A 55865-nucleotide genomic window follows, 5' to 3' on the forward strand; every position below is an offset into this window, starting at 1 on the left:
GTGATCTCGCTGGCCATGGCCGGGTCGAGGCAGGCGTCGAGCATCCGTGTGCCCACCCGCAGCTCGCGGTACTCGGGCAGTGAGCGGCCGGCCTGGCGCATGAACCAGACGGGGGTGCGGTCGCCGCGCACGCCCCGGTAGGTCGTCACGAGAGCGGATGCGGCGGTGCGGCCGTCGAGGAGGGGATGCGTCGCGGGCAGGGTCACCCCCCGATGATACGGACTCGCTCCGGGACCGAGCGGGGAGAAGTCCCCATGGGCCGATCACGGGCGCGATGGTAGACAGGTGTCGTGAGTCAGACCCCGCCTACGCCCCCGTCCGGTCCGAGCGACAACGGCCTGCCGCCGCTTCCTCCGCAGCAGTGGCAGCAGCCGAACCCGGGGCAGCCCGAGCAGCCGCCGCGTCACCCGGGCTACCCGGGCCTCGGCCAGCAGGGTCAGCCGAACCAGCCCGGCCAGCCGGGCCAGCCGGGCCAGCAGGGCCAGCCCGGCCAGCCGGGCCAGCCGCCGAAGAAGGGCCTCGGCACGGGCGCCATCCTCGGCATCGTCGGCGGCGGCCTGCTGCTCGTCATCATCGTGATCGTCGTGATCGCGGTCGTGGTCTCGCGCCTCCTGGTCGGCGGCGGTGGCGGCAGCTCCTCCTCCGGCGGCAGCGGCGGCGGCGAGACCGGAACCGCCTCCGACACGGTCGAGGCGTTCTTCACCGCCCTCTCCGACGCCGACGCCGAGACGGCGCTCGGCATGATCAGCCAGGCGCCCGACGACGACACCCTGCTCACCGACGAGGTGCTCGCCGCCTCGAACGAGCTCGCCCCGATCACCGGCTTCGCGATCGTCGACGACACCACCGAGAACGGCTACGGCGACGTCACCGTCAGCTACTCGCTCGGCGGCACCCCGGTCACGGCCGAGTACAGCGTCGACGACTACGACGAGGACGGCTGGATGATCACAGGCGGTCTGAGCTACCTCAACGTCGACCGCTTCGACGGCCTCGGCGTCACCGTCAACGGCCAGGAGGTGACCGGAGGCGAGCTGCAGGTCTTCCCCGGAACCTACGAGCTCGCCACCACCCTGCCGAACTTCACCCTCTCGGGCACCACGACCGTCGCGGCCACCGAGCCCTTCGGATCCCTCGACGTCAGCGACATCGAGCCCGGCCTGAGCGAGGCGGCGCTCGGCCAGTTCCGCTCGCTCGTGCAGTCGGCGGTCGACGCGTGCATCGCCTCGACCACGCTGGCCGCCGGCTGCGGCCTCGACCTGCCCGCCACGCTCGACGACGGCACCCAGCTCACCGAGGGCACCATCAGCCGGAGCATCTCGGCCGACGCCACCGTGACCATCCAGAACATGGTGCCGACGCTGAGCTACGACAACCCGACCCTGGCGCAGGGCGAGTACATCGGCTCGGTCTCCACCTCCGGCCAGTGCACGCAGAACGGTGCGACCGGCACCTGCGACGTGCTGTTCGGCCCGTCGCTCGGCAGCCCGTCGATCGACATGGCCGCCGAGAACCCCACGGTGCTCTGGGACTGACCCCGAGGCGCCACCGGCCGGGGGTGAGCGGATGCGCATCCGCTCGCTCCCGGCAAGGGACGGTCGTTGCAGGAGTACAATCATCTGGTGCTCATCTGCCTGACCGCGAACCATCGCAACGCGAGCTTCGACCTCCTCGAGAAGCTCTCGATCGGCACCTCCGACGTCGCCAAGGGCCTCGTCGAGCACAGCGACTTCGTGCAGGGAGCGGTCGTGCTCGCGACCTGCAACCGCTTCGAGGCCTACCTCGACATCGACGAGCCGCTCACCGCCGGCATCTCGCTCGCGGTCGAGGAGGCGGCCGAGACGTTCGGCAGCGCATCCGGAGCCGATGTCGGCGAACTGCGCGACAGCCTCACCGTGCTCTCGGGCGACAGCGTCGCCGACCACCTCTTCGCCGTGTCGTCGGGCCTCGAGTCGGTCGTCGTCGGGGAGGACGAGATCGCCGGGCAGGTCAAGCGCGCGCTCACCACCGCGCGGCTGTCGGGCACCACCTCGAGCGACCTGGAGCGTCTGTTCCAGCGCGCCTCGCACACCTCGCGCGACGTCAAGACGAAGACGGGCCTCGGCGGAGCCGGGCGCTCGCTCGTGCGGCTCGCCCTCGACCTGGCCGAGAGCCGGGTCACCGACTGGGCGCAGACCCGGGTGCTGCTCGTCGGCACCGGCCAGTACGCCCGGGTCACCCTGGCGAACCTGCGCGACCGCGGGGTCACCGACATCCGCGTCTACTCGCCCTCGGGCCGCGCCGTCGCCTTCGCGGCGAAGCAGCAGATCGCCCCCGTGGCCGCCGGCGACTACCTCGGCGCCATCGCGACCGCCGACGTCGTCATCACCTGCTCCACCGCCGAGACCTACGTGCTCGACGCCACGCACCTCCAGGCCGCGTCCTCGGTTCCCGGGGCGTTCACCCGCCGCCTGGTGATCGACCTCGGCCTGCCCCGCAACGTCGACCCGCTCGTGTCGGGCGTCGGCGGGGCCGAGCTGCTCGACCTCGAGACCATCAGCCTGCACGCCCCCCTCGACGAACTGAACGCCGAGTCGGATGCGCGGGCCCTCGTCGACCGCGCCGCCGCCGAATACCGTGCCGGCAAGGCCGAGGCCGAGGTCACCCCGGCCGTCGTCGCCCTGCGCTCGCACCTGTTCGACCTGCTCGACGACGAGCTGGCCCGCTCGCGCGACCGCGGAGACTCCGACGAGACGCAGAAGGCGCTGCGGCACCTCGTCGGCGTCATCCTGCACTCCCCCTCGGTGCGCGCCCGCGAGCTCGCGCGTGACGGCCGCTCGGCCGAGGTCTTCGCCGCCGTCGAGACGCTCTTCGGCCTCGGTGCCGCCGCCGCGACACGCGCGGCCGCCGCGGCCCCTGCCCTCGACGCGGCGCCCGTCTCGCTCGAGTCCTACCGCCGCGCCGACGGCTGACCCGGCCCCGATGGCGGTCGAGGGCACGGCGCTGCCCACCATCCGTGTCGCTGCCCTCGCGCTGATCCGCGAACGACGGCTGCTCATGGTGACGGCACGGGCGCGCGACGTGCTCTACCTGCCGGGCGGCAAGATCGACCCGGGTGAGAGCGCCGCCGAGGCCGCCGCGCGCGAGGCGCACGAGGAGGTCGACCTCACGATCGACCCGGCCGCCCTCGAACCGCTCTTCACCGTCACGGTGCAGGCCCACGGCGAGCCCGTCGGCCGGCTCGTCGAGATGCAGCTCTTCGCGGGGTCGACGCCCGACGAGCCGCGGCCCTCGGCCGAGGTCGACGCGGTGCACTGGGTGACGACCGCCGACTCGCCGCGCTGCCCGCCAGCGGGGGCCGAGACGCTCGCGCGCCTGGCCGCCCTCGGCCTGATCGACTGACCCGGGCCGATCGACCGACCGCCGCGCTCAGGCGCCGAGCGCCGCCGCGACCCGCTCCACGTCGTCGGCCGTGTTCCACACGTGGAACGCCACCCGGCACCGCCCCGATCGCGCCGACGCCGCCACGTCAGCCGCCGCGAGCGCCGCGATCGCCGACCCGTCCGCGTCGGGCCACGTCACGATCGCCGAGTCGTCGCTGCCCACCGACGCGACGCCCGCCGCCCGGAGCCGCTCCCGCAGTGCATCCGCCAGCCCGACGCAGTGCTCCCGCACCGCCGAGAGGTCGGCCGACGCGAAGAGCTCGAGCGACGCGGCCGCGCCGACCCACACGGGCCAGGCGGGCGAGAGGTCGAGTCGCCGCGCATCCGGAGCCAGTTGCATCGCGGGGCCGTAGCACGAGCCCCAGACGTCGTCGCCCGAGTACCAGCCGGCGAGCAGCGGCTGCACGCGCCCGAGGTAGGAGGGCCGCACCGTGGTGAGCGACGCCCCGCGCGGCGCGCAGAGCCACTTGTAGCTGTGGCAGACGGTGACGTCGAAGCGCGAGGCGTCGACCGGCATCCACCCGCAGGCCTGGGTGGTGTCGCAGAAGGTCGCCGCGCCGTACCGCTCGGCCGCCGCGACGATCGCCTCCGCGTCGGCCACCGCGCCCGTCGCCGACTGCACCAGCGAGAACGACACCAGCGTCGTCGACGAGCGGATGCCCTTGGCCAGCCCTTCGACCGGCACGCACCTCACCGTGATGCGCCCGAGCTGCTGCTGCACGAGGAAGGGGAACACCATCGAGCTGAAGTCGCCCTCGACCAGCAGCACCTCGGAGCCCTCGGGCAACGACGCGGCCACCACCCCCGCCGTCGCGGACACCTGCGATCCGGTGGCCACCCACTCGACCGGCACGTTCACGAGGTCGGCGTACGCCGCCCGTGCGCGCTCGACCGCCAGGCTGTAGGCGCCGGGCGAGCGGTGTCCCTCGGCCCAGGCGTCGAGGTCGTCGCGGAGGGCGGCCACCGTCTCCGTCGGCGGCACTCCGACCATGCAGGCCGAGAGGTAGCCCGGGCGGGCGTCGAAGTGCTGCTGCAGCTCGGTGACCGAGAGGGCCGGGGCGGCGTCGAGGAGCGTCATGCCTCCAGCATCGCGGCCGCGCATCCATTGGTCTATGACCAGTCGCTCATGGTCTTCATCACGGCTGCTTATGGATGCGCTACGCTCCCGAGCATGACCCTCACGCCCCTGCCCGGCAGCTTCGACCTCGACTCGCAGACCCTGCGGGTGGTCGCCGCCGTGGCCGAATACGGCTCGATCACGCGGGCCGCCGCGGTGCTCGGCTACAGCCAGCCGGCCGTGAGCCAGCAGCTGAAGCGGGTCGAGGCGCGCATCGGCATGCCGCTGGTGACGCGGTCGGGGCGGGGCATCCGGCTGACGGATGCGGGTGAGGTGCTCGCCCGTCACGCCGACGCCGTGCTGACCGCGCTCGACGCGGCCGCGGGTGAGCTGTCCGACCTGTCGGGGCTGCGCTCGGGGCGGGTGCGGCTGGCGGCGTTCCCCTCGGCGTCGTCGACGATCGTGCCGCGGCTGATCGGAGCCATGGCGGCCGATCACGCCGGGGTGCAGTTCACCTACCTCGAGGCCGAGCCGCCCGAGGCGGTCGCGGGAGTGCGCGACGGGGTGAGCGACCTGGCGATCGCGTTCCGGCACCCGGCCGACCGGCACGACCCCTTCGACGCGAGCGCCGAGGGTCTCGTGGTGCACGAGCTCGCGCGCGACGACGTGCTGCTGCTCGCGCCGGCGGGGCACCCGGGCATCGGGAGCGGCCGTGCCGACGCGGGCGGCACGGGCACCCGCGCGGACGGCACCAGCGCTGACGGCGCCGTCGACCTCGCGGCGCTGCGGGGCGACAACTGGATCGCGGGGTGCCCGCGCTGCCGGGGCCACCTGCTCGACTCCTGCGCCCGCGCGGGCTTCGCCCCGAGCATCTCGTTCGAGACCGACAACTTCGTCGCCGTGATGAGCATGGTCGCGGCCGGCCTCGGCGTCGCCCTGCTGCCCGAGCTGGCGATCTCGGCCTCGGCGCTCCCGCCCGGCGTCGAGGCCCACCGCACCCGCGCCGGCGACCACCGGATGCTCGTCGCCGTCACCCGCCCGGGCGCCGAGCACATCCCGGCCGTCGCCGAGACGCTGCGCCTGCTCACGACGCTCACCCTGAACCCCATCCCGAACCGGCACCGGCGCCCCTCCGCGCCCCGCGAGGTCGGTTGACGCACGAATGCCGGCCACCGCGCCCGCAGGGCCCCCGGTGCGCGTCTCGCGTGCGCCAACCGTCGACCAGCGAGCGAACGCGCCACCGGCACGGCGCGCGGGCGCAGGCTCAGTACACGTACTCCAGGAAGTCGGTGCCGAGCACCCGCATCGCGTCGAGCACCGCGAGGCGCCCCGACAGCTCGGCGTCGTTGAACCGCATCGTCACGGCGTAGGAGATCCCGCCGCGCGGCCCGGTGATCACGCCGGCCTCCGAGCGGATGCCCGCATCCGTGCCCGTCTTGTTGAACAGCCGCAGCCCGTGGTCGGCCCCGACGTGCGCCAGCGGGTCGAGCCCGAACGCGCCCGCGACCATCGAGAGGTCGGAGCCGAGGCTGAGCCAGCCGCGCACCAGCCGCGAGGTCGTCTCATCGACCACGGTGCCCGCGTGCAGCCGCCCGAACAGGATGGCGAGCTCCCGCGCCGACCCCACCGACAGCTGCGGCGCGTCGTCGGGGCCGCGCTCCTCGCGCACGATGTCGAGCAGCAGGGTGCGGCGGAGACCCAGCGACTCGGCCCGCGCCCGCACGGTGTCGAGGCCGATCCGGCGCAGCAGCACGTTGGTGGCGAGGTTGTCGCTGGTCGCTCCGATCAGCGCCGCGAGATCGCTCACCGGCAGCGCCGGCACCTGCAGGTGCTGCCAGAGGCCCGAGTCGCCGATCTCATCGTTGGCCGTGCGGTTCAGGATGCTCAGTGCCTCCGCTCCCGGCCCGGGCCGAACCGGCCGCGGTCGCGACGCCGGCCGCGCGGCGTCGAACGAGGAGCCCGAGGAGCCCGGCGCGCCGGAGTCGCCGCCGGCCCCGTCCCGCGCCGAGATGCGCGCCGCCACCTCGATCAGCAGCAGAACCTTGCCGATCGACGCGGTCGGCACCGAGAGGTGGTCGTCGACCGAGAACAGCACCTTGCCCGAGCCCAGGTCGACGGCGCACGCCGTCACCTGAACGCCCGAGAGCGCCAGCTCGGTCAGCGACGCGAAGCCCTTGCGGAAGATGCCGCCGTCGTTCTCGATCGCGTCGGAGCGCCGGCCGCGCGGAGCGGCCTCGTCGCGGTCCTCCCGCGCCCGTCGGCGGATCGATTCCGGCATGCTCAGCTGCTCCTGCCCGTTCGGATCACCAGATGGTGACACGGTCGGCTGGGTCCAACCAGAGTCCATCGGAGGACGCCACATCGAAGGCGGCGTAGAACTCGTCGATGTTGCGCACGATCTGGTTGGCGCGGAACTCGTTCGGCGAGTGCGGGTCGATCGAGAGCAGCCGGATGACCTCCTCGTCGCGCGACTTCTGCTGCCAGGCCTGGGCCCAGGAGAGGAAGAAGCGCTGCGCGCCCGTCAGGCCGTCGATGACCGGCGGCTCCGCACCGTCGAGCGACAGGAGGTACGCCTTCCAGGCGATGCCGAGCCCGCCGAGGTCGCCGATGTTCTCGCCGATGGTGAGCGCTCCGTTGACGTGGTGGTCGGGCACCTGCGCCGGCGCGAGGGCGTCGTACTGCGCGATCAGCGACGAGGTCAGCTTCTCGAACGCCTCCCGGTCGGCCTCGGTCCACCAGTCGGTGAGCCGCCCGTCGCCGTCGAAGCGCGAGCCCTGGTCGTCGAAGCCGTGCCCGATCTCGTGCCCGATCACCGCGCCGATGGCGCCGTAGTTGGCCGCCGCATCCCGGTTCTCGTCGAAGAACGGGTGCTGCAGGATGGCCGCCGGGAAGACGATCTCGTTGAAGCCGGGGTTGTAGTACGCGTTGATCGTCTGCGGCGTCATGAACCACTCGTCGCGGTCGAGCGGCTTGCCGATCTTGCCGAGCTCGCGCTGGAACTCGAACTCGCTGGTGGCCCGCACGTTGGCGATCAGGTCGGTGGGGTCGATCGACAGCGCGGAGTAGTCGCGCCAGCGCACCGGGAAGCCGATCTTCGGGGTGAACTTGGCCAGCTTCTCGAGCGCGCGCTCGCGGGTGGCCGGGCTCATCCACTCGAGGGTCGAGATCGACTGGCGGTAGGCCTCGATCAGGTGCTCGACCAGCACGTCCATCGCCGCCTTCGCCGTGGGCGGGAAGTGCTTCTCGACGTAGATGCGGCCGACCGCCTCGCCCATGGAGCCCTCGACGAACGAGACGCCGCGCTTCCAGCGGTCGCGGATGCTCGGGGTGCCGGTGAGCGTGCGGGCGTAGAAGTCGAAGTTCTCCTCGACGAAGTCGCCCGAGAGGTAGGGCGCCCAGCCGTGCACGACGTTCCAGGCGAGCCAGTCCTTCCAGCTCTCCAGAGGCGCCTCGACGAGGGCAGCCGCGAGGCCGGTGACGAAGCTCGGCTCGCGCACGACGAGCTCGTCGAACACGCCCTCCGGGGCCTCGAGCGCGTCGCGCCAGAGACCGAGGAGATCGGCGCCCGAGGTCTCGGACGAGGACGACGGGGCGGCCGGCAGCGACAGCAGCTCGCTCCAGCTCAGCAGGTTGTAGGTGGCCTGGGCGTCGCGGGTGCGCACGTTGTCCCAGTGCGCGGAGGCGAGCAGCGTCTCGAGCTCGAGCACGCGCTGGGCGCGGCGGGGGGCCTCGTCGAGACCGGCGAGCCCGAGCATCCGCTCGATGTGGCCGACGTAGGCCTCGCGCACCGAGGCGAACTTCTCGTCGCGGAAGTAGCTCTCGTCGGGCAGCGAGATGCCGCCCTGCTCGGCGAACACGAGGTAGCGCTCGGGGTCGCCCGGGTCGTTGTCGACGAACAGCCTCAGGATGCCCGGCACGCCCTGCCGCTCGAGACGCCCCAGCGTGCGCGCGAGCGAGGCGCGGTCATCGATCGCGTCGACCAGCGCGAGCTGCGGCTCGAGCGGGGCGGCGCCGAGGGCCTCGATGCGCTCGACGTCCATGAAGCTGGTGTAGAGGTCGCCGAACTTGCGGGCCTCGGTGCCCTCGGGAGCGTCGACCGACTCCTCGATGATCGTGCGCACGGCCTTCTCGGCCTCTTCGGCGAGCACGTAGAACGAGCCGTAGCGGGCCTTGTCGTCGGGGATCGCGGTGCGGGCGATCCACTTGCCGTTCACGTGGCGGAACAGGTCGTCCTGTGCGCGCACGGCGGGGTCGAGTTCGGTGAGGTCGATTCCGGAAGCAGTCACGAGGCAACTCTACGCACCCACCCCTGACACCCATCCAGGGTCGGTGCGCGATGCCGGCCCCGCCCCGCCCGACGTCGGTGGCCCGATCTAGGCTGACGGGATGCCGAGCCTCGACCGCGACATCCTGCGTCTCGCCGTGCCCGCGCTCGGTGCGCTCGTGGCCGAGCCCCTGTTCCTCCTCACCGACACCGCCCTCGTCGGCCACCTCGGTGAGACGCCGCTGGCCGGCCTCGGGGTCGCCAGCACGCTGCTGCAGACGGCGGTGGGCCTGCTGATCTTCCTCGCCTACGCCACGACCCCGGCGGTCGCGCGGCGGCTCGGAGCCGGCGATCGGCCGGGGGCCATCAAGGCCGGCATCGACGGCATGTGGCTCGCCCTGGCCATCGGCGTCGCGCTGGCGCTCGTGGCCTGGCCGCTCGCCGGCCCGCTGGTGGGGCTGTTCAACTCCACGGGCGCCGTCTCGGCCGAGGCGGTCACCTACCTCACGGTGTCGCTGATCGGCCTGCCCGGCATGCTCGTCGTGATCGCGGCCACCGGGCTGCTCCGCGGCCTGCAAGACACCCGCACGCCGCTCGTCGTCGCCGTCTCCGGGTTCGCCGCGAACGCCGCGCTCAACGCGGTGCTCATCTACGGCGCCGGGTGGGGCATCGCGGGGTCGGCCGCCGGCACGGTGATCGCGCAGTGGGGCATGGCGGCGGTCTACGTCGTGATGGCGGTGCGGGCGGCCCGGGCATCCGGTGTGCCCCTGCGGCCGGGCGTCGACGGCGTCTCGGGAGCGGCGCTGGCGGGCGGCTGGCTGCTGCTGCGCACGGCCAGCCTGCGCGCGGCGCTCGTGGGCTCGGTGGTCGTGGCGTCGTCGCTCGGGGTGACCGAGCTCGCGGCGTTCCAGATCGCGCTGACGGTGTACTCGACGCTGGCGTTCATCCTCGACGCGCTGGCCATCGCCGGGCAGGCGCTGATCGGGCACGGCCTCGGGGCCTCCGAGGTCGACCGGGTGCACGCGGTCACGCGGCGGCTGATCCGCTGGGGGCTCGGCGCGGGCGTGGTGCTCGGCGTGCTCGTCGCGGTGGCCGCACCGTTCGCCGGGCCGGTGTTCAGCTCGTCGCCGGCGGTGCAGCAGGCCGTCACGGCGACCCTGCTGACGATGGCGATCGGCATCCCGCTGGCCGGCTTCGTGTTCGTGCTCGACGGGGTGCTGATCGGTGCCGGCGACGCCCGCTACCTCGCGCTGGCCGGGCTCGTCACGCTCGTGGCCTATCTGCCGCTGCTGCTCGCCGTCGAGGTCGTGCATCCACCCGGCACGGCCGGTCTGGTCTGGCTGTGGCTCGCCTTCGGGCTCGGCTACATCGGGGCGCGGGCGCTGACCCTGGGCCTCCGGGCGCGGGGGTCGCGGTGGATCGTGACGGGGGCGCCGGCCCGCTAGAAGGCGATCGACAGCCCGGGCACGGCCACGTCGATGTCCCCGTCGAAGTGGGCGGATGCCCGCACCCGCGCCTCGTCGGCCGTGAGCGTCTCGGCGCGATGCGTCAGCACGAGCCGTGCGGCCCCCGCCGCCGCGGCGGTGCGCCCGGCGTCCTCCGGGGTGTGGTGCGCCGGCACGCCGTCGGGCGCCGTGTCGTAGCCGGCCTCCACGAGGAAGAGGTCGGCACGCTCCCCGATCTCCTCGAGCGACAGGCAGGGCGCCGAGTCGCCGGAGTAGGCGAAGCGCCGACCGTCCTCCTCCACGGTGAGCCCGAAGGCCGGGACGCCGTGCTGCACCGGTCCCCACTCCAGGCGCAGCGAGCCGATCGACGCCTCACCGAACCCGCTCATCGGCCGATGGTCGAACACACGCGGAAGCTCGTCGACGGAGCTCGGGCCGAGGTAGGCCGCGAGTCGATCGAGCATCCCCTTGGGCGCGATCAAAGGGATCGGGCCGCTCGGCCGGTGCTCGGAGAACCTCAGGGCGTAGTAGGCCACGAGCAGGTCGGCCGAGTGGTCGGCGTGACGGTGCGAGATCACGATCGCGTCGAGTCGCTCGAGGGTGACGTGCCGCTGCAGTTCGGCGAAGGTGCCGGTGCCGGCGTCGATCCAGACGCTCGTGCGACGGTCGTCCGCCGTGGGCTCGCCCTGCAGCAGGTAGCCCGAGCAGGGCTCGTCGGGTCGCGGGTAGGGGGTCGCGGTGCCGAGCACGGTGAGGAGCATGCTCCTATCCTCCCGTGCGCGGCTCCGGGTTCCCGCCGGCGTACTCGCGGAACAGCTCGTGCTCGCGCTCCCGCCGCGGATAGAAGAGGAACACCAGCACCGCCCCGATCAGCATGGTGAGCATCCCGGTCGCGTAGGCCCAGTCGGCCCCGTCGAGGAACGACTGCCGTGCGGCCGAGACGATGCCGTCGGCGTAGTCGGGGTACTGCTTCGCGATCGACACCGCCCCGTCGAACGACTTCTGCAGCTGTGCGGCCACGCTCGAGGTCACCTCGGACTGCACGTCGGCGGGAGCATCCGCTATCGACCGCGCGATGGCCGCCGAGTAGCCGGCCGTGAGGATCGCCCCCAGCACCGACTGCATGATCGAGCCGCCGAGGTCGCGTTGCAGGTCGGAGGTGCCCGAGGCCATGCCCGCCCGCTCGACCGGCACCGAGTCGGTGAGCGAGCGCGACGACGGCGGGCCGGCGAGCCCCACCCCGATGCCGATCAGGGCGTAACCGACGCCGACGGGCAGATAGCTGATCCCGACGTCCCAGAACAGCAGCATCGTGAGGAACCCGAGCAGGCAGAACGCGAACCCCAGCAGGAACACCACGCGCGCCCCGAACCGCAGCACCAGCCGGCTCGACAGCGGCGCCGCGAGCACCATCAGCAGAGCCGCGGGCAGGATGCTCGCCCCCGCCTCGAGCGCCGAGTACTGCAGCACGTTCTGCAGGAACAGCTGCCCCACGTACATCGCGCCCATCAGCGACCCGAACACGATGATGCCGCCGACGGCCGCCACCCAGAAGGTGCGGCGGGCGGCGATGCGCAGGTCGTAGAGCGGATGCGCGGCCCGCCGCTGCCGCAGCACGAACCCGATTCCCGCCACCACCGCGACGGCACCGAGCCCGAGGGCGAACAGCTGCGCCCCGGGCACCGCGGCGAAATTGATCGCCAGCACCAGCGCGGCGACCAGCACGATCGACAGCACGCCGCCGAGGTTGTCCACCGGATCGGTGCCCTCGTTCACCTTCGCGGGCACCACGAGCAGCACGATCACGAGCGTCACCGCCGCGAGCGGGATGGTCATCAGGAAGACCGCGCTCCAGTCGAAGACGCCGATCAGGTAGCCGGACGCGAGCGGGCCGAGGGCCGAGATGGCGCCGCCGAGCCCCGACCACAGCGCGATCGCGGCGATGCGCTTCGGGCCGGTCCAGAGCGCGGCGATCAGCGCGAGGGTGGTCGGGTAGGCCATGCCGGCGGCGACCCCGCCGAAGACGCGGGCCAGGAAGAGCACCTCGATGCCCGGCGCGAGGGCGGCGATCAGCGCCGCGGGGATGCTGAGCGCGAGGCCGAGAACGAGCATCCGCTTTCGCCCGTAGCGGTCGCCGAGGGCGCCGAGGTAGAGCACGGAGCCGGCGAGGCCGAGCGAGAAGCCGACCGCCACGAGGTTGAGCGCGGTCTGCGAGGCGTCGAAGGCCTGCCCGATCGACGGCAGCGCGACGTTCGCGACCGACAGGTTCAGGTTGGCGACGCCCGACGCGAGGATGAGCGCGAGCAGCACGAGCCCGCCGCGCGCGGGCGCGCTCCCGCCCGCCGCGCTCCCGCCTACCGCGCTCCCGGCCGCCGTCGTGACACGTGCCCGCTCTGCACCCATCTGCAGCGACCCCTCCCGCGGCGCCCGGCGGCACCTGGCATGACAGTAGCGTCCGGGCGGGCGGGCACGCCAGATCGCCGGTCAGGCGGGGGCGGGGCCCGTCGTGTCGCCGAGGCGGAGCTCGCAGGCGAACTGGAGGGAGTGCACCTCCGCGCCCGCGATCAGCGCCGCCACCGCCTCGCCCGCCTCGCGGCCCTTGTCGGCGGCGGGCTGGCGCATCGTGGTGAGCTCGTGGCCGGTCAGGCCGTCGATGCGCACGCCGTCGAAGCCGGTCACCGAGAGGTCGCCGGGCACCCGGAGCCCGCGCTCCTCGGCCGCCCGCAGCACGCCCACCGCGAGCAAGTCGCTCTGCGCCATGATCGCGGTCGGCCGTTCGGTGGGAGGCACGTCGAGCAGTGCACCGGCGGCCGCGGCGCCGTTCTCGACCAGGTTGAACCCCGCGGTGTACGCGGTCAGCTCGGGGAAGACCCGGGCCGCCCCGCGCAGCCGGTCGGCCGTCACCGGCGCCGTGATGTCCGGAAGCTCGTCGAGGCTCACCCGACGCGCGGCGCGTTCGGGATCGACGCCGAGCAGCACGCTGCCCACACGCCGGTGCCCGAGCCCGTGCAGGTGCCGGGCGAGCTCCTCCGAGGCGTTCACGTTGTCGAGCCCGATGTCGACCACGCCCGCGCGCTCCCCACCCTCGATCGACACGAGCGGGATGCCCCGCCGCCCCAACGAGGCGATGACGTCGTCGAGCACGGTGCTGCACCCCATCAGCACGGCGGCGTCGACCGCGGCCGAGCGGATGCCCTCCCCCACCGCTCCCGTCTCGGTGAGCAGCAGCAGGCCGTTGCTGTCCACGCCGAGACCGTCGGCGATGCCGTCCAGCGTCTGCACGTTGACCGGGTCGCGGAACGCGTGCAGCAGCTTCTCGTCGAAGACGATGCCGACCACCCCCGAGCGCCCCTGCCGGAGCGACCGGGCCCGCGGATCCGGACCGCCGTAGCCGAGCTCGGCCGCCGCCGCGAGCACCCGGTCCTTCGTCGCCGGCGAGACCGGCCCGGCGCCGCTGAAGGCCAGCGACGCGGTCGAACGGGACACGCCGGCGCGCTCCGCCACGTGCGACAGGGTCGCGCGGTGCGCGCCTTGCGAGTCGCGGGTCATGGTCGATACTGTAGTCGAATCGATTCGATCGAAACGATTCGATTTTCCCGACGATTGCCCGGCCCCACCCCGAGTCAGCGAGGATTCCCATGACGACCACGACGCTCACGCTCCGCCAGCTGCACGCCTGGCGCAACGCGATCTTCGTCATCTTCGCCCTCAGCGGCGTCTCCATCGCCAGCTGGGTCGCCCGGCTGCCCGCCGTGCGCGACCAGCTCGGCATCGACACCGCCCAGGTGGGCCTGCTGATCTTCGCCATGTCGGCGGGATCGGTGATCGGGCTGATCGCCGCCCCGCCGATCATGGCGCGCATCGGCGCCCGAGCGGGCATGGTACTGGTGCTGGGCCTCGTCTCGGTGGGCCTCGTGGGCATCGGGCTCGGCACCGACACGCTCGTCACCCCGGCCGTCGTCGCGATCGGCCTCGCCGTCTTCGGCTTCGGCAACGGTGCGGTCGACGTGATGATGAACGTCGAGGGCGCCGCGGCCGAGCGCGCGATCGGCAAGACGCTGATGCCGCTGATGCACGCGTTCTTCAGCTTCGGAACGGTCGCCGGCGCCGGCATCGGGGCCCTCGCCTCCGCCCTCTCGGTGCCGGTCGTGGCGCACCTCGCGGTGATGGCCGTCGTGGTGCTGGTGGCCGCGTTCGTCGCCATCCGCTTCGTGCCGAAGGGCGCCGAGGCCGCCGAGCTCGACGACACCCCGAAGAAGCCGCTCCGCGAGCGCCTAGCCGACTCGCTCGGCGTCTGGCGCGACGTGCGCCTGCTCGCCATCGGCATCATCATGCTCGGCATGGCCTTCGCGGAGGGATCGGCGAACGACTGGCTGGCCATCGCCATGGTCGACGGCTACGACCAGTCGAACACCACGGGCGCGATCGCGTTCGGCGTCTTCACCGTCTCGATGACGATCGGCCGCGTCGCCGGCGGCCCGGTGCTCGACCGCTTCGGTCGGGTGCCAGTGCTGCGGGGGAGCGCCGGGCTGGCCGTGCTCGGACTGCTGCTGTTCATCTTCGCGCCCGCGCCCTGGCTGGCCTTCGTCGGCGCCGCGTTCTGGGCGCTCGGCTCGTCGCTCGGATTCCCCGTCGGCATGTCGGCCGCGGCCGACACCCCCGACCCGCAGCGTTCGGCGGCCCGCGTCAGCGCGGTCGCGATCATCGGCTACACCGCCTTCCTCGTGGGCCCGCCGGTGATCGGCCTGCTCGGGCACGAGTTCGGCATCCTGCACGCGCTGCTGCTCGTGCTCGTGCTCGTGCTGCTCGCCGGGCTCGCCTCGCCCGCGGCCCGGGAGCGCGCGCCCCGCCCCTGACCCGGCAGGCAGGCAGGCCGGGCCCGACCGGCCGGGCGGACCTGTCCGGCCGGGCGGGCAGCTCGCCCCGGGCGGTTACGCTCTACTGGTGCGTCTCGTCATTGCCACCTGTTCCGTCGACTACGCCGGCCGCCTCAGCGCCCACCTCCCGCTCGCGAAGCGTCTGCTGATGCTGAAGAGCGACGGCAGCATCCTGGTGCACTCCGACGGCGGCAGCTACAAGCCCCTGAACTGGATGAGCCCGCCCTGCAGCATTACCGTGCAGGAGCCCGACGCCGACCAGGCCGAGGCCGGCATCACCGAGCTCTGGAAGGTCACCCAGAAGAAGACCGACGACGTGCTCGTCGTCTCCCTCTACGACATCGAGCACGACTCGGCGCACGAGCTCGGCATCGACCCGGGCCTCGTGAAGGACGGCGTCGAGGCGCACCTGCAGAAGCTCCTCGCCGAGCAGATCGAGCTCCTCGGCGACGGCCACACGCTGGTGCGACGCGAGTACATGACCGCGATCGGCCCCGTCGACATCCTGGCCCGCGACTCGGCCGGGGCATCCGTCGCCGTCGAGATCAAGCGCCGCGGCGACATCGACGGCGTCGAGCAGCTCACCCGCTACCTCGAGCTGATGAACCGCGACCCGCACCTCGCCCCCGTGCAGGGCGTCTTCGCCGCGCAGGAGATCAAGCCGCAGGCGCGCACCCTGGCGCTCGACCGCGGCATCCGCTGCGTCACGCTCGACTACGACGCCATGCGCGGCCTCGACGACGCCGACTCCCGCCTCTTCTGAGTCAGCGGCCTGGATAGGGTTGGGGGGTGGCTTCCCGCAGACCCGCCTTCCCCAAGTCGTACTCGAACCGGCCGCTGCGCAAGGCGCTCGAGACCTTCGCGGCGCTGCCGAACCGCACGACGCTCGACGCCCTCCTGACCGCGATGCGCACGGGCGGCCTCGTGGTCGACATCACCGGCACGACGGATGCGGCCGACCCGCAGCTGCGCACCGTCCTGTCCACGACGGGTGAGCTCGTGCTGCCGCTGTTCACCTCGATCGCCGAGCTGCGGCTGGCCGTCCCCGAGGAGCAGCGGGCGGCGGCCCAGGCGATGATCCTGCCGGCTCCGGATGCTCTGGCCCTCGTCTCGACCGCCGACTTCGTCGCCGTGCAGTTCGACGCCGGAACCCTGGGCCAGGTCGTCAAGCGGGAGTTCGTCGAGGCCTGAGGGCGGCTCGCGCATCCGCTCGCCCGGCACGACCGCGAACGGGTGGCGGACGCCGCGGACGCCCGGCGCCGCGACGTCGCCGGTCAGGCCGTGAAGGCGAGCGCCAGCGTGGCCAGCGGCACGATGATCACGACCGCGATCAGGCCGAGCCCCATGAAGCGCGGCCACGAGATCGTGACGCCGAGGGCCGTGAGGCGCTGATGCCAGAGCAGGGTCGCGAGCGAGGCCCACGGGGTGACGAGCGGCCCCAGGTTGACGCCGATCAGCAGCGCGACCAGTCGCAGCTGGCTGCCGGCCTGCGGTTCGAGCACGAGGTAGGCCGGAAGGTTGTTGATGCCGTTGGCGCTGACCGCCGCGACCGCCGCGAGGTGCAGCAGGCTGAGAGGGTCGTCGCCGGTGCCGCTGACGGATGCGAGCAGGTCTTCGAGGCCGTTCGCGTGCGCCGCCTCGACCAGCACGAAGAGCCCGAACGCGATGCCGAGCGCCTGCCAGGGCACGAGCGACACCGAGATCGCCTCGCGCCGGCGCAGCAGGAACGCGCCGAGCAGCAGCACCGCCGCGACCCCGGCGACCCAGGCGACCTCGAGGCCCGAGACGAGCATCGGCAGCAGCAGCACGACGATGACGGCCGAGTAGACGAGCAGGCCGCGATCCCGGATGGGCGTGCGCTCCGGGGCGAGGTAGCGCCCGACGAGCCGCGAGCGGTAGACCACGGACAGGATCGCCACGCTCACGACCACGCCGACCAGCGCCGGCGCCCAGACGATGCCGAGGAACTGCACCGGACCGCCGTCGAACGAGCGCGCCGCCAGCAGATTCGTGAGGTTCGAGACCGGGAGGAAGAGGGAGGCCGTGTTCGCGAGCCAGACCGTGGCGAGCGCGAACGGGATCGGCGAGACCCCGACGTGCAGCGCCAGCACCACGACCACGGGCGTGACCAGCACGGCGGTGGTGTCGAGCGAGAGGAAGGCGGTGCTGACCACGGCGAGCGCGATCACGAGCAGCCAGAGCGCCCAGATGCGGCCGCGGCCCCAGCCCGCGATGCGTTCGGCGAGCGCCGTGAACACCCCGGCGTCGCTGGCGAGCTCGGCGACGATCGTGATGGCGATGACGAAGGCGAGCACCGGGGCGACGCGTTCGACCAGCGCCGTGAACTCGGGCCACGGCAGCACGCCGGTGGCGACCACGACGACCGCTCCGGCGAGCAGGAGCAGGGTGATGGCCACGGGGGCGCGGCGTGCGAGGGATGCGACCATTTCAGGTGGAGTCTAGGGCTGCGAAGCTGCGGGCCCGCTCCGATCAGCCGCGGGGCGACTCTAGGATTGGGCGGGTGACTCAGCAGAACCCGTCCAAGCCGTGGTCGTGCATCCTCTTCGACCTCGACGGAACCATCACCGATTCCGCCCCGGGCATCATCGGCCGGCTCTCGCGCACCCTGCAGGCGATGGGGCGGCCGGTGCCGCTGCCGGCGGAGCTCGTGGCGTTCGTGGGGCCGCCGATCCTCGACGGGTTCCGCGACGTGGCGTCGATGAACGAGGCCGAGGCACGGGAGGCGCTCGTGGTCTACCGCGGGCTCGCCGCCTCGGAAGGTCCGCAGGACGACTCCCGCGTGTACCCCGGGATGATCGGACTCGTGCGGGCGCTGCACGCCGCGGGCATCCCGCTCGCGATCGCCACGTCGAAGTCGGAGACGCAGGCGCTGCGCATCCTCGAGCACCTCGAGGTGGCCGACTGCTTCGAGGTCATCTGCGGCTCGTCGGAGGACGAGACCCGTAGCGCCAAGGCCGACGTCGTGGAGGAGGCGCTCCGCCGCCTTCGCGAGCAGTCGATCGACCTTACGAACATCGTGATGGTCGGCGACCGCGAGCACGACATCATCGGCGCCGCGGCCCACGGGGTGCCGGTCATCATGGTCGAGTGGGGCTACGGCTCCCCCGCCGAGTCGGTCGGCGCGATCGCGGTCGTCCACTCGGTCGACCAGCTCCGCACCTCCCTCCTCTAGCCCCGACCTCCGGGGCCCGGTGTCAGCCGTGCAAGCGGCGACGACGGATGCCCAGCACCACCGCCGCGGCCCCACCCAGCAGCATCACGAGGCCGAAGCCCGACGCCACCATGGGCGACACCCCCGTGCTCGCGAGCGAGGCCCCCGGCCTGGTCGTCCCACCCCGCCCGGACCCCGCACCCACGCCGCCCGACCCCGAACCACCGGCCCCAGGAGCCGCCGACGCCGATGACGTCGGCTGCGGAGTACCGGTTGAGGTCGGAGTCGGCGACGGCGAGGTTGTGGACGTCGGAGTCGGGGTGGGCGTCGGGCCGACCGCGGCCGCAGCCGTGAACGGAAGCGCCACGACGACGCTCGGTGCCTCAGGGTTGCCGCTCATGGTGCGCCCGGTGATCGTGATGGTTCCCGAGACGCTCCCCGCCGCGGTCGGGGTGAAGGTCAGGTCGACGGTCGCGCTCTCCATCGGCCGATACGTCGTGCCGGCACCGAATGACGACCCCGTCACCCGAACGGTACCCACGGTCGCACCGCCGCTGTCGGTGACCCTGACGTCGCCCTCACTGAATGACAGCGGGTCGATCCCCGCGACCGTGAGCGTCAGCCGCTTGCTGACGGGAGTGCCCACCGTCACCGACCCGAACCCGAGCGTCGCCGCCCCATCCGGCGTCTTGACGTCGAAGTGGGCCCGCGCAGTCGTGAGCGACTCCGAATGGAAGGCGAGAGTGAGCGGTGTCATGCCCGGACGATCACTCGACACCATCATCAGCGTCACAGGCTGATTCGCGACCGTCGGCGCCGGCGGCGCGGTCAGCGTCACCGAGATGGTTCGACGCTGGCCCGGTGCGATTACGTCTCCGGCCGCGATGGTCGTCGAGACCAAGGAGTAGGGCGACGTCAGGGCCGACAGCGGCGCCGGATCGATGGTGATCGAGTCGATGCCGTCGTTCAGCAGCTCGATCGTGCGCGGGACTACGCTCCCCTGCTTCACGTACCCGAAGTCTGGGGTCAATCCAGGGAGGGACACCGAGATCTGGTCACCGGGGGCGGCGGAAGCGGGCGCGACCGCCCCGCCGAGCATGGCCGCCGCGAAGAGGGCGCCCGCGAAGACGGCGGCAGCACGGGAGCGATGGAGAGAGAACATGGCCCCAAACTGCCGCAGAATCGCGAGAGGGCGTTATGAGCAATCACTACTCAACGAGCCTCCACCCAGCAGGCCTCCGTAGGCTGGACCCATGGACGGATTCGACCTGCTCCCGAGCGCGATCGTCCTCGGCGCGGTGCTCCTGACCCTGGCCGCCGCCTCCACGGTCCTCCGCCGCCGAGGCGCGAAGCAGAGAACGGCCGAGGCCCAGCGCCGCACCGTCGCCCCCGCCCGCGTCCCGGCCGACGAGCTGGTCAAGCGCGCGAACATCCAGCTCGTGCAGATGGACGACGCCATCCGCGACGCCGCCGACGAGCTCGAGTTCGCCCGCGCCGAGTTCGGCGACTCGGCCGTGCACGACTTCGCCGACGCCCTCGCGACCGCGAAGGAGCGCGCCTCCGAGGCCTTCGCCCTCAAGCAGCGCCTCGACGACTCCGTCATCGACACCGAGCAGGAGCAGCGCGACTGGAGCAAGCGCATCCTCTCCCTCAGCGACTCGGCCCTGGCCCTCGTGACCACTCAGACCCGCGCCGTCACCGACCGCCGCCGCGCCGAGACCGCCGCCCCCGACGCCCTCACGCGCCTGAAGGACGGCATCGACCAGGCCCGCGCCCGCCTGCAGCTCGCCACGGCTACCCTCGCCGAACTCCACGACGCCTACGACAGCGCCGCGCTCCGATCGGTCGAGGGCGCCGACGATCGCGCCCGGCGAGCCCTCGACGAGGCCGACGCAGCCCGAGAGGACGCGGCACAGGCGCTGAGCACGGCCGCCGTGGCCCCGGTCGCCAAGGATGTCCAGCGCGCCGAGCAGCTCCTCCGCGACGCCGTGACCCGCCTCGACTCCGTCGACCGCACCCGCGACGCCCTCCGCCAGGCCCGCCTCGACCGCGCGACGGCCCTCGACAGTGCACGGGCCCGCCTGGACGACGCCGAAGAGCTGCGAAGAAAAGAGGCGACAGACCCCGACGCGGCCCAGCGCATCGCCGACGCCGAGAAGCGGATGCGCGAGACCGTCGCCCTGGCCGAGACCCGCCACCCCGCGCATCCGGCCGCCGACATCGACGCCCTCGACGCCGCCACCACCGAGCTCGACCACGCCCTCGCGACGGCGCGCACCGCCCAGCAGCGCCTGGACTCCGCCCGCGAGGCCCTCGTCGGCGCCCTCGCCATCGCCGAGAGCCACATCCGCCAGGCGAGCGAACTCATCTCCTCCCGCCGGGCCGGCGTCGGCACGGATGCCCGCACCCGCCTCGCGGCCGCCGAGCGCGAGCTGCAGCTCGCTCGCCTCGAGTCCGACCCGGTCGCCGCCCTCGACGGCGCCCGCCGCGCCGCCACCCTGGCGACCGACGCCGACGCCCTCGCCCGCTACGACACGATGCACGCGCGATGACCGCGACGAGGCAGCGATGACGACGACCGGCCGACAGCGACCGCGACGGCCGTTCGTCCACATCCTGAAAGCCCTGGCCCTAGCGCTCGCGACCCTCCTGATCGCCGCCGTCCTCGCCTTCCTCGTCGACGCCCACACCACCTACTCCGCCGAACTCGAACCCGTGCAGGCCGTCGCCGCCGACCCCGCCGTCGACATCGCCTGGACCCACGGCGACGTCGTGATGACTCCCACCGGCCCCGCGAACAGCACCGGCCTCGTCTTCCTCGCGGGCGCCAAGGTCGACCCCCTCGCCTACGCCGACACGCTCAGCGGCGTCGTCGACGCCGGCACGACCGTGGTGATCGTGCGCCCGATCCTCAACTTCGCGATCCTCGAGTTCCGGCCGCTCAGCACCTTCACCGACCTCGCCCCCGGCGTCACCGACTGGTACGTCGGCGGACACTCGCTCGGCGGCGTCAAGGCCTGCCAGTACGCGACCGACCCCGGCGTGCGGGGCCTCGTGCTCCTCGGCTCCTACTGCGCCGGCGACCTGAGCGAGCAGGCCGTGCCCGTCCTCTCCGTCTCGGGCAGCGACGACGGCCTCAGCACCCCCGCGAAGATCGACGCCTCCCGCGCCGACCTCCCGGCCGACGCCCGCTTCGTCGAGATCGAGGGCGCGAACCACGCCTCCTTCGGCGACTACGGCCCGCAACCGGGCGACGGCACGGCCTCGATCGACGACCAGCGGATGCGCGCCCGGCTCACCACCGCCCTCGACGACTTCCTCGCCGCCCCCTGACCGGCACCGAAGCGACGCGGAACGACGAATGCCGGCCCCCGGAGGTACTCCTCCAGCCGACCGGCATCCCATTCGTCCGTGCGCGAGGGGGGACTTGAACCCCCACGCCCTTGCGGGCACTGGCACCTGAAGCCAGCGCGTCTGCCAATTCCGCCACTCGCGCGAACTAGGAGAGATTAGCACGCGCGGAAGGCAGGTGCGAAACCGGGCGGGAGGCGGGAATCGGCCCCCCGGAGCGCTGGGAGTGCATTAACACCCAAGACAAGTAACATCGTCGTAGCATTCACGCCTTAAAGAGCCCGCGCCGCCTGCGCGGAGCTTCGACCGACATCCCGACGCCTCCCTCCCGGGGCCGAGCGATGCCGGGAGAACAGGAAACGGAGAGACGTGGGAATACTGGACAACTTCGAGAAGGGTCTCGAGCGCGCCGTCAACGGCGCCTTCGCGAAGACCTTCCGCTCGGGGCTCCAGCCGGTCGAGATCTCCTCCGCGCTGAAGCGCGAGCTCGACACGAAGGCGGCCGTCGTCTCTCGCGACCGCATCCTCGCGCCCAACAGCTTCCGCGTGCTGCTCGCCTCGGCCGACTACGAGCGCATGACGGGCATCGGCCCGACCCTCGTCGACGACCTCAACCAGATCGTGCAGCAGCACGCCTCCCAGCAGGGCTTCCAGTTCGCGGGCGGCGTCTCCATCGAGCTGGTCGACGACCCCAAGCTCACCACCGGCGTCATCCAGATCGACTCGGCCAACGTGCAGAGCGAGGTCAGCTGGATGCCCGTGCTCGACGTCGCGGGCCGCCGCCACCCGATCACCAAGGCACGCACCGTGGTGGGGCGCGGCAGCGACGCCGACATCACGATCGACGACACCGGCACCTCCCGCAAGCACGTCGAGATCCTGTGGGACGGGCAGCACGCCCAGGCGCGCGACCTCGGCTCCACGAACGGCTCGCAGCTGAACGGCAGCCCGTTCCAGCGGGCGAACCTCGACCCCGACTCCGTCATCCAGATCGGCCGCACCACCATCGTCTTCCGCATCGTCCCGCAGACGGTGCCCGGGTCGGCCGCCCCGCGGAGCGCCCCCCGCAGCACCCCCCGAAGCGCGCCCGGCGGCGGCGCCCCCGATGCCGGCGGATTCTGGCGGTAGCGGGCACATGAGCGAACTCACCCTCCTCATCCTGCAGCTGGCGTTCCTGGCGCTGCTCTGGGTGTTCATCTTCATCGTCGTCTACGCGATGCGCTCCGATCTGTTCGGCCAGCGCGTGCGCAAGCTGCGCGGCGACGCGGCTCCCGCCGCCGCCGGCGCCGCTGCCCAGAAGGCTCCGGCCGCCGCCCAGGCCGCCTCCGCTCCGGCCCAACCGGCCCAACCGGCCCAGCCCGCCCAGCCCGCCCAGCCGGCCCCGCCCGCCCCGAAGGTCCCGACCTTCGTCCCGGCCCCCGGCACCGAGCTCTCCGGCCCGCCGCGTGCCAGCACGGCGAACGCCGGCCGCCTCGTCATCACCTCCGGCCCGAAGAACGGCAGCGAGATCCCGCTCGGCACCGAGCCGCTCACGATCGGCCGCTCGAGCGACTCCAGCGTGGTCATCCGCGACGACTACACCTCCACCCATCACGCCCGCCTGATGGTCTGGGGCGAGGAGTGGGTCATCCAGGACCTCGACTCCACCAACGGCACCTTCCTCGACGGCCAGCGCGTCACCTCCCCCGTCCACGTTCCCCTGAACACGCCGATCCGCATCGGCGCCACGAGCTTCGAACTGCGGCGGTAGCCTGTGGCCATCGTGACCGTGAGCGCGGCCGTGTCCCACGTGGGCAAGATCCGCTCCAACAACCAGGACTCCGGGTTCGCGGGCGAGACGCTCTTCGCGGTGGCCGACGGCATGGGCGGGCACGCGGGCGGCGACGTGGCGAGCGCCCTCGCCCTCCAGCGGCTGGCCGAGATCGACGGCGAGTACAGCTCGGCGGTCGACGCCGAGTTCGCGCTGCAGGAGGCGATCGTCGCCGCGAACGCCGTGCTCACCGAGACGGTGTACGAGCATCCTGAACTCACCGGAATGGGCACCACCCTCAGCGCCCTGGTGCGCGTGGGCCACAGCGTCGCGCTCGCCCACATCGGCGACTCGCGGGTCTACCGCCTTCGCGACGACGTGCTGACGCAGATCACCGTCGACCACACCTTCGTGCAGCGCCTCGTCGACTCGGGCCGCATCACGCCCGAGGAGGCCAAGACCCACCCGCGCCGCTCCGTGCTGATGCGCGTGCTCGGCGACGTCGACGCGGCCCCCGAGGTCGACCTCCAGGTCATGGACACGCGGCCCGGCGACCGGTGGATGCTCTGCTCCGACGGCCTCTCGGGCGTGGTCGAGCACGACGACATCGAGAAGATCCTGAAGAACCAGATCTCGCCGAGCGACGCCGCGAACGCGCTGGTGAAGGAGAGCCTCGACCACGGCGCGCCCGACAACGTCACCGTCGTCGTGGTCGACGTTCACCAGTCGCTCGAGACCCCCGAGGTCGAGCCGGTCATCGTCGGCTCGGCCGCCTCCCCCATCGCCTTCGAGCAGCGCACCGGCCGCCGCACCACCCGCTCCACCAACCTGGCCGGCATCCCGGGCCTCCGCCTGCACCCGCGTGGCCCCGCCAGCACCGAGCCGAGCCACTTCGAGCCCGGCTCCGAGGACTACCTCGACGAGCTGATCGAGGAAGACCGTCGCCGCAGCCGCCGCCGCAAGATCACCTGGCTGGTGGGCACGATCCTCGTGGTCGCCCTGGTCGCCGCGGGTCTCTGGGCCGGCTACCGCTGGACGCAGACCCGCTACTACGTCGGCGAGTCCGACGGCTACGTCTCGATCTACCAGGGCATCCAGCAGGGCGTCGGGCCCATCTCGCTCTCGCACGTCTACCAGCAGACCGAGATCCAGTCCGACGCGCTCACGCCCTACGCGCAGAACCAGGTCGAGAAGACCATCAGCGCCGATTCGGTTCAGGATGCCCGCGAGATCGTCGAGCGCCTGAACTCCGCCACCCCCACCGACGAGGGCACCCCGAGCTCCACGCCGAGCCCCACCCCCGCACCCGGCGGAACCCCGGCGCCCACCCCCACCGAGACCCCGGCCCCGTGATGTCCGCCGCCCCCACCGCTCCCGTCTCCCCGACCCCGGCCGCCACGCCGGGCAAGGGCATCCGGCGCATCCGCGTGCCCCAGAAGCTGCGCAACCTCGAGCTGTTCCTGCTGCTGTTCGTCTGCGCGGTCAACGCCTTCGCGGTCGTGATCGTGCAGTTCGGTGCGCTGGGTTCGGCCGATCTGACCGTCGTGACCCTGGGCGCGGGGCTCGCCGTCCTCGTCTTCGCGATGCACATCGCGCTGCGTCTGGTGGCCACGAACGCCGACCCGTTCATCCTGCCGATCGCCTCGTTGCTGAACGGCATCGGCATCGCGATGATCTACCGCATCGACATCGCCGAGAAGCTCACGGGCTGGGAGTCGACGGCGCTCCGCCAGGTGGTCTGGACCGCGGTGGGCGTGGCGCTCGCCATCGGCGTCATCGTCGTCATCCGCAACCACCGCGTGCTGCAGCGCTACACCTACGTGGCGGGGCTCGTCGCGGGTGTGCTGCTGCTCCTGCCGATGCTGCCGGTGCTCGGCCAGGAGATCAACGGCGCCCGCGTCTGGATCCACGTCGGCTCGTTCTCTTTCCAGCCCGGCGAGGTGGCGAAGATCGCCCTGGCCGTCTTCTTCGCGGGCTACCTGGTCTCGCGCCGGGACAGCCTCTCGATGGTGGGGCGACGGATGCTCGGCCTCCGCTTCCCGCGCGGCCGCGACCTCGGCCCCATCCTCGTGCTCTGGGCCCTCTCGATGGCGATCATCATCTTCCAGCGCGACCTCGGAACGGCGCTGCTCTACTTCGGCCTGTTCGTGGTGATGATCTACGTCGCCACCGGGCGGGCGAGCTGGGTCGTGCTGGGCGTCGGGCTCTTCCTCGCAGGCGGCGTGATCGCCAGCCAGGTGCTCGTCTACGTCAACGACCGCTTCACCAACTGGCTCGACGCCTTCAACCCCGCCAGCTACGACGCCCAGGGCGGCAGCTACCAGCTGGTGCAGGGCCTGTTCGGCCTGGCGAACGGCGGGCTGATCGGCACGGGGCTCGGCGAGGGCCGGCCCGACATCACCCCGCTGGCGCAGAGCGACTACATCATCGCCTCGCTCGGCGAGGAGCTGGGGCTGGCGGGCCTGTTCGCCATCTTCGGCCTCTACCTGCTGTTCATCTCGCGCGGCCTCCGCATCAGCTTCGCGGGGCAGGACGACTTCGGCCGCCTGCTCGGCGTCGGCCTGTCGTTCACCCTGGCGCTGCAGTGCTTCATCGTGATCGGCGGCGTCACCCGGGTGATCCCGCTGACCGGTCTGACGACCCCGTTCCTCGCGGCCGGCGGCTCCTCGCTCGTCGCCAACTGGATCATCGTCGCGCTGCTGCTGCGCCTGTCGGACACAGTGCGCAATCAGCCGAGGCTGGTGATCTAGGGCCGTGACCCGAGAACTCAAGCGCGTGAGCATCGTCGTGTTCGTGATGTTCCTGGCCCTGCTCGTCTCGACGACGCTGATCCAGTTCTTCCAGGCCGACAACCTCGCGAGCGACGCCCGGAACGCCCGCACCATCTACGCCAGCTACGACGTGGAGCGCGGGCCGATCCTCGTCGACGGCCAGCCGATCGCGGTCTCGGTGCCGACGGGTGACGAGTTCAAGTACCAGCGCAGCTACCCGCAGGGCCCGCTCTACAGCGCGGTCACCGGGTACTACACGCTCGGCCAGGGCTCGAGCCAGATCGAGCAGTCGATGAACGACTACCTCAGCGGCACCAGCGACTCGCAGTTCCTCGAGTACCTCGACCGCCTGGTCACGGGTAAGAACCCCCAGGGCGCGTCGGTCGAGCTGACGATCGACCCGGTCGTCCAGCAGGCCGCCTACGACGCGCTCGGCAGCTACCAGGGCGCCGTCGTGGCGATCGAGCCGTCGACCGGGCGCATCCTGGCCATGGTCTCCAAGCCCGACTACGACCCGAACAGCCTGGCCGCGCACGACAGCCAGCAGGTGCTCGACACCTACGACCAGCTGCTGGCCGCCCCGGGCGACCCGCTGATCAACAAGACCATCAACGACCTGAACCCGCCCGGATCGACGTTCAAGATCGTCACCACCTCGGCCGCGCTGCAGAACTCGGGTCTGCCGGTCGACCACACCGAGCCCAACCTCGCGCGGCTGCCCCTGCCCGGCAGCGACGCGACCGTGGCGAACGCCGGCGGCGGCACCTGCGGCGGCGGCGACACGGTCACCATCGCGACCGCGTTCGTGCTCTCCTGCAACATCCCGATGGCCGAGCTCGGCATCGAGATGGGCGAGTCCTCGCTCGGCGACATGGCGAACGCCTTCGGCTTCGGCAGCGAGCTGTCCATCCCGATGGACGTCTCGACCAGCGAGTACCCCCGCGGCCTCGACGACGCGCAGCTCGCCCTCTCGGCCTTCGGCCAGGGCAGCGACGTGGCCACGCCGCTGCAGGTCGCGATGCTCTCGGCCGCGGTCGCCAACGACGGCACGATCATGACGCCCGATCTCATCGACGAGATCCGGGCCCCCGATCTGAGCGTGCTGCAGAGCTTCGAGGCGAAGGAATTCTCGACCCCACTGACCGATGTAACAGCTTCGGAACTTTCGAAGCTGATGGTCGAGGCGGTCGATAACGGCGCGGCTACTAATGCAAGAATAGACGGCGTCAGTGTGGCTGGTAAGACCGGCACCGCAGAGAACGGGGAAGACGATCCCTACACCCTGTGGTTCACCGGTTTCGCCCCGGCTGACAACCCTCGGGTCGCCGTCGCTGTGGTCGTGGAAGACGGCGGTGGGCTGGGCCAATCGGGCACAGGCAACGAATTGGCCGCGCCGATCGCGAAACGAGTACTAGAGGCGGTGCTGAGTAAATGAGACCCACAGCAGGGGTGACCTTCGGGGGCCGGTACGAGCTGTCGAATCGCATCGCGATCGGCGGCATGGGCGAGGTCTGGCAGGCGACCGACCTCGTGATCGGCCGCACCGTCGCGATCAAGATCCTGAAAGACGAATACCTGGGCGACCCGGGCTTCCTCGAGCGCTTCCGCGCCGAGGCCCGGCACGCCGCGCTCGTCAATCACGAGGGCATCGCGAACGTCTTCGACTACGGCGAGGAGGAGGGCAGCGCCTACCTCGTGATGGAGCTGGTGCCCGGTGAGGCGCTCTCCACCATCCTCGAGCGCGAGCACGTGCTCTCCACCGACCGGGTGCTCGACATCGTCGCGCAGACCGCGCTGGCCCTGCAGGCCGCGCACGCCGCGGGCCTCGTGCACCGCGACATCAAGCCCGGCAACCTGCTGATCACGCCCGACGGGCGCGTGAAGATCACCGACTTCGGCATCGCCCGCATCGCCGACCAGGTTCCACTGACCGCGACCGGTCAGGTCATGGGCACCGTGCAGTACCTCTCGCCCGAGCAGGCGAGCGGTCAGCCGGCCTCCCCCACCACCGACATCTACTCGCTCGGCATCGTCGCCTACGAGTGCCTGGCGGGCAAGCGCCCGTTCACGGGCGAGTCGCAGGTCGCGATCGCCATGGCGCAGATCAACGAGACCCCGCCCGACCTGCCGACCACGATCGCCACCCCGGTGCGCAACCTCGTGCTCTCCTGCATCGCGAAGAAGCCCGAAGACCGCCCGTCCTCGACCGGCGCCCTGGCGCGCGCCGCGATGGCGCTGCGTCGTGGCGACATCGCCTCGGCCGCCGCCGCCGTGCCCGCCGTGCTCGGCGACGAGCCGCTGCCCCCCACCTCGGCCACCACCGTCATGCCGACGAACAACGACGCCACCCAGGCCACCACCGTGCTCGCCGCGGCGGGTGCCGGTGCCGCCGGAGGTGCGGCCGCGGCCGCGGCCAACCCGCTGCTGTTCCCGAGCGATCCCGAGACCGACGCGGTCGAGGAGGCCCCGAAGAAGCGCAGCCCGTGGACCTGGCCGCTCATCGTGCTGATCATCATCCTGCTGGTCATCGGCGTGGGAACGCTCGTCACCGTGCTGTTCCAGAACAACGGCGGCGGCAACGCGGTCCCCGCGACCACGCCCACGAGTGCGCCGCCCACCTCGGCGGCCCCCACCACGACGGCTCCGACGCCCACGCCGTCGAACACCCGCATCCCGGTCTCCGAGGCCGAGCTGAAGGGCAAGTCGTTCGCCGACGCCTCGGGCATCCTGGAGGGCATGGGCCTCTCGGCCAGCCGCGTGGTCGGCAACGCCGCCCCCTCCGCCGACCAGGTCGACGTCGTCTACCAGGCCACCCCCGTCGGCAACGTCGACCCTGGCACGACCATCCAGCTCACCGTCTACGGCGACGTGATCGTGCCCGACTCGCCCACCTCGGCGCCCACCACGAACTCGGGCAGCGTCGAACCGGGTGAGAACTTCACGGTCTCCTGGTCGTCCTACAGCTGCCCCTCGGGCACCACGCTCGACGGGTACACGCTGCAGGCCACCAACGCCACGCTGCAGGCCGAGCCGGGAACCGCCACGAGCGCGGAGTTCACGGCGACGGGTGCCGAGACCTCGACCATCGAGATCAAATACCAGGTCACCTGCTCCGGCTCGGCCTCGGGCTTCTCGCCGGCACTCACCCTCTCGATCTCCGGTGGCGGCCCGACGCCCAAGCCCACCGAGACGCCCGAAGGTTGAGCTCGACCGGTAGCCTGACCTCGACACCTGTCCGTTTGACGATCCCCGTGGAGCAGCACCTGTGACCGACGACACCCGCCTCCTCGCCGGGAGGTATCGCATCGGCGAGCTCATCGGGCGCGGTGGCATGTCGAACGTCTACTCGGGGCGCGACGAGCGGCTCGGCCGTCAGGTGGCCATCAAGCTCCTGAAGTCCTCGCTCGCCGGCGACCCGGTGTTCCGCACCCGCTTCCGCCAGGAGGCGCAGGCCGCGTCGCGGATGGCGCATCCCACCATCGTGCGCGTCTTCGACGCCGGCGAGGAGCGGGTGGCCGAAGCCGGTGGCTTCGAGGGCATCGTGCCGTTCATCGTGATGGAGTTCGTCGAGGGCAAGCTGCTCAAGGACGTGATCAAGGAGGGCCCGGTCGACTCGGCCGAGGCGATCCGCATCACCGAGGGCATCCTGACCGCGCTGGAGTACTCGCACCGCGCCGGCGTCGTGCACCGCGACATCAAGCCGGGCAACGTGATGATCACGCACGGCGGCCAGGTCAAGGTGATGGACTTCGGCATCGCCCGGGCCATCTCCGACTCCTCGGCGACCGTCGCGCAGACCACCGCGATCCTCGGCACCGCCCAGTACTTCTCGCCCGAGCAGGCCCGTGGCGAGTCGGTCGACGCCCGCACCGACCTCTACTCCACCGGTGTCGTGCTGTTCGAGATGCTCACCGGCCAGCCGCCCTTCAAGGGCGAGACCCCCGTCGCCGTCGCCTATCAGCACGTCAGCGAGATGCCGGTCGCGCCGTCGACGATCAACGCGCAGGTGTCGCCGGCGATCGATCAGGTCACGCTGCACGCCCTCGCGAAGGACCGCTTCGCGCGGTTCCAGAACGCGGTCGAGTTCCGCACCGACCTGCAGATCGCCGGCGCGGGCAAGATCCCGTCGAAGCGCGTGCCGGCCGACGACTTCCAGTCCTCCCTCTTCGGAGCGCCGCCGAGCCTCACGCAGGGCACCGACTCCGCGCTCACCCAGCTCGCCGGCGACGACGAGTACTCGGTGCGCACGCAGTCCCGGCCCCCGGTGGTCTGGATCTGGGCGGGCGTCGTCTCGGTCGCGGTCATCCTCGTGGCGATCGTGTTCTGGGTGCTGACGCTCACCCCCACCGACACCCTGCCCTCCACCTCGCGTGAGATCCCCACCATGACCGGGCAGAGCTACGAGGCGGCCGACGCCACGCTGCAGCAGCTCGACCTGGTGACCGCGCGCTACGACGTCTACAGCGACACCGTGCCCGCGGGCCAGGTCGTCGACACCGACCCGCCCGCCGGCACGATCGTCGGGCCGGGCACGGTCATCGACGTGCGGGTGTCGCAGGGCCGCCAGTCGGTCACGGTGCCCACCGTCAGCGGTCAGTCGGCGACGGATGCGAGCACGGCGCTCACGACGGCCGGCTTCTCGGTCGGCCAGACCGTCAAGGAGAACTCCCCCGACGTGCCGTCGGACATCGTCATCCGCACCGATCCCGAGGGCGGCACCGGCGGCTTCGCGGGCGACACGATCGACCTGGTCGTCTCGACCGGGCTCGTCTCGGTGCCCGACGTCACCGGTGAGCCCTACACCGACGCGCAGACGACCCTCGCCGGCCTGCAGCTCGAGGTCACGGTGCAGCCCGATCCGGGCTGCGCGGCGACCCCGCAGAGCCCGGGCGTGAGCCAGCCGGTGTCGAGCCAGTCGATCCGCGAGGGCGACGCCGCTCAGAAGTCGGCGATCACGATCTTCTACTGCAGCGGCGCCTGAGCCCGCTCACGACGTGGGCCGCCGCCCTGCGGCAGCGTGACGCCGCCGGGGCGCGCCGGCGTCAGACCGCGCGCAGCAGCGGGTTGAGCGTGGCGGCGCGCTCGGGAGCCTCGGCGAGGCCGGCCGTCGCGAGCCAGTTGCCGAGCATCCGGTACCCGCCCTCGGTGAGCACCGACTCGGGGTGGAACTGCACGCCGTAGACCGGTGCGGTGACGTGACGCACGCCCATGATGACGCCGCCGTCGGTGCGCGAGGTGACCACGAGGGAGTCGGGAACCGTGCCGTCGACCACGGCCAGCGAGTGGTACCGGGTGGCCGTGAAGCCGTCGGGCACGCCGTCGTAGAACGGGTCGTCGTCGTGCCGGATGACCGAGGTCTTGCCGTGCATGAGCTCTTCGGCGTTCGTGACCGTGGCGCCGAGCGCCTCGGCGATGGCCTGGTGCCCGAGGCACACGCCGAGCAGCGGGGTGCCCGATTCGAGTGCGGCCAGCACGACCGGGATGGAGACCCCGGCGTCGGAGGGCTTGCCGGGGCCGGGAGAGACGAGCACGGCGTCGTAGCCCGCGATGGTCTCGGCCGCGTCGGACGCCTCGAAGGAGTCGTTGCGCACGACCTCGGTCTCGGCGCCGAGCTGCTGCAGGTAGCCGTTCAGCGTGTAGACGAAGCTGTCGTAGTTGTCGATCACGAGCACGCGGGTCATCGATCCACCGTCACTTCCTGGGCGGGGGCCGTCATCTGATCGACCCAGGGGAACACGAAGAAGGCCAGCAGGTAGAGCACCGCCGCGAGCAGCACGAGCACGATCAGGATGCGCAGCCAGACCGGCCCGGGGATCAGTCGCCAGAGCGTCGCGTACATCAGGCTCCCACCAGTCCGGAGATCTCGGCCGGAGCCCCGGCCGACCTCGGCGTCCAGTCCGTCAGCACCGAGTAGGCGATGATGCGCTCGCTCGCCACGTAGAGCGGGTTGCAGCTCGTCATGGTGAGGATGCGGTCGGTCGGTGCGGCGTTCGGCACCTGGGGCACGGGGTCGATCACGCCGACGCCGTAGGGCGTCACGTACTCGAGACCTCGGAAGGTGTAGGTGTACCAGCCCGCCTGGGTCTCGACGTAGATCTTGTCGCCCAGCTGCAGCTCGTTGATCTTCAGGAACGGGCTGCCCCAGCCGTCCCGGTGCGCCGCGATCGCGAAGTTGCCGACCTCGCCCGGCATCTGCGTGGAGGTGTAGTGGCCGGCGCCGCCCTTGTTCAGCACCGACCGGGGGTCGACGCCCTCGGCGATGGTCTTCTTGAAGTCGGAGCCGAAGCGCGGCACGTAGACCACGGCGAACTCCTCGGCATCGCCGGGTGCCGCCTCGCCGGCGGGGGCGGGGGGCTCGCCGTAGGCGAAGGCCGGGGTCGCGGTCGTGCCGTCGGTGGCCGGAGCGGCGGGAGCCGGCACGGCGTCGTCGCCCCCGGACTGCCAGCCGTCGATGAGCTGATCGGCGTCGGAGGCCTGCTGGTTGCTCAGCATCACGCCGTTCAGCGTGAACTGCCAGCCGAGGAAGAGGAGCACCAGCACCCCGGCCGTGATCAGCAGCTCGCCGAAGACGCCGACGATGCGGGAGACCAGGCCGCGCTTGCGCCGTCGCGGACGCCGGAGCTCGCCCTGCACGCTGTCGGTCATGCCCACAATCCTAGGAGTTGTGGCTGGGCAGCGGCCACGAAGGCGGCAGCCTGTGGAGAACCGGTGGAGAACGGGGGATGAATCCCCGTTAGAATCATCGGCATGGCCCGAGACAAAGCATCCACGAAGGACCTCGCCCGTCGCAACCGCGACGTCCAGCGCACCAGCTCCGACGATTCGGCACAGGCGCCCAACCCGGTCTGGTTCAAGCCGGTCATGTTCGGGTTAATGATCGTCGGTCTGCTGTGGATCATCGTGTTCTACGTGAGCCAGGGCCTGTTCCCCGTGCCCGACCTCGGCAGCTGGAACATCCTGATCGGCTTCGGCATCGCCTTCATCGGCTTCATCATGACCACCAGGTGGCGCTGAACTACACCGGTGTGATTATCCCCAATGTGGAAACTCCTGTGGAGAATTCCACAATGTGGATAACTCTGTTAGTCGTTCTAGCAATCAGACGAGTGCGCGAACCACGGTGAGGGCCACCAGGGCCACCGCGATGCCCGCGACACCGGCGATCTGCACGGTGCGCTGACGCCGGTTGCGGGTGCGCACGTAGACGAGCGCCACCAGCCCGCCGGCGACGATGCCGCCGACGTGCGCCTGCCACGAGATGCCCGGAACGAAGAAGCCCCAGGCGAGGTTGAGCACCACCAGCACCACGAACTGGATGCTGTTGCCGCCCAGATGCCGGTTGATGATGAAGAAGGCGCCCATCAGGCCGAAGATCGCTCCCGACGCTCCGACTGTGCCCTGCATCGGGTCGCCGAGCAGGTCGACCGCCACCGAGCCGCCGAGACCGGCGATCAGGTAGAGCGCGAGATAGCGGCCCCTCCCGAGCATCCGCTCGAGCACCCCGCCGAAGATGAACAGCGAGTACATGTTCAGCAGGATGTGCAGCGGCAGCAGGGAGGCCGTGGAGTGCGTGAAGATCGCCGTGATCATGCGCCACGGCTCGAGCGGGGCGCCGGTCTCGGGCTGCACGTACGCCGGGGCGAAGAGCAGGGCGTTGGTGACACCGAGCCCCGGGATGAGCTGCAGCCCGAAGACCACGACGCAGAGTGCGATCAGCGCATAGGTGACGACGGGGGCGTCGGCCCCGGTCAGCCTCCGGGCGAACGCGCGGCTGCGCTTCGGGCGGGGGATGCTCGCCCGGTCTCGGCGCGCGCACTCGACGCAGTGCACACCGACCGCCGCCTGCACCTGGCACTCGGGGCAGACGGTGCGCCCGCAGCGCTGGCAGAGCACGAAGCTCTGCCGGCCGGGGTGGCGGTAGCAGTAGTTGTCGGCCGAGACCGGGGCGCTCGTCATCGGAGGGTCAGCAGTGCTGGTCTCAGACCTCGGTGACGGTGACGTTCTCGAGCACGACCTCGTCGAGCGGACGGTCGTAGGCGTCGGTGGCCACACCGGCCAGCTTGTCGACGATGCGGCGCGAGGCGTCGTCGGCGACCTCGCCGAAGATGGTGTGCTTGCCCTGCAGCCAGGTGGTCGGGCCGACGGTGATGAAGAACTGCGAGCCGTTCGTGCCCTTGCCGCCCTGGAGGCCGGCATTCGCCATGGCCAGGATGTAGGGCTCGGTGAAGTCGAGCTCCGGGTTGATCTCGTCGTCGAAGCGGAAGCCGGGGCCGCCGGTGCCGTTGCCCAGCGGGTCGCCGCCCTGGATCATGAAGCCCGGGATGATGCGGTGGAAGACGATGTTCTCGTAGAGCGGCGCCGTGGTGGGCTTGCCGGTCTTGGGGTCGGTCCACTCGAGCCCGCCGGTGGCGAGGCCGATGAAGTTCTTGACGGTCTTGGGAGCCTGGTGACCGTACAGGTTCACGACGATGGGGCCGTGGTTGGTGGTGATGGTGGCGACATGGGTGTGTGCGGGCATGGGTCGATTCTGTCACATCGGCACGCGTCATCCAGTGAAGGTCCAGGCGATGGGGAGCGGATGATCAGGGCCGCGAACTACTGCCGCGGTGCAGAGCGTGCCAAGATGAAGTTGTCCGTGCTTTCGCCGATGGAGGTTTCCCATGAGTCTTTCCCGCAAGCGTCGCAAGGCGCTCAAGCGCCTGAAGGGTTCGGCAGAAGAACTGTGGCTCGACCAGCAGGATGTGCTCGACCGTGCCAACACGATCATCCGTGAGGCCGGCAAGCAGGCCGGCTACCTCTCGGAGGAGCAGGTCAAGCCCCGCGTCAAGAGCGCTGTCGACTCCGTCGCCCCCACGGTGAGCCGCAAGGTCGCCGAGGTCAAGGTGGCCGGCTCGACCGTGAAGAAGCAGTTCTCCTCCGAGGTCGTCCCCGCGCTCGCCTCGACGCTCGGCTCCGCCGCAGCGGTGCTGCAGTCCTCGAAGAACCCGGAGTTCCTGAAGGACGCCGGCAAGAAGGTCAAGCAGGCCAGCAAGGCCGTCAAGAAGTCGGCCCCGAAGTCGGGCGGCTCGAAGGTCGGCACGGCCTTCGTCGTCAGCCTCGGCGTCGTGGCCCTCGTCGGTGTCGGCTACGCCCTCTGGCAGACCTTCCGCGCCGACGACGAGCTCTGGATCGCCGACGAGGACCCGGAGCCCGAGACCAACCCCGAGAGCTGACCCCAGCCCCTCTACGACAGAAGCCCCTCACCGACCGGTGGGGGGCTTCTTCGTTTCAGCTGCTGCGACGTTCACGTCGAGTGGAGCCTGGGAGAATCGAACTCCCGACATCCTGCTTGCAAAGCAGGCGCTCTACCAACTGAGCTAAGGCCCCTTTCGGGGAGTGGATCTATGGGTGGGGCTACAAGGACTTGAACCTTGGACCTCTTCGTTATCAGCGAAGCGCTCTAACCGCCTGAGCTATAGCCCCGTTTTTTTGACCAGGGTAGAGATTACCCTACGCAGTGCCCGATCACACAATCGAGCCGGTCGGGCGTCACTTGTTGGTGAAGCCGAGCATGATGCCGCCCGTGATCCGGACGGCCAGGTTGTACAGCGCGGCCCAGATCGCTCCGAGCGCGGTGATGACGATGACGTTCAGGATGGCCACGACGATCGAGAAGCCCATCACCTGCGGAAGCGACGCGAAGTCGAACAGGTCGAAGTTGCCGGCGCCCGCGATGTCCTGCAGCAGCGTGTTGATCGAGTCGAACACACCGGTCTGGTTCAGCACCGACCACACCAGGAAGCTGGCGACCACGGTCACGATGCCGAGGATGATGGCGAGCAGGAACGAGATCTTCAGCACCGACCAGAAGTCGATGTAGACCAGCTTCAGCCGGACCTGCTTGGTGTTGGCGACTCTTGCCGTTTTCTTCGCGAATTTGTCGCCAAGATTACTCATCCGTCGTTACGTCCTCTCCAGGCGCAGACCCGGCGTCTGCGCTCTCCTCGAGTGCCTCGGTCAACACGGGTTCTGCACCCGCCTCGAGCTCGGACTCCAGGTTGCGTTCGGTGTTCTTGGCCACCGCGATGATGCGATCATCGTCCGCGAAGCGGGCGAAGACCACGCCCATCGTGTCGCGTCCCTTGGCCGGAACTTCGGCCACGGCAGAGCGTACCACCTTGCCACTGGCAAGAACCACAAGGACCTCGTCGTCCTCCCCGACGATCAGGGAGCCGATCAGATCGCCCCGTGCGTCCTGCAGCTTGGCCACCTTGATGCCCAGTCCGCCGCGTCCCTGCACGCGGTACTCGTCGACCGAGGTGCGCTTGGCGTAGCCCCCTTCGGTGACGATGAACACGAATCCCTCGTCGGAGACGACGGAGGCGCCCTGCAGCGAGTCGTCGCCGCGGAACTTCATGCCGATGACGCCGGAGGTCGCGCGGCCCATCGGCCGCAGCGCCTCGTCGCTCGCCGTGAAGCGGATCGACATGCCCTTCTTGGACACCAGCAGCAGGTCGCTGTCCTCGTCGACCAGCAGCGCCGAGACGAGCTCGTCGTCGTCGCGCAGGTTGATCGCGATGATGCCGCCGGAGCGGTTCGTGTCGTACTCGGTCAGTGACGTCTTCTTCAGCAGACCGCCCTTGGTGGCGAGCACCAGGTACTGCGCGGTCTTGTAGTCGCGGATGTCGAGGATCTGCGTGATCTGCTCGTCGGGCGCGAGCGCGAGCAGGTTGGCGACGTGCTGCCCCTTGGCGTCGCGTCCGGCCTCCTGCAGCTCGTACGCCTTGGCGCGGTAGACGCGGCCGCGGTTCGTGAAGAACAGCAGCCAGTGGTGCGTCGTCGTGACGAAGAAGTGCTCGACCACGTCATCCGCCCGCAACTGGGCGCCCTTGACGCCCTTGCCGCCCCGGTGCTGGCTGCGGTAGTTGTCGCTGCGCGTGCGCTTGACGTACCCGCCGCGGGTGACGGTGACGACCATCTCCTCCTCGGGGATGAGGTCTTCGATGTTCATGTCGCCGTCGAAGCCGAACATGATCTCGGTGCGCCGGTCGTCGCCGAACTTCTCGACGATCTCGCTGAGCTCTTCGGTGATGATCTCGCGCTGACGCTGCGGGCTGCCGAGGATGACGTTGTACTCGTCGATCTTCAGCTGGAGCGCCTCGGCCTCCTCCTGGATCTTCTGGCGCTCGAGGGCGGCCAGACGGCGCAGCTGCAGCTCGAGGATGGCGCGGGACTGCAGCTCGTCGATGTCGAGCAGCTCCATCAGGCCGTCGCGGGCCTCCTCGACCGTGGGCGAGCGGCGGATCAGCGCGATGACCTCGTCGAGTGCGTCGAGCGCCTTGAGGTAGCCGCGCAGGATGTGCATGCGGGCCTCGGCCTCGCGCAGGCGGAAGCGGGTGCGCCGCACGATGACGTCGATCTGGTGCGCGACCCACTCGGTGATGAAGCCGTCGAGCGGGAGGGTGCGCGGGATGCCGTCGACGATCGCCAGCATGTTGGCGCCGAAGTTCTCCTGCAGCGAGGTGTGCTTGTAGAGGTTGTTCAGCACCACCTTGGCGACCGCGTCACGCTTCAGCACGATCACGAGGCGCTGCCCGGTGCGGCCCGAGGTCTCGTCACGGATGTCGGCGATGCCCGAGAGCCGACCGTCCTTGACGAGGTCGGCGATCTTGATGGCCAGGTTGTCGGGGTTGACCTGGTAGGGCAGCTCGGTGACGACGAGGCAGGTGCGGCCCTGGAGCTCCTCGACGTTGACGACGGCGCGCATGGTGATGGAGCCGCGGCCCGTGCGGTAGGCGTCGTGGATGCCCTTGACGCCGAGGATCTGGGCGCCGGTCGGGAAGTCGGGGCCCTTGATGCGCTGCATCAGGGCCTCGAGCAGCTCCTCGCGGGAGGCCTCGGGGTTCTCGAGGTACCAGACGGCGCCGGCGGCGACCTCGCGCAGATTGTGCGGCGGGATGTTCGTGGCCATGCCGACCGCGATGCCGACCGAGCCGTTGACCAGCAGGTTCGGGAAGCGGCTCGGCAGCACGACGGGCTCGAGCGTGCGGCCGTCGTAGTTGTCCTGGAAGTCGACGGTCTCTTCCTGGATGTCGCGCACCATCTCGAGCGCGAGCGGGGCCATCTTCGTCTCGGTGTACCGGGGGGCGGCGGCGCCGTCGTTGCCGGGCGAGCCGAAGTTGCCCTGGCCGAGGGCCAGCGGGTAGCGCAGGCTCCAGGGCTGGATGAGACGCACGAGGGTGTCGTAGATCGACGTGTCGCCGTGCGGGTGGAACTGACCCATCACCTCGCCGACCACGCGGGCCGACTTCGAGAACGCGCGGTCGGGGCGGTAGCCGCCGTCGTACATCGCGTAGATCACGCGGCGGTGCACGGGCTTCAGCCCGTCGCGCACGTCGGGCAGGGCGCGCCCGACGATCACGCTCATCGCGTAGTCGAGGTAGGAGCGCTGCATCTCCAGCTGGAGATCGACCTGCTCGATGCGATCGCCGGCGGGCGGAGTGATTTCGTCAGTCATGTGTCAGTCTCGATCGAAGGGTCAGATGTCCAGGAAGCGCACGTCTTTGGCGTTCTTCTGGATGAAGTTGCGGCGCGACTCGACGTCTTCGCCCATCAGGGTGGAGAAGATCTCGTCGGCCGCGGCCGCGTCGTCGAGGGTGATCTGGCGAAGGGTGCGCGTGTCGGGGTCCATCGTGGTGTCCCAGAGCTCGCGGTAGTCCATCTCGCCGAGACCCTTGTAGCGCTGGATGCCGTTCTCCTTGGGCATCCGCTTGCCCGCGGCCTGTCCGTCGACCAGCAGCGCGTCGCGCTCGGCGTCGGAGTAGACGTACTCGTGGGGCGAGTTCGACCACTTCAGGCGGTAGAGCGGCGGCATCGCGAGGTAGACGTAGCCGAGCTCGATCAGCGGGCGCATGTAGCGGAACACCAGGGTCAGCAGCAGCGTGGTGATGTGCTGGCCGTCCACATCGGCATCGGCCATCAGCACGATCTTGTGGTACCGCGCCTTGTCGGGGTTGAAGTCCTCGCCGATGCCGGCGCCGAACGCCGTGATCATCGCCTGCACCTCGTTGTTGCCGAGGGCCCGGTCGAGGCGCGCCTTCTCGACGTTCAGGATCTTGCCTCGCAGCGGCAGGATGGCCTGGGTCTCGGGGTTGCGGCCCTGGATGGCGGAGCCGCCGGCCGAGTCGCCCTCGACGATGAAGATCTCGCTCTTCGCGGGATCGCGGCTCGAGCAGTCCTTCAGCTTGCCGGGCATGCCGCCGCCCTCGAGCAGGCCCTTGCGGCGGGTCTGCTCGCGAGCCTTGCGGGCGGCGAGGCGGGCCTGCGAGGCCTGGATGGCCTTGCGGATGATGTCGCGCGCCTGCACCGGGTTGCGGTCGAACCAGTCGGTGAGCTCGGTGCCGACGACCTTCTGCACGAAGGCCTTCGCCTCGGTGTTGCCGAGCTTGGTCTTCGTCTGGCCCTCGAACTGCGGCTCGGCGAGCTTGATCGAGATGACGGCCGTCAGACCCTCGCGCACGTCGTCGCCGGAGAGGTTGTCGTCCTTCTCCTTGATGATGTTCTTCTCACGCGCGTAGCGGTTCACCAGCGAGGTGAGCGCCGCGCGGAAGCCCTCCTCATGGGTGCCGCCCTCGTGCGTGTTGATCGTGTTGGCGTAGGTGTGGACGCTCTCGGTGTAGCCCGTCGTCCACTGCATCGCCACCTCGAGTGCGATCTTGCGCTCGGTGTCCTCCTGCTCGAAGGAGATGATCTCCTCGTTCACGAGGTCGGCCTTCTTCGAGCGGTTGAGGTACTCGACGTAGTCCTTCAGACCGTTCTCGTAGAGGTAGGTGACCGAGGTCTCCTCCTCGTCGCCCGATTCGCCATCCCGCTCATCCGTCAGCTTGATGGCGAGGCCCTTGTTCAGGAAGGCCATCTGCTGGAAGCGCGCACGCAGCGTCTCGTAGTCGAACTCGACGGTCTCGAAGATGTCGGCGTTCGGCCAGAAGGTGATGCGGGTGCCGGTCTCGGTGGTCGACTCGCCCTTCTCGAGGGGGGCCTGGGGCACACCGATCTTGTAGCTCTGGCGGTAGACGCTGCCCTGACGGCGCACCTCGACGTCGAGCTCGCTCGACAGCGCGTTCACGACCGACGAGCCCACACCGTGCAGACCACCCGAGACCGCGTAGCCGCCACCGCCGAACTTTCCACCGGCGTGCAGGATGGTGAGGACGACCTCGACGGTCGACTTCTTCTGCACGGGATGGATGTCGACCGGGATGCCTCGGCCGTTGTCGGTGACGGTGATGCCGCCGTCTTTGCGCATGACCACTTCGATGTGGGTGGCGTAGCCGGCGAGCGCCTCATCGACGGAGTTGTCGACGATCTCGTATACCAGGTGGTGCAAGCCTCGAGGCCCTGTCGAGCCGATGTACATGCCGGGGCGCTTGCGCACCGCTTCGAGGCCTTCGAGAACCTGGATCTGGTCGGCGCCGTACTCGTTGTCGGGGTGGACCTTGTCCGATTCAGACATATGGAAATGGGCTCCTCAGTGCCGCGCCCAACGGCCGGGCAGGCGACCCTTAATTCTATCAAACCCGGGATGGGAAAAAGCGGTCAGACGCCCCGTAGAGGAGATTTCTCCACAGCCGTGACCATATTTGCCCCGTCAACCGTAGGTATCGCGAGGACCCCGCCCTGGAATCGATCTGGAGCCCCGTTTCCACGACGGGGCGTGGGGGGCTTCGAAGCGGATCGACTCGATGCCGGCCTCGGGGAACCGCTGAGCAATCGTCGTCATGATCAGCACCCGCATGTGCCGCAGCTGCGTCGCCCAGGCCGTCGAGTCGCACTGCACCGTCAGCACCGAGTCGGTGATGCCGATCGGCCGGCTGTGCTCGGCGGTCTCGGGCCCGGCGATCTCGGTCCAGGCGAGCAGCAGGTCGCTCTTCGCGAGCGACGATCCCCAGCCGAGCTCGCCGGCGAGCCCCGACATCACGTCGCCAAGGCCCTTGGGGTCGCGGCCGACGCCGTAGGGCACGCTCGCCTCGTCGTCGCCGCGGGCCCTCGTCTTCTTCTCGCGCCACCGGGCGGCCCGGGAGGTGGGGTCGCCGAACGCGGTCTTCAGGCGCAGGTAGACGTTCTGCGACTCGGGGTTGCGGCGGGTGGGTTCAGGCATCTCGCGCCTCGGCAGCATCCGGGTCCGCCGGCGCGTCCGGCGCGTCCGGCGCTTCCGGCGCGTCCGGCGCGTCCGGCGCCTCCACGATCGCACCCGCCTCGATGCGCACGGTGTGCGCCGTCAGCGCCTCGGGCACGTCGTCGTACACCGCGGCCGTGATGAGCACCTGCTCGTAGTCCTTCACCGCATCCGCCAGCCGCCCCCGCCGGCGCTGGTCGAGCTCGGCGAACACGTCGTCGAGGATGACGATCGGGTCACCCGTCGAGGAGTCGGCCCGCAGCAGCTCGGCGCACGCGAGCTTCAGCGCGAGCGCGAACGACCACGACTCACCGTGGCTCGCGTACCCCTTGGCCGGCAGAATGTTCAGGCGGAACAGCACATCGTCGCGGTGCGGCCCCACCAGCGTGATGCCGCGATCGCGCTCGGCCCGGGCCACCCGCTCGAGCGCGGAGCGGAAGGCCTCGGCGAGCTGCTCGCGCGACAGTGCCGGGGCGGCGCTCGTCGTGGCGTCGCCCACGGCGTCGTCGTCGGTCTCCGGATGCTCGGACAGCACACTCATCACGACCTCGAGTGTCGGCTCCTGATCCGACCCCGCCACCGCCTGGTACGCCTCGCGCACGAAGGGCCCCAGCGCGTCGACGATCGCGAGCCGCTCGGCCATGATCTCGGAGCCGAGTTCGACGAGCCGCTCGTTCCAGAGTTCGAGGGTGCTCAGCTTCGCATCCTTCAGACCGGATGCCCGTGCCGATTTCAGCAGGGCGTTGCGCTGCTTGAGCACCCGCTCGTAGTCGGCGAACACCCCGAGCAGGCGCGGTGCCTTCGCCCCGAGCAGGGCGTCGACGAACCGCCGCCGGGTGGACGGCTCGCCCCGCACCAGCGCCAGGTCCTCCGGCGCGAACAGCACGGTGGAGATGTACCGCGGCAGCTCGCGGGGCTTGATCGCCGCGCGGTTGACCTGCGCGCGGTTCGCCGCCGAGCGGTTCAGCTGCAGCTCGACGAGCAGCTCCCGGCCCTCGTGCTCGAGCCGGGCCCGGACGATCGCGGCGTCCTCACCCGCGCGGATGAGGGCCTGATCGTTCGAGACCCGGTGCGAGCCGAGCGTGCTGAGGTACCCCAGCGATTCGACGAGGTTCGTCTTGCCCTGACCGTTCCGGCCCACGAACAGGTTCGCGCCCGGCTCCAGCCCCACCTCCGCGGTGCGGTAGTTGCGGAAGTCGGTGAGGCTGAGATGACGGACGATCACGACCTGGGTGCGTCAGCTCAGTCGAGCTCTTTGACCGCGTGGCCGCCGAACTGGTTGCGCAGCGCGGCGACGGCCTTCATGGAGGGCGAGTCCTCCTGGCGCGACACGAAGCGGGCGAAGATGGCGGCGCTGATGGCGGGCATCGGCACGGCGTTCTCGATGGCCTCCTCGAGGGTCCAGCGACCCTCTCCGGAGTCCTCGACGTAGCCCTCGATCTGGTCGAACTCGGGGTCGGCCTCGAGGGCGCGCACCAGGAGGTCGAGCAGCCAGGACCGCACGACGGTTCCGCGCTGCCAGGCCTTGAAGGTGCCCGTGACGTCCTTGATGATGTCCTTCTTGGCGTCGAGGAGCTCGTAGCCCTCGGCGTAGGCCTGCATCATGCCGTACTCGATGCCGTTGTGCACCATCTTGGCGTAGTGGCCGGCGCCGACCTCGCCCACGTGCACGAAGCCCTCGTCGCGCGGGCCCTCGGGGCGCAGCGCGTCGAAGACGGGCATGGCGCGCTCGACCATCTCGGTTGTGCCGCCGACCATCAGGCCGTAGCCGTTCTCGAGGCCCCAGACGCCGCCCGAGACACCGGCATCCATGAACTGGATGCCCTTGGGGCTGAGCAGCTCGGAGTGCTTGAAGTCCTCGGTCCACTTCGAGTTGCCGCCGTCGATGATGAGGTCGCCCTCGTCGAGGACGTTCGACAGGTCGTCGATCACGCTGTCGGTGATCTTGCCGGCCGGCACCATCACCCAGACGATGCGGGGGGCCGGGAGGGCCGCGGCCAGCGCGGCCAGGTCGGCGACGTCGCTCACGGCGGGGTTGGTGTCGTAGCCCACGACGCCGATGCCGGCCTTCTTGAGGCGGGCACGCATGTTGTTGCCCATCTTGCCGAGTCCGATGAGGCCGATCTCCATGGCCGTCTCCTTCTGTAGTCGTGTCGCGGGGGTGGTGTGCCGGTGGGTCAGCGCAGCAGGTGGGTCAGTGCTGCCGTGGTTCAGCGCAGCAGCAGGTTGGGCTGCAGCAGGTACTTGTAGTCGTCGGAACCGGGCTGGTCCTTCGACGACTGGCTCGTGATGAGCACCGGGCCGGGCTTGTTCGGGTTGTCGGTCTTCGTGAACGAGATGCGCACGAACTCCGAGTGCACGGCGCTCAGCCCGTCGAGCAGGAACTGGGGCTTCAGCGAGACCACGGTGTCCTGCCCGGTGAGCAGCGCGTCGATCGACTCGGAGGCCTGGGCCTGCTCGGAGCCGATGGCCTCGAGCGTCACGCCGTCGATCGTGAAGGTGAAGCGCAGCGCGGCCTCGCGCTCGAGCACCAGCGAGACGCGCTTGGTGGCCTCGATCAGGTCGGCGGTGTTGATGACCGCGTAGTTGTCGACGCTCTCGGGGAACAGGCGCTTCACGGGCGGGAAGTTGCCCTTGATCAGCAGCGTGGTGACGGTCTTCTTGTCGCTCTTGAAGGCGATCAGCTCGCGGTCGTCGGAGTTCGTGATCGCGACCGAGATGGTGCCGGCGTTGCCGAAGGTCTTGCCGACCTCCTGCAGGGTGCGCGCGGGCACGAGCGCGGTGGCGGTCGTCGTGCCGGAGTCGTTGGAGTCCCAGTCGATGTTGCGCACGGCGACGCGGTACCGGTCGGTGGCCACCAGCGAGATGCTGTTCTCGCTGACCTCGAGCTGCACGCCCGTGATGACCGGGGTCACGTCGTCGCGCGAGGCTGCGACGGCGACCTGGGCCACGGCGGCGGCGAACTGCTCGGCCGGCAGCAGGCCCGACTCGGCGCCGACCTGCGGCAGCGTGGGGTACTCCTCGACCGGCATGCTCAGCAGGGTGAAGCGGGCGGTGCCGCAGCTCACGACGATGCGCGAGTCTTCAGTGCTGAAGCGCACCGGGGCGTTCGGCAGCCGGCTCGCGATGTCGGAGAGCAGTCGACCGGAGACGAGGATGACACCCGGCTCCTCGATGTCGGCGGCGATCTGCGTCTGCGCCGAGACCTCGTAGTCGAAGGACGACAGCTTCAGCCCGTCGTCGGTGGCCTCGATCAGCACTCCGCTCAGGATCGGCAGCGTGGTGCGCTGAGGGAGCAGCTTCACTGCGAAGGACACTGCTTCGCTGAAGACGTCTCGGTTTACTTGGAACTTCACGCAGTCACCTCTGTCGGCATTTGAGACCTGGGGTCGGATTCATGTTATCCGCATGCGGCGACGACGGCTGTGACGCGTCGTGACCGGCTCGAATCACAAGGTTGTGGGATGTGATTTTCATTAATGATTAATTCTTAACAGTCTTAACCGCTGTGGATATGTGGATAAGTCTGTTTAAAGCTCGACATCCGGCGGAACTACAACCGTGTGACTTGTTGGCGCCGTGTGAATGACATGGTGACAGCGGATGAAGCCGATTGAACGGCCGGAGAACGATTCCACACGATCGGGGTGGTGTTCAACATCCTGGAGCCGTTTCTCCACACCCTTTTCACAATCTGTGGAAAACGCGGTCAGTCGGCTCTCAGGCGCTCTTGTAGCGCTGATTGTGCTTGATGCGGTTCGAGATCTCGGTGACCTGGTTGTAGATCGACCGCTTCTCGGTCATCAGCTTGCCGATCTTGTTGTTGGCGTACATCACGGTGGTGTGATCGCGGCCGCCGAACAGCTGGCCGATCTTCGGCAGCGACAGGCTCGTCATCTCACGGCACAGGTACATGGCGATCTGGCGAGCGGTGGCGATCGCCTGGGAGCGGCTCGAGCCGTACAGGTCGTCGACCGAGAGCTTGAAGTACTCGGCGGTGTGATTGATGATGTCGACCGGCGCGATGACGTTGTCGTCGTCGAGCGTGATCAGGTCTTTCAGCACCGTCTGCACGAGCTGCATGTCGACCGGCGTGCGGTTCAGACTGGCGAAGGCGGTGACGCGGATGAGCGTGCCCTCGAGCTCGCGCACGTTGCTCGACACCTTCGACGCCATGAACTCGAGGATGTCGTCGGGCACCCGGAGCCGCTCACTCTGCGCCTTCTTGCGCAGGATCGCGATGCGGGTCTCGAGGTCGGGGGTCTGCACGTCGGTGATCAGGCCCCACTCGAAGCGGGTGCGCATCCGGTCCTCGAAGCCCGTGAGGTGCTTCGGCGGCAGGTCGGAGGTGATGACCACCTGCTTGTTGTGGTCGTGCAGGGTGTTGAAGGTGTGGAAGAAGGCCTCCTGCGTCTCGGCCTTGCCCTGCAGGAACTGGATGTCGTCGATCAGCAGCAGGTCGATGTCGCGGTAGCGGCTGTGGAAAGCGGCGCCCCGGTTGTTCGCGATCGAGTTGATGAAGTCGTTCGTGAACTCCTCGGAGCTGACGTAGCGCACGCGCACCCCGGGATAGAGGGAGATGGCGTAGTGGCCGATGGCGTGCAGGAGGTGGGTCTTGCCGAGCCCCGAGTCGCCGTAGATGAAGAGGGGGTTGTAGGCCTTGGCCGGCGCCTCGGCCACCGCGACGGCGGCCGCATGGGCGAAGCGGTTCGAGCCGCCGATGACGAAGTTGTCGAAGCTGTACTTGGGGTTCAGCCGGGTGTCGTTGTTGCGGGCCGGGCCGACCGTCTCCTGCGCGTGCGGGATCGACTCGGCGTAGCTCGACGTGACGACGGGCTGGGTGAGCTCGTCGGGCCGGCCGGGCGCGGCCACGGGGGCGCTGCTGTCGGTGCTGCTGTCGTAGTCGTCGATGTCGGGGTTCACGACCACCGAGAAGTTCGAGACGGCGAGGGAGTCGTCGAGGGTGCCGAGCGCCGAGAGGAGGGAGGGTCGCACGCGCTGCTCGAGCATGTCGCGGGTGAAGTCGTTCGGCACCTCGAGATAGAAGGAACCGCCGAGGATGCCCTTCGGCACCACCAGGCCGAGGAAGCCCTTCAGCTGCGGGGTGATCCGTTCATCCGACGACAGCACCTGGAGGACCGTTCGCCAGTTGTCCTCCGTCGAAGCGGCACCGTCTGCCAATGGAACTCCTGTCGAACGCGCTCGTCTTCGCCGAACCGTTGCGTTCGACCCCGCCGTCATCCCTGCCCCCGGGACGGCTGTTAGTAACTGTAGGCATCTAAGCTAATGACTGCCACGACGCAGGGCAAGTTCGCTGTATTGACGGGCTGCGTGTCATACACAGATTTTGTCCACAGCATGTGGATAATTGATCCTTTGGCCGCTCGGGTTTGACCGCGGGCGCTTCAGGCCGTAGGTTTAATCAGTTGACTTGTGTGGTTTGCAGCCACACCTCTTACTTAAGCCGGGCGTTCACCCTGAAGGCCTGCCCCATCGGAGATCATTATGAGCAAGCGAACCTTCCAGCCGAACAACCGTCGCCGCGCCAAGGTGCACGGCTTCCGTCTGCGCATGCGCACCCGTGCCGGCCGCTCGATCCTCTCGGCTCGTCGCCGCAAGGGTCGCACCGAACTCTCCGCGTAGGTCTCTGATCCGCGGTGCTGGCCAAGAGCAACCGCATCACGCAGGGTGCCGACTACCGCGGCACCGTGCGACGCGGCAAGAAGTACGTCGGTCCCAGCACCGTCACCTACATTCGCGCATCCGATGATTCGTCGTCGGATGCGCGTTTCGGGTTCATCGTGGCTAAATCGGTCGGCGTCGCCGTCGTCCGCAACCGCGTGCGTCGCCGACTGAAGGCGGCGAGCTTCGCGCTGCTGCCGTTGCTGGCCCCCGGAACCGACGTGGTGGTGCGCGCTCTGCCCGAAGCTGCATCACAGCCTTACGGCGTACTCTTCGAAGAACTGTCGCGTTCTCTCACCAAAGGATCAGTACTCGCATGATGTCAGTGGTGACGGCGATCGTACTGCTCCCCCGCAATCTCGCGGTGCTCCTGCTCCGCGGCTACCGCGCCGTGATCTCTCCGCTGTACGGAGACGTCTGCCGCTACTACCCCTCGTGCTCCTCCTATACTCTCCAGGCCATCCAGCTGCGGGGTGTCATCGTCGGTTCGGCGATGGGGGTCTATCGCATCGCGCGCTGTCACCCCTGGGCGAAGGGCGGCGTCGACGACGTGCCGCCCGTGCGCCGGCAGAGATACCGGCTCACGTCGTTCGGTTTCGTCATACCAGCTAGCCACGGAAAGGGCTGACCCCACCCCATGGAAATCCCGCTCATCGATACGATCCTCTGGCCCATCAAATGGGTCGTGGAGCTGATCCTCGTCGCATGGCACTACGTCTGGACCTTCGTCGGCCTCGACCCCGCGGCCGGCCTGACCTGGGTGCTCTCCATCGTGGGTCTGGTGCTGGTCGTCCGTGCCGCCCTCATCCCGATCTTCGTGCGCCAGATCAAGAGCCAGCGCAAGATGCTGGAGGTCGCGCCACAGCTGAAGAAGATCCAGGACAAGTACCGCGGCAAGAAGGACCAGTTCTCGCGGGAGGCGATGTCGCGCGAGACGATGGAGCTCTACCGCAAGACGGGCACCAACCCACTGGCGTCCTGTCTTCCGCTGCTGCTCCAGATGCCCATCTTCTTCAGCCTGTTCTCCGTGCTGAACAACGCCCAGAAGGGCCAGGCCGGAGTCGGCCCGCTCGATGCGAACCTCGGCAAGCAGTTCGGTGACGCCACGCTGTTCGGTGTGGCCCCGCTGCACGACACCTTCATCGGCTCCTTCAACGCCGGCGGCCCGTGGCAGGTCATGCTCATCGCCGGCCTCATGGTCGTGCTGATGACCGCTTCGCAGTTCTACACGCAGCTGCAGATCATGGCGAAGAACCAGTCGCCCGAGGCCAAGGCCAGCCCGATGTACCGCCAGCAGCGCATCCTTCTGTACATCCTCCCCCTGGTGTTCGTCTTCTCGGGTGTGGCTTTCCCCCTCGGCGTCATGTTCTACTGGCTCACCTCGAACTTCTGGACCATGGGCCAGCAGTTCCTGGTCATCCGCAACATGCCGACCCCCGGCTCGGAGGCCGCCAAGGCCCGTGAGGCACGTCTGGCGAAGAAGGGGAAGCTGGAGCCCACGAAGGGCGCGCCGGCCATCGAGACCATCCCCGAGGCCCCCAAGACCACGCAACGACAGCAGCCCGTGAACAAGAACCGGGCGAAGAAGCAGGGTGACAAGAAATGAGTGATGTGACCGAGACGACCACCGCGACCACGCCGCTCGACGAGTCGGCCGACGCAGCCGTTACCGATCCCGCGCAGGACGACGCGTCGGTGTCGTCAGACGTTTCGGCGGACGCCGTTTCCTCCACGTCGCCCGCTGCTCCCTCCGCCTCGGCGTCTGCGTCGTCCGCCTCGCACGAATCGTCTGCCGCGGTGCCCGCTCCGGCCGCCACCCCCTCCCCCGCAGCCGCTGCGGCCTTCGCGTCGGCCCCGGCCTCCGCCCTGATCGACGACGGCGCCCCCGCGGATGCGGCAGGCACCCAGGGCGTTGCGCCGGCCCGTTCGTCCGCCTCCCTCGACGACGAGGGCGACGTCGCAGCCGACTACATCGAGGAGCTCCTCGATATTTGCGACCTCGACGGTGACATCGACATCGAGGTGACCGACGGCCGAGCCTACATCTCGGTCAACGCCTCGGGCGACAGCAACCTCCGCATCCTCTCGCGTCCCGACACCGTCGCGGCCCTGCAGGAGCTGACCCGCCTGGCCGTCCAGACGAAGACGGGCGAGTTCTCCCGCCTGATCCTCGACGTCGGCGGCAGCCGTGAGCAGCGCCAGCGTGAGCTCGAGAAGCTCGTCGACGACGCGGTCGCCCGCCTCGACGGCGGCTCCGACGCTGCGCACCTCGAGCCGATGTCCTCGTACGAGCGGAAGCTCGTCCACGACATCGTGGCCACGCGCGGCCTCACCTCGGAGTCCGAGGGCGAGGGCCGGGACCGCCACACGGTCATCACGCGCGCGTAGGGATGTTTCACGTGAAACTTGGGGTGTCGGCGTGACCGGCACCCCGGCGGAATCCGCCCCCTCCCCCGAGCCAACCCGCCGCTCCGAAGATTCTCGGTCGGCCGCCGTGGACGTGACCCCCGAAGTCGAACCGGCCGCAGCCGCAGTCGTGTTCGGCGACCGCATCGACCTGGCCCGCGCCTACACCGCTGACCTCGTCGCTCGCGGTGAGGAACTCGGACTGATCGGCCCCCTGGAGCTTCCCCGCCTCTGGAGCCGCCACATCATCAACTGCGGCCTCGTCGCCCCGCTTCTCTACCCCGGTGTCGTCGGAGACATCGGCAGTGGTGCCGGCCTGCCAGGCATTGTGCTGGCGATCGCCCGCCCCGACGTCGACTTCGTGCTCATCGAGCCCATGGAGCGCCGCATCTCCTGGCTGAACGAGCAGAAGCAGAACCTCGGCCTCGCCAACGTCACCGTCGTCCGCGACCGCGCGCAGGAGTACCCGAAGGGTCGCCTCGACCAGCTCACCGCCCGCGCGGTCAGCGCTTTCAGCAAGCTGATTCCGATGGCCACTCCCCTGGTCCGCTCCGGCGGCGAACTCGTGCTCATGAAGGGCGCCTCGGCCGCCGCCGAGATCGCGGCCGCCGAGAAGGCGATCCGCAAGTACAAGCTCTCGGACGTGGAGGTCGTGGAGCTCGGCGCCGACGTCGGCGTGGACATCACCCGCGTCATCCGCGCCCGCGTCCCCTGACTCGCCCCAGCTCCCCAGAAGTTGGGTTGTCGCGAGAGTGGCACGCTTACCTGCCCACCTGGCCGTGCTTTAGGCGCCGGCCCCGCGTCGTCCCGGCGCTCGCTCATCTCAAGTGACGGATCCACAGCTGAACTGCGTGCGGTCGCCCGAAGCGCACTGCACGGCCTAGGTTGCTTTCAGAATTTCCCTGGCACCTGCCGCTGCGTGCAGTAGGGTGCCCAGTCGCCCTCCCCTAACACTCATCCGACCCCACCCTCGGAGGCCCCGGTGCTTGGGGGAATCCCGGCGGCCCCGTCAGCTCGCAGCTCGCGCTTGCGGCGCGTACCGGGCGAGGGGCTGCTCAGCACGCGGGGCTATCGTTCTTGCGCCATATCCCGCGCTCGAGTTGTAGCCCGCGTCGCGCAGCTCGAGGTAGGCGCCAAAGACCATCCTGTGGCTGACGACGAGTGCCTGCGCCAGGTCGCCTTCGGCGGTCAGTCGGGTGCCGGTGGCGATCCGGCCGTCGAGCACCTGGAGGCGGGCGCGGTCGAACAGCGCCACATAGGACGGGCCCGCCGAGCTGCCACGCCATTCGCAGAGCAGGGAGATGAGGCCCCGGGCGTGCTTGCGCTTAAAACCCCGATCTGGCGGGCTCCGTCCGTCGGCGGTGAGTGATCGGGATGCGGAGGAAGCGGTCGGAGGCACAGTCGACGCCGAAGCCCGGTCTCGTCGCGCCAGGGCGCCATCGAGCGCTGTGCGTAGGCGTTCCGGGACGCAGTTTGCCGCGCCCCGCGCACTACGCCCACACAGACCTCTCGACTGAGGTCGTGTAGTGGACAGTGCAGCTGCAACCGCGTGCTGCGCGCGATTTCGGCGCAGCACATCGAACAAATCTGCGCTGATGAAGCCCATGGTCGGATACCGGCAGAGAATGCGGATGTTACACCGATCACTCGTGATCGGCGTCGGGAGCCGCGTGCATGCTCGCCAGTTCTGCAGGTCGATCATGGCGCCGCCATCTGCCGCATCGGGGGTTTCACGTGAAACATTGCCTCCGATGTGGAAGTACCGACCGTGGCGCGATAGGCAATGTAGATCAGCTATCTCGGGCAACCTAGGTACCGTGGCCTGACTCGTGTCGTGTCGGCTGTTCTATGCGATGCAGCCTCATCCATCCCCCACCCACCAGGTCACCTTCGAGTAGCCGTTCGGTAGTCCGCCACTGTCAGTGTTATTCGGTACGATCGAAGTCGTCCGTTCGGGCTTCTCGCTCGCCCATGTTTCACGTGAAACATATCGACAGGATTTAGTGCATTGACCAGTGATCCCACCGCCTTTGATGCGTCGACTCCACTGGCTCGGGAACTCGCGAACCTGTCGCAGCGAAAGCGGGCACTGGCTGTGCGGGAATTCCCCCTCCCCGATGTCACGCGCATCCTGACCGTGGCTAACCAGAAGGGTGGCGTCGGCAAGACCACGACGACCGTCAATCTCGCTGCAGCACTGGCGAGCGAGGGCGCCCGGGTGCTCGTGATCGATCTGGACCCACAGGGCAACGCCTCCACAGCCCTCGGCGTCGACCACCGGGGAGACCAGCCCAGCGTCTACGACGTCCTTATTCGGGATGGCTCGATGTCCGAGATCATCCAGCAGAGCCCGGAGTCGCCCAATCTGTACTGCCTGCCGGCAACGATCCACCTGGCCGGGGCCGAGATCGAGCTCGTGCCGATGGTCGCTCGTGAGCAGCGACTGCGCGGCGCGCTCGACCGCTTCCTGGCCGAGAAGTCCGAGGCCGGCGAGATGTTCCACTACGTCCTCATCGACTGCCCGCCTTCACTTGGACTCCTCACGATCAACGCTTTCGTGGCCGCACGCGAGGTGCTCATCCCCATCCAGTGCGAGTATTACGCGCTCGAAGGTCTGAGTCAGCTGCTCAACAACATCAGCCTGATCGAGCGTCACCTCAACCCGACGCTCGCCGTGTCGACTATTCTCCTCACCATGTACGACGGACGCACCCGCCTCGCCTTCCAGGTCGCCGAAGACGTCCGCACCCACTTCCCCGAGCAGACGCTCGCCGCGGTCATCCCCCGCTCCGTGCGCATCTCCGAGGCGCCGAGCTACGGGCAGACCGTCATCGGCTTCGACCGGGGATCGCCCGGCTCCATCTCGTACCTCGAGGCAGCCGCAGAAATCGCAGAAAGAGGAGCCCCGAACCGTGGCAACTAAGAAGAGAACCGGCCTCGGCCGCGGCATCGGCGCCCTGATCCCCACTGACGAGCCACGGGTCGAGGGGTCCCGGCCCGTCGACGTGTTCTTCGACGCTCCTCGTCGTGATGCGGTGTCGGATGCTCCCGAGCTCGTCGCCGTTCCGGGGGCGCGGTTGGCGCAGCTCGATCCGGCGTCCATCGTGCCGAACCCGAAGCAGCCGCGCAGCGTTTTCGACCCGGCCGACCTGGCCGAGCTGGTGCACTCGATCAAGGAGATCGGCGTCCTACAGCCGATCGTCGTGCGCGAGCTCCCCCGTGAGGGCGACGCCGAGCAGCAGTACGAGCTGGTCATGGGTGAGCGTCGGCTGCGGGCGACGAAGGAAGCTGGTCTCGATGCGATTCCGGCGGTGGTGAAGAACACCGCCGACGAGGACATGCTGCGGGACGCCCTGCTGGAGAACCTCCATCGGTCGCAGCTCAACCCGTTGGAAGAGGCCTCGGCCTACCAGCAGATGATCGAGGACTTCGGCATTACACAGGACGCGCTGGCCGAGCGCATCGGTCGTTCGCGGCCGCAGATCACCAATACGCTCCGGTTGCTGAGACTTCCGCCAGCGGTGCAGAACCGGGTGGCGTCAGGGGTGCTGAGCGCGGGGCACGCTCGCGCGGTGCTCGCGGTGGGTGACGTCGAAGCGATGAACAAGCTGGCGGACAAGATCGTCAACGAGGACCTGTCGGTTCGCGCTGCCGAGGCGCTGGCGTCGTCGGCTCCGAAGCAGACCCGCGCGAAGACGACGGCGGGTCAGAAGCGCGGGCACCTCGACGAGATCGGTGAGCGGTTGGGCGACCGGCTGAACACGCGGGTGCGAGTGAGCCTCGGCCGGTCGAAGGGGCAGATCGTGATCGATTTCGCGACGATTCAGGACTTGAACCGCATCCTCACCGAACTGGGTGAAGAGGGTTTCGGCGCCGCCAAGACACAGGGCCCGCACTTCGTCTGAGTGTGCCGTCGCGCACAGAGGGGGCCTGAGCCCAGGCGGAGGCGTGACGGCGCGGGAGTTCCACCTTGGATGAACGCGGGGCCAGGCGGATGTAGGTGCGGGGCGGCGACGGGTGGTTTCGGGCACCAGGTGCTCGGCGACTGGCTATCGATCGGCCTGCCTGGATGACGATCGGTGCAGGCGTTAGTAGACGGCTACGGGCCCAAGCGCGCGGGCCCCGCGGAGCGGTCAGGCGGCACCATAATGAAAAACGCCCGCCACCCGAAGGCGCCGGACGTTTCACGTGAAACATCCCCACTACCGCCGCGCAGCAGCCTCCGCGATAGCGACGCCGCTCAGCGTGCTGTACACCTCGCCGAGCGACCGCCCGGTGGCGAGGATCCCCTGCGGCACCATCGACGTCTCCGTCAGCCCGGGCAGCACGTTGGCCTCGAGGAACCACGGCACCCCCGCGTCGTCGATGATCAGGTCGATACGCGAGATGTGGCGCAGCCCGATGGTCTCGTGGATGCGCAGGGCGGACTCGCCCGCGAGCGCCGCGGTCTCCTCGTCGAGGCGAGCCGGCACGAAGAAGTGGGTCTCCCCCGCGTTGTACCGGGCCTCGAAGCTGTAGACGCCCGAACGGGGCTCGATCTCCACGCCGGGCAGGGCGAACGGCCCCTCCCCCAAGTCCAGGATGCCCACCGAGACCTCGACGCCACGAACTCGCTGTTCGATCAGCGCGACCTCGCCGTAGGTGTAGGCGTCGACGACAGCGCGGGGCAGGTCGTCGGCCGAGTCGATGATCCCGACGCCGAGGGCCGAGCCGCCCTGCGCGGGCTTGACCACGAGGTCCGTGCCGAGCGAGGCCGAGACCCGCGCCAGCACCTCGGTGGCGCCGAGCTCACGGAAGGTGTCGCGCGGGAGGGTGATCGAGCGCGGGGTCTGGAAGCCGGCACGAGAGACGAGCACCTTCGCGGTCGGCTTGTTCCAGGCGAGGCGCGACGGGTCGGAGGTCGATCCGACGTAGGGGATGTCGAGGGCGTCGAGCAGGGCGCGCAGGGCACCGTCCTCTCCACTGGCACCGTGCAGGGCGGGCCACACGACGTCGGGACGGGTCTCGTCCAGGAACTGCAGCAGGCTGGCGTCGGGGTCGCGCAGGATGACCGTGTGGCCGCGCTCCGCGAGGCTGTCGGCGACGCGACGCCCCGAACGGAGGGAGACGTCCCGCTCGTGCGAGATGCCACCGGCCAGCACGACCACGGTGTGAGGAGTTGTGTCGCTCATGAGCTCAATTCAGGTTCGGGGGCGGTGCTGAGAAGTTGCGGTCGCGGACGGTGCCGAGAGGTCCGGTCTTCGAGAAGGTCTCGACCAGGTCGGTCTCTCCGCTGATGACGGTCTGCAGGCGACGGATGCCCGTGCGGATCGCCTCGGGCGTCGGGTAGCAGAACGACAGCCGGATGTTGCTGTGGCCGTTGCCGTCGGCGTAGAACGCGGTGCCCGGCGTGTAGGCGACGAGCTCCTTCACGGCCCGGGGCAGCATCTGCTTCGAGTCGAGGTAAGGCGGCAGCGTCAGCCAGACGTAGAAGCCGCCCCTCGGGTCGGTCCAGGTGAGGCTCGGGAGGTAGTCGTTCAAAGCCCCGATCATCGCCTCTTTTCGCTCCTTGTACACACCGCGGAAACGGTCGACCTGAGCGCGCCAGTCGATGTTGTCCAGATACTCGGAGACGATCAGCTGGCTGAACGAGCTCGGGGAGAGCACGGCCGCCTCGTTCGCGAGGATGAGCTTCTCGCGGATGGCGTGCGGGGCGAGTGCCCAACCCACGCGGAAGCCCGGTGCGAGCGTCTTCGAGAAGGTGCCGAGGTAGATGACGCCCTCCTGTTCGATCGAGCGGAGCGCCGGCGGCGGCGGGGTGTCGAAATGGAGCAGCCCGTACGGGTTGTCCTCCAGCACGAGGATGCCGGCGTCTTTGGCGATCTGGAGGATCTCGAGCCGGCGCTCCCAGCTGAGGGTCACTCCGGCCGGGTTCTGGAAGGATGGGATCGTGTAGAGGAACTTGATGGTCTTGCCCTCGGCCCGCAGCCGCGCGATGTTTTCGCGGAGCGACTCCGGGATCATGCCGTGCTCGTCCATTGCGACATGGTGGGTCTGCGCCTGGAACGACTTGAAGATCACGACGGCGGTGACGTAGCTCGGGCCCTCGGCCAGCACCACGTCTCCCGGGTCGAGGAAGAGCTTGGACACGAGCTCCAGGGCGTGCTGCGATCCGGTGGTGACGACGACGTCATCGGCGCTGGCCTTGATGCCCTCCATCGCCATGACGTCGAGGATCTGCTCGCGGAGCTTCGGCACACCCTGCCCCGAGCCGTACTGCAGGGCCACCGAGCCCTGGTCGCGCATCACGCGGTTCATCGACTCGATGATCAGCTCCTGCGGGAGCGCCGAGACGGCCGGCATCCCTCCGGCGAGCGACACCACCTCGGGCCGGGACGCCACGGCGAACAGGGCCCGCACCTCGGAGGCGGCGAGACCGGCGGTGCGCGCGGCGTAGTTGGAGTACCAGGGATCGAGGTTGTTACCCGATTGCTGTGGGGGGTTCTGGCTTTTCACTGACGTACATCCCGACGTT

General features: G+C 69.8%; 53 protein-coding genes and 3 tRNA genes (2 of these 56 only partly in view). 28 read left to right on the top strand and 28 right to left on the bottom strand.

Going from position 1 to position 55865, the window contains the following annotated elements:
* Positions 1–206, bottom strand: the beginning of a protein-coding gene (hemE, locus tag ITJ64_RS06690; RefSeq protein WP_194679923.1) for a uroporphyrinogen decarboxylase. 877 nt of this gene lie to the left of the window's left edge; 206 of the gene's 1083 nt are visible here — the first part of the coding sequence; its start codon is at positions 204–206; its stop codon lies off the left edge, out of view.
* Positions 207–290: 84 nt separating this feature from the next.
* Here hemE and ITJ64_RS06695 point away from each other — a divergent pair, with 84 nt between their 5' ends.
* The 3 genes from ITJ64_RS06695 (at position 291) to ITJ64_RS06705 (ending at position 3381) form a co-directional block, all read left to right on the top strand.
* The gene (locus ITJ64_RS06695; RefSeq protein WP_194679924.1) at positions 291–1535 is read left to right on the top strand and encodes a hypothetical protein; all 1245 of its coding nucleotides are present in this window, start codon (positions 291–293) and stop codon (positions 1533–1535) included.
* An 87-nt stretch (positions 1536–1622) separates the two neighbouring features.
* On the top strand, positions 1623–2951 hold the full coding sequence (locus ITJ64_RS06700; protein ID WP_194679925.1) for a glutamyl-tRNA reductase: 1329 nt from the start codon (positions 1623–1625) through the stop codon (positions 2949–2951).
* Positions 2952–2961: 10 nt separating this feature from the next.
* Positions 2962–3381 (top strand): NUDIX domain-containing protein, encoded by a 420-nt coding sequence (locus ITJ64_RS06705; RefSeq protein ID WP_194679926.1) that lies wholly within the window; start codon positions 2962–2964, stop codon positions 3379–3381.
* Between the two features lie 27 nt (positions 3382–3408).
* Here the strand turns inward: ITJ64_RS06705 and ITJ64_RS06710 are convergent, their stop codons facing one another.
* Positions 3409–4500 carry an aminotransferase class V-fold PLP-dependent enzyme gene (locus ITJ64_RS06710; RefSeq protein WP_194679927.1) on the bottom strand — a complete coding sequence of 364 codons (1092 nt, stop codon included), beginning with the start codon at positions 4498–4500 and terminating at the stop codon, positions 3409–3411.
* Positions 4501–4593: 93 nt separating this feature from the next.
* Here ITJ64_RS06710 and ITJ64_RS06715 point away from each other — a divergent pair, with 93 nt between their 5' ends.
* Entirely contained in the window at positions 4594–5634 is a 1041-nt protein-coding gene (locus ITJ64_RS06715; protein ID WP_194679928.1) for a LysR family transcriptional regulator, read from the top strand.
* Positions 5635–5743: 109 nt separating this feature from the next.
* Here the strand turns inward: ITJ64_RS06715 and ITJ64_RS06720 are convergent, their stop codons facing one another.
* Positions 5744–6757 carry a serine hydrolase gene (locus ITJ64_RS06720; protein ID WP_228507718.1) on the bottom strand — a complete coding sequence of 338 codons (1014 nt, stop codon included), beginning with the start codon at positions 6755–6757 and terminating at the stop codon, positions 5744–5746.
* Between the two features lie 25 nt (positions 6758–6782).
* Positions 6783–8765 (bottom strand): M13-type metalloendopeptidase, encoded by a 1983-nt coding sequence (locus ITJ64_RS06725; protein WP_194679929.1) that lies wholly within the window; start codon positions 8763–8765, stop codon positions 6783–6785.
* A 100-nt stretch (positions 8766–8865) separates the two neighbouring features.
* Here ITJ64_RS06725 and ITJ64_RS06730 point away from each other — a divergent pair, with 100 nt between their 5' ends.
* Positions 8866–10188, top strand: a complete 1323-nt coding sequence (locus ITJ64_RS06730; protein ID WP_194679930.1) for an MATE family efflux transporter — start codon at positions 8866–8868, stop codon at positions 10186–10188.
* Here the strand turns inward: ITJ64_RS06730 and ITJ64_RS06735 are convergent.
* The 3 genes from ITJ64_RS06735 to ITJ64_RS06745 all read right to left on the bottom strand — a co-directional run bounded on the left by ITJ64_RS06735 (position 10185) and on the right by ITJ64_RS06745 (position 13737).
* Positions 10185–10949 carry an MBL fold metallo-hydrolase gene (locus ITJ64_RS06735; RefSeq protein ID WP_194679931.1) on the bottom strand — a complete coding sequence of 255 codons (765 nt, stop codon included), beginning with the start codon at positions 10947–10949 and terminating at the stop codon, positions 10185–10187. The genes ITJ64_RS06730 and ITJ64_RS06735 overlap by 4 nt on opposite strands.
* Positions 10950–10953: 4 nt before the next feature.
* Positions 10954–12591: an MFS transporter gene (locus ITJ64_RS06740; protein WP_194679932.1), complete on the bottom strand. Its 1638-nt coding sequence runs from the start codon at positions 12589–12591 to the stop codon at positions 10954–10956.
* Positions 12592–12672: 81 nt separating this feature from the next.
* A complete protein-coding gene (locus ITJ64_RS06745) occupies positions 12673–13737 on the bottom strand; it encodes a LacI family DNA-binding transcriptional regulator (protein ID WP_194679933.1) in 1065 nt (354 codons plus the stop codon).
* An 89-nt stretch (positions 13738–13826) separates the two neighbouring features.
* Here ITJ64_RS06745 and ITJ64_RS06750 point away from each other — a divergent pair, with 89 nt between their 5' ends.
* The 3 genes from ITJ64_RS06750 to ITJ64_RS06760 all read left to right on the top strand — a co-directional run bounded on the left by ITJ64_RS06750 (position 13827) and on the right by ITJ64_RS06760 (position 16256).
* Complete coding sequence (locus ITJ64_RS06750; protein WP_194679934.1) at positions 13827–15044, top strand: MFS transporter; 1218 nt, start codon at positions 13827–13829, stop codon at positions 15042–15044.
* An 88-nt stretch (positions 15045–15132) separates the two neighbouring features.
* Positions 15133–15828, top strand: a complete 696-nt coding sequence (gene nucS / locus ITJ64_RS06755; RefSeq protein ID WP_194679935.1) for an endonuclease NucS — start codon at positions 15133–15135, stop codon at positions 15826–15828.
* Between the two features lie 26 nt (positions 15829–15854).
* On the top strand, positions 15855–16256 hold the full coding sequence (locus ITJ64_RS06760) for an SseB family protein (protein WP_179546921.1): 402 nt from the start codon (positions 15855–15857) through the stop codon (positions 16254–16256).
* An 83-nt stretch (positions 16257–16339) separates the two neighbouring features.
* Here ITJ64_RS06760 and ITJ64_RS06765 read toward each other — a convergent pair whose 3' ends face one another.
* The gene (locus ITJ64_RS06765; RefSeq protein ID WP_194679936.1) at positions 16340–17512 is read right to left on the bottom strand and encodes an SLC13 family permease; all 1173 of its coding nucleotides are present in this window, start codon (positions 17510–17512) and stop codon (positions 16340–16342) included.
* 74 nt (positions 17513–17586) lie between these two features.
* Here ITJ64_RS06765 and ITJ64_RS06770 point away from each other — a divergent pair, with 74 nt between their 5' ends.
* Positions 17587–18258, top strand: a complete 672-nt coding sequence (locus tag ITJ64_RS06770) for an HAD hydrolase-like protein (protein WP_370545069.1) — start codon at positions 17587–17589, stop codon at positions 18256–18258.
* 22 nt (positions 18259–18280) lie between these two features.
* Here ITJ64_RS06770 and ITJ64_RS06775 read toward each other — a convergent pair whose 3' ends face one another.
* The gene (locus ITJ64_RS06775; RefSeq protein ID WP_194679938.1) at positions 18281–19399 is read right to left on the bottom strand and encodes a choice-of-anchor D domain-containing protein; all 1119 of its coding nucleotides are present in this window, start codon (positions 19397–19399) and stop codon (positions 18281–18283) included.
* A gap of 91 nt (positions 19400–19490) precedes the next feature.
* Here ITJ64_RS06775 and ITJ64_RS06780 point away from each other — a divergent pair, with 91 nt between their 5' ends.
* Complete coding sequence (locus ITJ64_RS06780; protein WP_194679939.1) at positions 19491–20789, top strand: hypothetical protein; 1299 nt, start codon at positions 19491–19493, stop codon at positions 20787–20789.
* 16 nt (positions 20790–20805) lie between these two features.
* Positions 20806–21570: an alpha/beta hydrolase gene (locus tag ITJ64_RS06785; RefSeq protein WP_194679940.1), complete on the top strand. Its 765-nt coding sequence runs from the start codon at positions 20806–20808 to the stop codon at positions 21568–21570.
* A 79-nt stretch (positions 21571–21649) separates the two neighbouring features.
* Here the strand turns inward: ITJ64_RS06785 and ITJ64_RS06790 are convergent.
* Positions 21650–21733, bottom strand: a tRNA-Leu gene (locus tag ITJ64_RS06790).
* A gap of 224 nt (positions 21734–21957) precedes the next feature.
* Between ITJ64_RS06790 and ITJ64_RS06795 the strand changes: the two genes are divergently transcribed.
* The 7 genes from ITJ64_RS06795 (at position 21958) to pknB (ending at position 31090) form a co-directional block, all read left to right on the top strand.
* Positions 21958–22716: a DUF3662 and FHA domain-containing protein gene (locus ITJ64_RS06795; RefSeq protein WP_194679941.1), complete on the top strand. Its 759-nt coding sequence runs from the start codon at positions 21958–21960 to the stop codon at positions 22714–22716.
* Between the two features lie 7 nt (positions 22717–22723).
* Complete coding sequence (locus ITJ64_RS06800; protein ID WP_194679942.1) at positions 22724–23338, top strand: FHA domain-containing protein; 615 nt, start codon at positions 22724–22726, stop codon at positions 23336–23338.
* Positions 23339–23341: 3 nt separating this feature from the next.
* The gene (locus ITJ64_RS06805; RefSeq protein ID WP_194679943.1) at positions 23342–24691 is read left to right on the top strand and encodes a Stp1/IreP family PP2C-type Ser/Thr phosphatase; all 1350 of its coding nucleotides are present in this window, start codon (positions 23342–23344) and stop codon (positions 24689–24691) included.
* A complete protein-coding gene (locus ITJ64_RS06810; RefSeq protein WP_194679944.1) occupies positions 24691–26088 on the top strand; it encodes an FtsW/RodA/SpoVE family cell cycle protein in 1398 nt (465 codons plus the stop codon). The genes ITJ64_RS06805 and ITJ64_RS06810 overlap by 1 nt, the downstream gene beginning before the upstream one ends.
* Positions 26089–26092: 4 nt before the next feature.
* A complete protein-coding gene (locus tag ITJ64_RS06815) occupies positions 26093–27544 on the top strand; it encodes a penicillin-binding protein 2 (RefSeq protein WP_194679945.1) in 1452 nt (483 codons plus the stop codon).
* A complete protein-coding gene (locus tag ITJ64_RS06820; RefSeq protein WP_194679946.1) occupies positions 27541–29313 on the top strand; it encodes a serine/threonine-protein kinase in 1773 nt (590 codons plus the stop codon). Before ITJ64_RS06815 ends, ITJ64_RS06820 begins: the two co-directional genes overlap by 4 nt.
* A 61-nt stretch (positions 29314–29374) precedes the next feature.
* Positions 29375–31090: a Stk1 family PASTA domain-containing Ser/Thr kinase gene (gene pknB / locus ITJ64_RS06825; RefSeq protein ID WP_194679947.1), complete on the top strand. Its 1716-nt coding sequence runs from the start codon at positions 29375–29377 to the stop codon at positions 31088–31090.
* Between the two features lie 61 nt (positions 31091–31151).
* Here the strand turns inward: pknB and ITJ64_RS06830 are convergent, their stop codons facing one another.
* From ITJ64_RS06830 to ITJ64_RS06840, 3 genes are read right to left on the bottom strand one after another with little or no spacing between them, the layout of a single operon-like run.
* The gene (locus tag ITJ64_RS06830) at positions 31152–31790 is read right to left on the bottom strand and encodes an aminodeoxychorismate/anthranilate synthase component II (protein ID WP_194679948.1); all 639 of its coding nucleotides are present in this window, start codon (positions 31788–31790) and stop codon (positions 31152–31154) included.
* A complete protein-coding gene (locus ITJ64_RS06835; protein WP_194679949.1) occupies positions 31787–31948 on the bottom strand; it encodes a hypothetical protein in 162 nt (53 codons plus the stop codon). Before ITJ64_RS06835 ends, ITJ64_RS06830 begins: the two co-directional genes overlap by 4 nt.
* The gene (locus ITJ64_RS06840) at positions 31948–32754 is read right to left on the bottom strand and encodes a class E sortase (RefSeq protein WP_194679950.1); all 807 of its coding nucleotides are present in this window, start codon (positions 32752–32754) and stop codon (positions 31948–31950) included. Before ITJ64_RS06840 ends, ITJ64_RS06835 begins: the two co-directional genes overlap by 1 nt.
* Positions 32755–32856: 102 nt before the next feature.
* Here ITJ64_RS06840 and ITJ64_RS06845 point away from each other — a divergent pair, with 102 nt between their 5' ends.
* Positions 32857–33123 carry a cell division protein CrgA gene (locus tag ITJ64_RS06845; RefSeq protein ID WP_194679951.1) on the top strand — a complete coding sequence of 89 codons (267 nt, stop codon included), beginning with the start codon at positions 32857–32859 and terminating at the stop codon, positions 33121–33123.
* Between the two features lie 84 nt (positions 33124–33207).
* Here the strand turns inward: ITJ64_RS06845 and ITJ64_RS06850 are convergent, their stop codons facing one another.
* Both ITJ64_RS06850 and ITJ64_RS06855 read right to left on the bottom strand, forming a co-directional pair.
* The gene (locus tag ITJ64_RS06850; RefSeq protein ID WP_194679952.1) at positions 33208–34065 is read right to left on the bottom strand and encodes a rhomboid family intramembrane serine protease; all 858 of its coding nucleotides are present in this window, start codon (positions 34063–34065) and stop codon (positions 33208–33210) included.
* Between the two features lie 22 nt (positions 34066–34087).
* Entirely contained in the window at positions 34088–34627 is a 540-nt protein-coding gene (locus ITJ64_RS06855; RefSeq protein ID WP_194679953.1) for a peptidylprolyl isomerase, read from the bottom strand.
* Positions 34628–34769: 142 nt separating this feature from the next.
* Between ITJ64_RS06855 and ITJ64_RS06860 the strand changes: the two genes are divergently transcribed.
* Positions 34770–35321, top strand: a complete 552-nt coding sequence (locus ITJ64_RS06860) for a hypothetical protein (protein ID WP_194679954.1) — start codon at positions 34770–34772, stop codon at positions 35319–35321.
* Positions 35322–35402: 81 nt separating this feature from the next.
* Here the strand turns inward: ITJ64_RS06860 and ITJ64_RS06865 are convergent.
* The 10 genes from ITJ64_RS06865 to dnaA form a co-directional block, all read right to left on the bottom strand.
* Positions 35403–35475: transfer RNA gene (locus ITJ64_RS06865), tRNA-Ala, on the bottom strand.
* A 22-nt stretch (positions 35476–35497) separates the two neighbouring features.
* Positions 35498–35571 (bottom strand) — tRNA-Ile (locus tag ITJ64_RS06870).
* Positions 35572–35637: 66 nt separating this feature from the next.
* Positions 35638–36045: a DUF3566 domain-containing protein gene (locus ITJ64_RS06875; protein WP_173182091.1), complete on the bottom strand. Its 408-nt coding sequence runs from the start codon at positions 36043–36045 to the stop codon at positions 35638–35640.
* On the bottom strand, positions 36038–38605 hold the full coding sequence (gene gyrA, locus ITJ64_RS06880) for a DNA gyrase subunit A (RefSeq protein WP_194679955.1): 2568 nt from the start codon (positions 38603–38605) through the stop codon (positions 36038–36040). Before gyrA ends, ITJ64_RS06875 begins: the two co-directional genes overlap by 8 nt.
* Before the next feature lie 21 nt (positions 38606–38626).
* The gene (gyrB, locus tag ITJ64_RS06885) at positions 38627–40600 is read right to left on the bottom strand and encodes a DNA topoisomerase (ATP-hydrolyzing) subunit B (RefSeq protein WP_194679956.1); all 1974 of its coding nucleotides are present in this window, start codon (positions 40598–40600) and stop codon (positions 38627–38629) included.
* Between the two features lie 135 nt (positions 40601–40735).
* On the bottom strand, positions 40736–41245 hold the full coding sequence (locus tag ITJ64_RS06890) for a DUF721 domain-containing protein (protein WP_194679957.1): 510 nt from the start codon (positions 41243–41245) through the stop codon (positions 40736–40738).
* Positions 41238–42488 carry a DNA replication/repair protein RecF gene (gene recF, locus ITJ64_RS06895; protein WP_194679958.1) on the bottom strand — a complete coding sequence of 417 codons (1251 nt, stop codon included), beginning with the start codon at positions 42486–42488 and terminating at the stop codon, positions 41238–41240. Before recF ends, ITJ64_RS06890 begins: the two co-directional genes overlap by 8 nt.
* Positions 42489–42505: 17 nt before the next feature.
* Positions 42506–43393 (bottom strand): phosphogluconate dehydrogenase (NAD(+)-dependent, decarboxylating), encoded by an 888-nt coding sequence (gene gnd, locus ITJ64_RS06900; protein ID WP_194679959.1) that lies wholly within the window; start codon positions 43391–43393, stop codon positions 42506–42508.
* An 80-nt stretch (positions 43394–43473) separates the two neighbouring features.
* On the bottom strand, positions 43474–44619 hold the full coding sequence (dnaN, locus tag ITJ64_RS06905; RefSeq protein ID WP_194679960.1) for a DNA polymerase III subunit beta: 1146 nt from the start codon (positions 44617–44619) through the stop codon (positions 43474–43476).
* 364 nt (positions 44620–44983) lie between these two features.
* Complete coding sequence (gene dnaA / locus ITJ64_RS06910) at positions 44984–46504, bottom strand: chromosomal replication initiator protein DnaA (RefSeq protein ID WP_194679961.1); 1521 nt, start codon at positions 46502–46504, stop codon at positions 44984–44986.
* Positions 46505–46768: 264 nt separating this feature from the next.
* Here dnaA and rpmH point away from each other — a divergent pair, with 264 nt between their 5' ends.
* The 6 genes from rpmH (at position 46769) to rsmG (ending at position 50066) form a co-directional block, all read left to right on the top strand.
* Positions 46769–46906, top strand: a complete 138-nt coding sequence (gene rpmH, locus ITJ64_RS06915) for a 50S ribosomal protein L34 (protein WP_055810406.1) — start codon at positions 46769–46771, stop codon at positions 46904–46906.
* A 14-nt stretch (positions 46907–46920) separates the two neighbouring features.
* A complete protein-coding gene (rnpA, locus tag ITJ64_RS06920; RefSeq protein WP_194679962.1) occupies positions 46921–47265 on the top strand; it encodes a ribonuclease P protein component in 345 nt (114 codons plus the stop codon).
* Positions 47265–47573: a membrane protein insertion efficiency factor YidD gene (gene yidD, locus ITJ64_RS06925; protein WP_370545148.1), complete on the top strand. Its 309-nt coding sequence runs from the start codon at positions 47265–47267 to the stop codon at positions 47571–47573. The genes rnpA and yidD overlap by 1 nt, the downstream gene beginning before the upstream one ends.
* Before the next feature lie 15 nt (positions 47574–47588).
* Positions 47589–48551, top strand: a complete 963-nt coding sequence (yidC, locus tag ITJ64_RS06930; protein ID WP_194680778.1) for a membrane protein insertase YidC — start codon at positions 47589–47591, stop codon at positions 48549–48551.
* 260 nt (positions 48552–48811) lie between these two features.
* Entirely contained in the window at positions 48812–49333 is a 522-nt protein-coding gene (locus ITJ64_RS06935; RefSeq protein ID WP_194680779.1) for a R3H domain-containing nucleic acid-binding protein, read from the top strand.
* A 106-nt stretch (positions 49334–49439) separates the two neighbouring features.
* Positions 49440–50066 (top strand): 16S rRNA (guanine(527)-N(7))-methyltransferase RsmG, encoded by a 627-nt coding sequence (gene rsmG, locus ITJ64_RS06940; protein ID WP_194680780.1) that lies wholly within the window; start codon positions 49440–49442, stop codon positions 50064–50066.
* A 294-nt stretch (positions 50067–50360) separates the two neighbouring features.
* On the opposite strand, the gene ITJ64_RS06945 is transcribed toward rsmG, so the two are convergent.
* Positions 50361–50606 carry a hypothetical protein gene (locus ITJ64_RS06945; protein WP_194679964.1) on the bottom strand — a complete coding sequence of 82 codons (246 nt, stop codon included), beginning with the start codon at positions 50604–50606 and terminating at the stop codon, positions 50361–50363.
* A 753-nt stretch (positions 50607–51359) separates the two neighbouring features.
* Between ITJ64_RS06945 and ITJ64_RS06950 the strand changes: the two genes are divergently transcribed.
* On the top strand, positions 51360–52274 hold the full coding sequence (locus tag ITJ64_RS06950) for a ParA family protein (RefSeq protein ID WP_304607869.1): 915 nt from the start codon (positions 51360–51362) through the stop codon (positions 52272–52274).
* A complete protein-coding gene (locus ITJ64_RS06955) occupies positions 52264–53256 on the top strand; it encodes a ParB/RepB/Spo0J family partition protein (RefSeq protein ID WP_194679965.1) in 993 nt (330 codons plus the stop codon). Before ITJ64_RS06950 ends, ITJ64_RS06955 begins: the two co-directional genes overlap by 11 nt.
* Positions 53257–53553: 297 nt before the next feature.
* On the opposite strand, the gene ITJ64_RS06960 is transcribed toward ITJ64_RS06955, so the two are convergent.
* Together ITJ64_RS06960 and ITJ64_RS06965 are read right to left on the bottom strand one after the other, a co-directional pair.
* Positions 53554–54522 carry a D-alanine--D-alanine ligase gene (locus tag ITJ64_RS06960; RefSeq protein WP_194679966.1) on the bottom strand — a complete coding sequence of 323 codons (969 nt, stop codon included), beginning with the start codon at positions 54520–54522 and terminating at the stop codon, positions 53554–53556.
* A gap of 4 nt (positions 54523–54526) precedes the next feature.
* Positions 54527–55865, bottom strand: the 3' portion of a protein-coding gene (locus ITJ64_RS06965; RefSeq protein WP_194679967.1) for a PLP-dependent aminotransferase family protein. Its footprint extends 14 nt past the window's final position; 1339 of the gene's 1353 nt are visible here — the last part of the coding sequence; its start codon lies off the right edge, out of view — the gene reads right to left on this strand; the stop codon is at positions 54527–54529.

This window comes from Herbiconiux sp. VKM Ac-1786 (assembly GCF_015350805.1).
Taxonomy (GTDB): domain Bacteria; phylum Actinomycetota; class Actinomycetes; order Actinomycetales; family Microbacteriaceae; genus Herbiconiux.

Bases quoted from the DNA above. Each gene is read 5' to 3' on its own strand.
- ITJ64_RS06785 (WP_194679940.1), top strand. From the start codon at position 20,806: ATGACGACGACCGGCCGACAGCGACCGCGACGGCCGTTCGTCCACATC.
- ITJ64_RS06800 (WP_194679942.1), top strand. From the start codon at position 22,724: ATGAGCGAACTCACCCTCCTCATCCTGCAGCTGGCGTTCCTGGCGCTG.
- gyrA (WP_194679955.1), bottom strand. From the start codon at position 38,605: ATGACTGACGAAATCACTCCGCCCGCCGGCGATCGCATCGAGCAGGTC.
- ITJ64_RS06705 (WP_194679926.1), top strand. From the start codon at position 2,962: ATGGCGGTCGAGGGCACGGCGCTGCCCACCATCCGTGTCGCTGCCCTC.
- ITJ64_RS06820 (WP_194679946.1), top strand. From the start codon at position 27,541: ATGAGACCCACAGCAGGGGTGACCTTCGGGGGCCGGTACGAGCTGTCG.
- ITJ64_RS06960 (WP_194679966.1), bottom strand. From the start codon at position 54,522: ATGAGCGACACAACTCCTCACACCGTGGTCGTGCTGGCCGGTGGCATC.
- dnaA (WP_194679961.1), bottom strand. From the start codon at position 46,504: ATGACGGCGGGGTCGAACGCAACGGTTCGGCGAAGACGAGCGCGTTCG.
- gnd (WP_194679959.1), bottom strand. From the start codon at position 43,393: ATGGAGATCGGCCTCATCGGACTCGGCAAGATGGGCAACAACATGCGT.
- ITJ64_RS06730 (WP_194679930.1), top strand. From the start codon at position 8,866: ATGCCGAGCCTCGACCGCGACATCCTGCGTCTCGCCGTGCCCGCGCTC.
- ITJ64_RS06780 (WP_194679939.1), top strand. From the start codon at position 19,491: ATGGACGGATTCGACCTGCTCCCGAGCGCGATCGTCCTCGGCGCGGTG.
- ITJ64_RS06890 (WP_194679957.1), bottom strand. From the start codon at position 41,245: ATGCCTGAACCCACCCGCCGCAACCCCGAGTCGCAGAACGTCTACCTG.
- ITJ64_RS06810 (WP_194679944.1), top strand. From the start codon at position 24,691: ATGTCCGCCGCCCCCACCGCTCCCGTCTCCCCGACCCCGGCCGCCACG.
- ITJ64_RS06715 (WP_194679928.1), top strand. From the start codon at position 4,594: ATGACCCTCACGCCCCTGCCCGGCAGCTTCGACCTCGACTCGCAGACC.
- ITJ64_RS06840 (WP_194679950.1), bottom strand. From the start codon at position 32,754: ATGACCGACAGCGTGCAGGGCGAGCTCCGGCGTCCGCGACGGCGCAAG.
- ITJ64_RS06775 (WP_194679938.1), bottom strand. From the start codon at position 19,399: ATGTTCTCTCTCCATCGCTCCCGTGCTGCCGCCGTCTTCGCGGGCGCC.
- ITJ64_RS06855 (WP_194679953.1), bottom strand. From the start codon at position 34,627: ATGCCCGCACACACCCATGTCGCCACCATCACCACCAACCACGGCCCC.
- ITJ64_RS06845 (WP_194679951.1), top strand. From the start codon at position 32,857: ATGGCCCGAGACAAAGCATCCACGAAGGACCTCGCCCGTCGCAACCGC.
- ITJ64_RS06740 (WP_194679932.1), bottom strand. From the start codon at position 12,591: ATGGGTGCAGAGCGGGCACGTGTCACGACGGCGGCCGGGAGCGCGGTA.
- gyrB (WP_194679956.1), bottom strand. From the start codon at position 40,600: ATGTCTGAATCGGACAAGGTCCACCCCGACAACGAGTACGGCGCCGAC.
- ITJ64_RS06765 (WP_194679936.1), bottom strand. From the start codon at position 17,512: ATGGTCGCATCCCTCGCACGCCGCGCCCCCGTGGCCATCACCCTGCTC.
- ITJ64_RS06860 (WP_194679954.1), top strand. From the start codon at position 34,770: ATGAGTCTTTCCCGCAAGCGTCGCAAGGCGCTCAAGCGCCTGAAGGGT.
- rpmH (WP_055810406.1), top strand. From the start codon at position 46,769: ATGAGCAAGCGAACCTTCCAGCCGAACAACCGTCGCCGCGCCAAGGTG.
- ITJ64_RS06735 (WP_194679931.1), bottom strand. From the start codon at position 10,949: ATGCTCCTCACCGTGCTCGGCACCGCGACCCCCTACCCGCGACCCGAC.
- ITJ64_RS06875 (WP_173182091.1), bottom strand. From the start codon at position 36,045: ATGAGTAATCTTGGCGACAAATTCGCGAAGAAAACGGCAAGAGTCGCC.
- ITJ64_RS06720 (WP_228507718.1), bottom strand. From the start codon at position 6,757: ATGCCGGAATCGATCCGCCGACGGGCGCGGGAGGACCGCGACGAGGCC.
- yidD (WP_370545148.1), top strand. From the start codon at position 47,265: ATGTCAGTGGTGACGGCGATCGTACTGCTCCCCCGCAATCTCGCGGTG.
- ITJ64_RS06830 (WP_194679948.1), bottom strand. From the start codon at position 31,790: ATGACCCGCGTGCTCGTGATCGACAACTACGACAGCTTCGTCTACACG.
- ITJ64_RS06750 (WP_194679934.1), top strand. From the start codon at position 13,827: ATGACGACCACGACGCTCACGCTCCGCCAGCTGCACGCCTGGCGCAAC.
- ITJ64_RS06745 (WP_194679933.1), bottom strand. From the start codon at position 13,737: ATGACCCGCGACTCGCAAGGCGCGCACCGCGCGACCCTGTCGCACGTG.
- ITJ64_RS06710 (WP_194679927.1), bottom strand. From the start codon at position 4,500: ATGACGCTCCTCGACGCCGCCCCGGCCCTCTCGGTCACCGAGCTGCAG.
- ITJ64_RS06835 (WP_194679949.1), bottom strand. From the start codon at position 31,948: ATGTACGCGACGCTCTGGCGACTGATCCCCGGGCCGGTCTGGCTGCGC.
- ITJ64_RS06850 (WP_194679952.1), bottom strand. From the start codon at position 34,065: ATGACGAGCGCCCCGGTCTCGGCCGACAACTACTGCTACCGCCACCCC.